The 57,671-nt window shown below is 35.8% G+C and carries 59 protein-coding genes, 5 tRNA genes and 1 pseudogene; 19 read left to right on the top strand and 46 right to left on the bottom strand.

All coding sequences use genetic code 11. From position 1 onward, the window contains the following. The first annotated feature begins 4 nt into the window (after positions 1–4). Positions 5–1,027 carry an asparaginase gene (gene ansA / locus ACYUCW_RS05410; RefSeq protein WP_004243262.1) on the top strand — a complete coding sequence of 341 codons (1,023 nt, stop codon included), beginning with the start codon at positions 5–7 and terminating at the stop codon, positions 1,025–1,027. Between the two features lie 21 nt (positions 1,028–1,048). Beyond that, complete coding sequence (pncA, locus tag ACYUCW_RS05405) at positions 1,049–1,690, top strand: bifunctional nicotinamidase/pyrazinamidase (RefSeq protein ID WP_107337214.1); 642 nt, start codon at positions 1,049–1,051, stop codon at positions 1,688–1,690. 136 nt (positions 1,691–1,826) lie between these two features. Here the strand turns inward: pncA and ACYUCW_RS05400 are convergent, their stop codons facing one another. Further along, a complete protein-coding gene (locus tag ACYUCW_RS05400) occupies positions 1,827–2,108 on the bottom strand; it encodes a YeaC family protein (RefSeq protein ID WP_004248238.1) in 282 nt (93 codons plus the stop codon). 79 nt (positions 2,109–2,187) lie between these two features. Beyond that, the gene (gene msrB, locus ACYUCW_RS05395) at positions 2,188–2,625 is read right to left on the bottom strand and encodes a peptide-methionine (R)-S-oxide reductase MsrB (RefSeq protein WP_004243267.1); all 438 of its coding nucleotides are present in this window, start codon (positions 2,623–2,625) and stop codon (positions 2,188–2,190) included. A 341-nt stretch (positions 2,626–2,966) separates the two neighbouring features. On the opposite strand from msrB, the gene gapA reads away from it, so the two are divergent. Continuing rightward, positions 2,967–3,962, top strand: coding sequence for a glyceraldehyde-3-phosphate dehydrogenase (gene gapA, locus ACYUCW_RS05390; RefSeq protein WP_004243268.1), 996 nt, complete (start codon positions 2,967–2,969; stop codon positions 3,960–3,962). A gap of 114 nt (positions 3,963–4,076) precedes the next feature. Beyond that, entirely contained in the window at positions 4,077–4,961 is an 885-nt protein-coding gene (locus tag ACYUCW_RS05385; RefSeq protein ID WP_004243269.1) for a D-hexose-6-phosphate mutarotase, read from the top strand. A 120-nt stretch (positions 4,962–5,081) separates the two neighbouring features. Here ACYUCW_RS05385 and ACYUCW_RS05380 read toward each other — a convergent pair whose 3' ends face one another. The 7 genes from ACYUCW_RS05380 to fadR form a co-directional block, all read right to left on the bottom strand. After that, positions 5,082–5,834 carry a MipA/OmpV family protein gene (locus ACYUCW_RS05380; protein ID WP_004243270.1) on the bottom strand — a complete coding sequence of 251 codons (753 nt, stop codon included), beginning with the start codon at positions 5,832–5,834 and terminating at the stop codon, positions 5,082–5,084. Positions 5,835–5,933: 99 nt separating this feature from the next. Further along, a complete protein-coding gene (hypF, locus tag ACYUCW_RS05375; protein ID WP_036971746.1) occupies positions 5,934–8,234 on the bottom strand; it encodes a carbamoyltransferase HypF in 2,301 nt (766 codons plus the stop codon). A 49-nt stretch (positions 8,235–8,283) separates the two neighbouring features. Further along, a complete protein-coding gene (gene alr / locus ACYUCW_RS05370; RefSeq protein ID WP_036918459.1) occupies positions 8,284–9,396 on the bottom strand; it encodes an alanine racemase in 1,113 nt (370 codons plus the stop codon). A gap of 13 nt (positions 9,397–9,409) precedes the next feature. Then, entirely contained in the window at positions 9,410–10,714 is a 1,305-nt protein-coding gene (locus ACYUCW_RS05365; protein WP_004243273.1) for a D-amino acid dehydrogenase, read from the bottom strand. 1,108 nt (positions 10,715–11,822) lie between these two features. Further along, positions 11,823–12,791 carry a DUF4225 domain-containing protein gene (locus tag ACYUCW_RS05360; RefSeq protein ID WP_036895131.1) on the bottom strand — a complete coding sequence of 323 codons (969 nt, stop codon included), beginning with the start codon at positions 12,789–12,791 and terminating at the stop codon, positions 11,823–11,825. Beyond that, positions 12,791–13,270 carry an Hcp family type VI secretion system effector gene (locus ACYUCW_RS05355; protein WP_036895132.1) on the bottom strand — a complete coding sequence of 160 codons (480 nt, stop codon included), beginning with the start codon at positions 13,268–13,270 and terminating at the stop codon, positions 12,791–12,793. The genes ACYUCW_RS05360 and ACYUCW_RS05355 overlap by 1 nt, the downstream gene beginning before the upstream one ends. 387 nt (positions 13,271–13,657) lie before the next feature. Continuing rightward, on the bottom strand, positions 13,658–14,377 hold the full coding sequence (gene fadR, locus ACYUCW_RS05350; RefSeq protein WP_460408257.1) for a fatty acid metabolism transcriptional regulator FadR: 720 nt from the start codon (positions 14,375–14,377) through the stop codon (positions 13,658–13,660). 235 nt (positions 14,378–14,612) lie between these two features. Here fadR and nhaB point away from each other — a divergent pair, with 235 nt between their 5' ends. Together nhaB and dsbB are read left to right on the top strand one after the other, a co-directional pair. Then, the gene (gene nhaB, locus ACYUCW_RS05345) at positions 14,613–16,157 is read left to right on the top strand and encodes a sodium/proton antiporter NhaB (RefSeq protein WP_004243275.1); all 1,545 of its coding nucleotides are present in this window, start codon (positions 14,613–14,615) and stop codon (positions 16,155–16,157) included. A gap of 171 nt (positions 16,158–16,328) precedes the next feature. Continuing rightward, the gene (gene dsbB / locus ACYUCW_RS05340; protein ID WP_004248244.1) at positions 16,329–16,853 is read left to right on the top strand and encodes a disulfide bond formation protein DsbB; all 525 of its coding nucleotides are present in this window, start codon (positions 16,329–16,331) and stop codon (positions 16,851–16,853) included. 130 nt (positions 16,854–16,983) lie between these two features. On the opposite strand, the gene ACYUCW_RS05335 is transcribed toward dsbB, so the two are convergent. The 4 genes and pseudogenes from ACYUCW_RS05335 to ACYUCW_RS05320 form a co-directional block, all read right to left on the bottom strand. Next, entirely contained in the window at positions 16,984–17,289 is a 306-nt protein-coding gene (locus ACYUCW_RS05335; protein WP_004248246.1) for a putative hemolysin, read from the bottom strand. 35 nt (positions 17,290–17,324) lie between these two features. Then, positions 17,325–17,657, bottom strand: coding sequence for an SMR family transporter (locus tag ACYUCW_RS05330; RefSeq protein WP_004243278.1), 333 nt, complete (start codon positions 17,655–17,657; stop codon positions 17,325–17,327). Positions 17,658–17,794: 137 nt separating this feature from the next. Beyond that, positions 17,795–19,020: pseudogene (locus ACYUCW_RS05325) on the bottom strand (sugar transporter). Between the two features lie 470 nt (positions 19,021–19,490). Continuing rightward, positions 19,491–19,910, bottom strand: coding sequence for a hypothetical protein (locus ACYUCW_RS05320; RefSeq protein ID WP_135050041.1), 420 nt, complete (start codon positions 19,908–19,910; stop codon positions 19,491–19,493). Positions 19,911–20,319: 409 nt separating this feature from the next. Between ACYUCW_RS05320 and copM the strand changes: the two genes are divergently transcribed. Then, positions 20,320–20,700, top strand: coding sequence for a CopM family metallochaperone (gene copM / locus ACYUCW_RS05315; protein WP_020945778.1), 381 nt, complete (start codon positions 20,320–20,322; stop codon positions 20,698–20,700). A 73-nt stretch (positions 20,701–20,773) separates the two neighbouring features. Here the strand turns inward: copM and ACYUCW_RS05310 are convergent, their stop codons facing one another. The 11 genes from ACYUCW_RS05310 to ACYUCW_RS05260 all read right to left on the bottom strand — a co-directional run bounded on the left by ACYUCW_RS05310 (position 20,774) and on the right by ACYUCW_RS05260 (position 27,480). After that, positions 20,774–21,775, bottom strand: a complete 1,002-nt coding sequence (locus tag ACYUCW_RS05310) for a nickel/cobalt transporter (RefSeq protein ID WP_004248251.1) — start codon at positions 21,773–21,775, stop codon at positions 20,774–20,776. Beyond that, entirely contained in the window at positions 21,766–22,431 is a 666-nt protein-coding gene (locus ACYUCW_RS05305; protein ID WP_036907901.1) for a DUF1007 family protein, read from the bottom strand. The genes ACYUCW_RS05310 and ACYUCW_RS05305 overlap by 10 nt, the downstream gene beginning before the upstream one ends. Before the next feature lie 190 nt (positions 22,432–22,621). Beyond that, positions 22,622–22,708, bottom strand: a tRNA-Leu gene (locus tag ACYUCW_RS05300). Positions 22,709–22,900: 192 nt separating this feature from the next. Next, positions 22,901–22,987, bottom strand: a tRNA-Leu gene (locus ACYUCW_RS05295). Positions 22,988–23,100: 113 nt separating this feature from the next. Further along, positions 23,101–23,187, bottom strand: a tRNA-Leu gene (locus tag ACYUCW_RS05290). 5 nt (positions 23,188–23,192) lie between these two features. Continuing rightward, positions 23,193–23,266: transfer RNA gene (locus ACYUCW_RS05285), tRNA-Cys, on the bottom strand. A 25-nt stretch (positions 23,267–23,291) separates the two neighbouring features. After that, a tRNA-Gly gene (locus ACYUCW_RS05280) sits at positions 23,292–23,367 on the bottom strand. A gap of 141 nt (positions 23,368–23,508) precedes the next feature. After that, entirely contained in the window at positions 23,509–24,057 is a 549-nt protein-coding gene (gene pgsA / locus ACYUCW_RS05275) for a CDP-diacylglycerol--glycerol-3-phosphate 3-phosphatidyltransferase (RefSeq protein ID WP_004243285.1), read from the bottom strand. Positions 24,058–24,112: 55 nt separating this feature from the next. Beyond that, positions 24,113–25,945 (bottom strand): excinuclease ABC subunit UvrC, encoded by a 1,833-nt coding sequence (gene uvrC, locus ACYUCW_RS05270; protein WP_460408256.1) that lies wholly within the window; start codon positions 25,943–25,945, stop codon positions 24,113–24,115. Then, complete coding sequence (locus tag ACYUCW_RS05265; RefSeq protein WP_109024023.1) at positions 25,929–26,492, bottom strand: LuxR C-terminal-related transcriptional regulator; 564 nt, start codon at positions 26,490–26,492, stop codon at positions 25,929–25,931. Before ACYUCW_RS05265 ends, uvrC begins: the two co-directional genes overlap by 17 nt. Before the next feature lie 382 nt (positions 26,493–26,874). Next, the gene (locus ACYUCW_RS05260; protein ID WP_004248254.1) at positions 26,875–27,480 is read right to left on the bottom strand and encodes a nitroreductase family protein; all 606 of its coding nucleotides are present in this window, start codon (positions 27,478–27,480) and stop codon (positions 26,875–26,877) included. Between the two features lie 315 nt (positions 27,481–27,795). Between ACYUCW_RS05260 and glpX the strand changes: the two genes are divergently transcribed. Further along, positions 27,796–28,776 (top strand): class II fructose-bisphosphatase, encoded by a 981-nt coding sequence (glpX, locus tag ACYUCW_RS05255; protein WP_004248255.1) that lies wholly within the window; start codon positions 27,796–27,798, stop codon positions 28,774–28,776. Between the two features lie 81 nt (positions 28,777–28,857). On the opposite strand, the gene ACYUCW_RS05250 is transcribed toward glpX, so the two are convergent. From ACYUCW_RS05250 to ACYUCW_RS05235, 4 genes are all read right to left on the bottom strand, one after another. Then, positions 28,858–29,889, bottom strand: coding sequence for a methylphosphonate esterase (locus tag ACYUCW_RS05250; protein WP_004243291.1), 1,032 nt, complete (start codon positions 29,887–29,889; stop codon positions 28,858–28,860). Between the two features lie 2 nt (positions 29,890–29,891). After that, positions 29,892–30,857, bottom strand: coding sequence for a DMT family transporter (locus tag ACYUCW_RS05245; protein ID WP_004243293.1), 966 nt, complete (start codon positions 30,855–30,857; stop codon positions 29,892–29,894). A gap of 131 nt (positions 30,858–30,988) precedes the next feature. Next, positions 30,989–31,726, bottom strand: a complete 738-nt coding sequence (locus ACYUCW_RS05240; RefSeq protein ID WP_004243294.1) for a glutamine amidotransferase — start codon at positions 31,724–31,726, stop codon at positions 30,989–30,991. Positions 31,727–31,752: 26 nt separating this feature from the next. Next, positions 31,753–32,973: a PfkB family carbohydrate kinase gene (locus ACYUCW_RS05235; protein ID WP_163823040.1), complete on the bottom strand. Its 1,221-nt coding sequence runs from the start codon at positions 32,971–32,973 to the stop codon at positions 31,753–31,755. Between the two features lie 1,006 nt (positions 32,974–33,979). Here ACYUCW_RS05235 and ACYUCW_RS05230 point away from each other — a divergent pair. Next, on the top strand, positions 33,980–34,465 hold the full coding sequence (locus ACYUCW_RS05230) for a DUF4822 domain-containing protein (RefSeq protein WP_004243298.1): 486 nt from the start codon (positions 33,980–33,982) through the stop codon (positions 34,463–34,465). A gap of 99 nt (positions 34,466–34,564) precedes the next feature. On the opposite strand, the gene ACYUCW_RS05225 is transcribed toward ACYUCW_RS05230, so the two are convergent. Further along, the gene (locus tag ACYUCW_RS05225; protein ID WP_460408255.1) at positions 34,565–35,701 is read right to left on the bottom strand and encodes an AAA family ATPase; all 1,137 of its coding nucleotides are present in this window, start codon (positions 35,699–35,701) and stop codon (positions 34,565–34,567) included. After that, positions 35,688–36,401, bottom strand: coding sequence for an RNA ligase family protein (locus ACYUCW_RS05220; protein WP_004243300.1), 714 nt, complete (start codon positions 36,399–36,401; stop codon positions 35,688–35,690). The genes ACYUCW_RS05225 and ACYUCW_RS05220 overlap by 14 nt, the downstream gene beginning before the upstream one ends. A gap of 385 nt (positions 36,402–36,786) precedes the next feature. Between ACYUCW_RS05220 and ACYUCW_RS05215 the strand changes: the two genes are divergently transcribed. Beyond that, positions 36,787–37,575 carry a glucose 1-dehydrogenase gene (locus ACYUCW_RS05215; RefSeq protein WP_004248258.1) on the top strand — a complete coding sequence of 263 codons (789 nt, stop codon included), beginning with the start codon at positions 36,787–36,789 and terminating at the stop codon, positions 37,573–37,575. Positions 37,576–37,673: 98 nt separating this feature from the next. Here ACYUCW_RS05215 and ACYUCW_RS05210 read toward each other — a convergent pair whose 3' ends face one another. Continuing rightward, positions 37,674–38,228, bottom strand: a complete 555-nt coding sequence (locus ACYUCW_RS05210) for a YiiX/YebB-like N1pC/P60 family cysteine hydrolase (protein WP_004243303.1) — start codon at positions 38,226–38,228, stop codon at positions 37,674–37,676. After that, the gene (locus ACYUCW_RS05205) at positions 38,225–38,632 is read right to left on the bottom strand and encodes a DUF4878 domain-containing protein (RefSeq protein WP_004243305.1); all 408 of its coding nucleotides are present in this window, start codon (positions 38,630–38,632) and stop codon (positions 38,225–38,227) included. Before ACYUCW_RS05205 ends, ACYUCW_RS05210 begins: the two co-directional genes overlap by 4 nt. A gap of 770 nt (positions 38,633–39,402) precedes the next feature. Here ACYUCW_RS05205 and ACYUCW_RS05200 point away from each other — a divergent pair. Together ACYUCW_RS05200 and ACYUCW_RS05195 are read left to right on the top strand one after the other, a co-directional pair. Then, positions 39,403–39,660: a hypothetical protein gene (locus ACYUCW_RS05200; RefSeq protein ID WP_004243308.1), complete on the top strand. Its 258-nt coding sequence runs from the start codon at positions 39,403–39,405 to the stop codon at positions 39,658–39,660. 107 nt (positions 39,661–39,767) lie between these two features. Next, on the top strand, positions 39,768–40,460 hold the full coding sequence (locus ACYUCW_RS05195) for an XRE family transcriptional regulator (RefSeq protein WP_036905601.1): 693 nt from the start codon (positions 39,768–39,770) through the stop codon (positions 40,458–40,460). 19 nt (positions 40,461–40,479) lie between these two features. Here ACYUCW_RS05195 and ACYUCW_RS05190 read toward each other — a convergent pair whose 3' ends face one another. The 4 genes from ACYUCW_RS05190 to ACYUCW_RS05175 all read right to left on the bottom strand — a co-directional run bounded on the left by ACYUCW_RS05190 (position 40,480) and on the right by ACYUCW_RS05175 (position 43,975). Then, positions 40,480–41,103 carry an ABC transporter ATP-binding protein gene (locus ACYUCW_RS05190; protein WP_004248260.1) on the bottom strand — a complete coding sequence of 208 codons (624 nt, stop codon included), beginning with the start codon at positions 41,101–41,103 and terminating at the stop codon, positions 40,480–40,482. After that, positions 41,097–41,873, bottom strand: coding sequence for an ABC transporter permease (locus tag ACYUCW_RS05185; protein ID WP_071233849.1), 777 nt, complete (start codon positions 41,871–41,873; stop codon positions 41,097–41,099). The genes ACYUCW_RS05190 and ACYUCW_RS05185 overlap by 7 nt, the downstream gene beginning before the upstream one ends. Positions 41,874–41,971: 98 nt before the next feature. Further along, the gene (gene modA / locus ACYUCW_RS05180) at positions 41,972–42,727 is read right to left on the bottom strand and encodes a molybdate ABC transporter substrate-binding protein (RefSeq protein WP_004250908.1); all 756 of its coding nucleotides are present in this window, start codon (positions 42,725–42,727) and stop codon (positions 41,972–41,974) included. Positions 42,728–42,991: 264 nt separating this feature from the next. Continuing rightward, positions 42,992–43,975 (bottom strand): sugar-binding transcriptional regulator, encoded by a 984-nt coding sequence (locus ACYUCW_RS05175; RefSeq protein ID WP_004243314.1) that lies wholly within the window; start codon positions 43,973–43,975, stop codon positions 42,992–42,994. Between the two features lie 367 nt (positions 43,976–44,342). Between ACYUCW_RS05175 and cutA the strand changes: the two genes are divergently transcribed. Beyond that, positions 44,343–44,651: a divalent-cation tolerance protein CutA gene (gene cutA, locus ACYUCW_RS05170; RefSeq protein WP_004243315.1), complete on the top strand. Its 309-nt coding sequence runs from the start codon at positions 44,343–44,345 to the stop codon at positions 44,649–44,651. A 406-nt stretch (positions 44,652–45,057) separates the two neighbouring features. Next, positions 45,058–45,291 carry a stationary-phase-induced ribosome-associated protein gene (sra, locus tag ACYUCW_RS05165; protein ID WP_004243316.1) on the top strand — a complete coding sequence of 78 codons (234 nt, stop codon included), beginning with the start codon at positions 45,058–45,060 and terminating at the stop codon, positions 45,289–45,291. A gap of 98 nt (positions 45,292–45,389) precedes the next feature. Here the strand turns inward: sra and ACYUCW_RS05160 are convergent, their stop codons facing one another. Continuing rightward, positions 45,390–46,442 (bottom strand): DNA polymerase beta superfamily protein, encoded by a 1,053-nt coding sequence (locus ACYUCW_RS05160; protein ID WP_004243319.1) that lies wholly within the window; start codon positions 46,440–46,442, stop codon positions 45,390–45,392. Continuing rightward, entirely contained in the window at positions 46,426–47,205 is a 780-nt protein-coding gene (locus ACYUCW_RS05155; RefSeq protein WP_460408253.1) for a nucleotidyltransferase domain-containing protein, read from the bottom strand. Before ACYUCW_RS05155 ends, ACYUCW_RS05160 begins: the two co-directional genes overlap by 17 nt. Before the next feature lie 599 nt (positions 47,206–47,804). Between ACYUCW_RS05155 and ACYUCW_RS05150 the strand changes: the two genes are divergently transcribed. Further along, positions 47,805–47,978 carry a hypothetical protein gene (locus ACYUCW_RS05150; RefSeq protein WP_170837708.1) on the top strand — a complete coding sequence of 58 codons (174 nt, stop codon included), beginning with the start codon at positions 47,805–47,807 and terminating at the stop codon, positions 47,976–47,978. A gap of 101 nt (positions 47,979–48,079) precedes the next feature. On the opposite strand, the gene ACYUCW_RS05145 is transcribed toward ACYUCW_RS05150, so the two are convergent. Beyond that, the gene (locus ACYUCW_RS05145; protein WP_074924073.1) at positions 48,080–48,796 is read right to left on the bottom strand and encodes a toll/interleukin-1 receptor domain-containing protein; all 717 of its coding nucleotides are present in this window, start codon (positions 48,794–48,796) and stop codon (positions 48,080–48,082) included. A 467-nt stretch (positions 48,797–49,263) separates the two neighbouring features. On the opposite strand from ACYUCW_RS05145, the gene ACYUCW_RS05140 reads away from it, so the two are divergent. The 4 genes from ACYUCW_RS05140 to ACYUCW_RS05125 all read left to right on the top strand — a co-directional run bounded on the left by ACYUCW_RS05140 (position 49,264) and on the right by ACYUCW_RS05125 (position 52,733). Further along, on the top strand, positions 49,264–50,265 hold the full coding sequence (locus tag ACYUCW_RS05140; RefSeq protein WP_074924071.1) for a retron St85 family effector protein: 1,002 nt from the start codon (positions 49,264–49,266) through the stop codon (positions 50,263–50,265). 4 nt (positions 50,266–50,269) lie between these two features. Beyond that, positions 50,270–51,250: a retron St85 family RNA-directed DNA polymerase gene (locus tag ACYUCW_RS05135; protein WP_074924070.1), complete on the top strand. Its 981-nt coding sequence runs from the start codon at positions 50,270–50,272 to the stop codon at positions 51,248–51,250. A gap of 3 nt (positions 51,251–51,253) precedes the next feature. Then, entirely contained in the window at positions 51,254–52,054 is an 801-nt protein-coding gene (locus ACYUCW_RS05130) for a macro domain-containing protein (RefSeq protein ID WP_074924068.1), read from the top strand. Between the two features lie 382 nt (positions 52,055–52,436). Further along, entirely contained in the window at positions 52,437–52,733 is a 297-nt protein-coding gene (locus ACYUCW_RS05125) for a hypothetical protein (RefSeq protein WP_074924067.1), read from the top strand. A 50-nt stretch (positions 52,734–52,783) separates the two neighbouring features. Here the strand turns inward: ACYUCW_RS05125 and ACYUCW_RS05120 are convergent, their stop codons facing one another. From ACYUCW_RS05120 to ACYUCW_RS05090, 7 genes are all read right to left on the bottom strand, one after another. After that, entirely contained in the window at positions 52,784–53,014 is a 231-nt protein-coding gene (locus ACYUCW_RS05120; RefSeq protein WP_074924065.1) for a type I toxin-antitoxin system ptaRNA1 family toxin, read from the bottom strand. Positions 53,015–53,089: 75 nt separating this feature from the next. Further along, complete coding sequence (locus ACYUCW_RS05115; protein ID WP_074924063.1) at positions 53,090–53,347, bottom strand: hypothetical protein; 258 nt, start codon at positions 53,345–53,347, stop codon at positions 53,090–53,092. A 12-nt stretch (positions 53,348–53,359) separates the two neighbouring features. Then, the gene (gene trbL / locus ACYUCW_RS05110) at positions 53,360–54,718 is read right to left on the bottom strand and encodes a P-type conjugative transfer protein TrbL (RefSeq protein ID WP_081359191.1); all 1,359 of its coding nucleotides are present in this window, start codon (positions 54,716–54,718) and stop codon (positions 53,360–53,362) included. Between the two features lie 11 nt (positions 54,719–54,729). Then, a complete protein-coding gene (gene trbK / locus ACYUCW_RS05105; RefSeq protein WP_074924062.1) occupies positions 54,730–54,966 on the bottom strand; it encodes an entry exclusion lipoprotein TrbK in 237 nt (78 codons plus the stop codon). Between the two features lie 10 nt (positions 54,967–54,976). Further along, the gene (trbJ, locus tag ACYUCW_RS05100) at positions 54,977–55,756 is read right to left on the bottom strand and encodes a P-type conjugative transfer protein TrbJ (protein ID WP_074924060.1); all 780 of its coding nucleotides are present in this window, start codon (positions 55,754–55,756) and stop codon (positions 54,977–54,979) included. Positions 55,757–55,861: 105 nt separating this feature from the next. Next, entirely contained in the window at positions 55,862–56,224 is a 363-nt protein-coding gene (traJ, locus tag ACYUCW_RS05095; RefSeq protein ID WP_036971684.1) for a conjugal transfer transcriptional regulator TraJ, read from the bottom strand. Positions 56,225–56,813: 589 nt separating this feature from the next. After that, the gene (locus ACYUCW_RS05090; RefSeq protein ID WP_036971681.1) at positions 56,814–57,593 is read right to left on the bottom strand and encodes a hypothetical protein; all 780 of its coding nucleotides are present in this window, start codon (positions 57,591–57,593) and stop codon (positions 56,814–56,816) included. Positions 57,594–57,671 lie beyond the last annotated feature (78 nt).

The raw sequence follows: 57,671 nt of genomic DNA, 5'->3' as shown, positions 1-57,671 counted from the left end.
TCTGATGCAAAAAAAATCCATTTACGTTGTGTATACTGGTGGAACTATCGGTATGCAACATTCTGATCACGGCTATATACCTGTATCAGGACATTTACAACGCCAATTAGCTAAGATGCCCGAATTCCATCGTGAAGAGATGCCCAACTTCACAATCAAAGAGCACCTTCCTTTAATTGATTCATCAAATATTACCCCCGAAGATTGGCAATCTATCGCTGATGATATTAGCGAGAATTATTGCCACTATGATGGTTTTGTCATCTTGCATGGTACCGATACCATGGCATTTACCGCTTCTGCACTTTCCTTTATGTTTGAAGGGCTGGCAAAACCAGTTATCGTCACCGGCTCTCAAATTCCATTAGAAGCTTTACGCTCAGATGGACAAACTAACCTATTAAATGCTCTCTATATTGCTGCACATCATCCGATTAATGAAGTTGCACTGTTTTTCAACAATACTCTGTATCGTGGTAATCGTGCGATAAAAGCACATGCAGATGGCTTCAATGCTTTTGCTTCTCCTAATAGTGCGCCTTTATTAGAAGCAGGCATTAATATTAAAACGTTTAAAATAAACCCATTACCTAAGCCAAAAGGTGAGTTTATTGCTCATCATATTACCCCTCAACCAATTGGTGTGGTGACAATATATCCAGGGCTTTCTGATGAGGTGGTGAAAAATATCTTAATGCAACCCGTTAAGGCACTTATTTTGCGATCTTATGGTGTGGGTAATGCTCCTTCTCATCCTGCCTTGTTATCAACGCTACGCGAAGCAACTGAGCGCGGTATTGTCGTTGTTAACCTAACACAATGTATTTCTGGTCGTGTCAATATGGGAGGCTATGCAACAGGACAAGCACTTGCCGATGTTGGGGTGATCAGTGGTTATGATATGACTTTTGAAGCAGCGTTAACTAAACTCCACTATCTACTTAGTCAGCAATATAGCTATACTGAGATCTGCCGTTTAATGCAACAAAACCTCCGTGGTGAAATGACATTAAACGATGACGACTAGGTCTAATCAAAGGTAACTCCTGTGAAAAATTTAGCGTTATTATTAGTTGATCTACAAAATGATTTCTGTACCGGTGGCGCATTGGCTGTTAAGGAAAGTGATACCGTCATAGATACGGCAAATCGACTTATTGATTATTTTCAACGCCATCAGCGTCCTATTATTGCGAGTAAAGATTGGCATCCCGCAGATCATCTCAGCTTTGCAAAAAATTCAGGTACTGTTGTTGGCGAAATTGGCCAATTAAATGGCCGTCCACAAGTTTGGTGGCCAGTGCATTGTGTACAAAATAGTCATGGCGCTGATTTTCATCCCTTATTAAGGGATGATTTAATTAGTCATATTATTTATAAAGGTCAAAATCGACTTATCGATAGTTATAGTGCTTTTTTTGATAATGACCATGAATATCAAACAGGATTACATACTCTTTTACAAAGCATGCAGATCGAGCATCTCACCATTTTAGGGATAGCAACTGATTATTGCGTTAAATTTACCGTGTTAGATGCATTACAATTGGGTTATCAAGTATCAGTGGTTATGGATGGTTGTCGAGGTGTCAATATTCAACCAGATGATAGCCAACTCGCATTTAATCAAATGCAACAACGTGGGGCAGTTTTAGTTGATTCAGTAACAATGCTTAAAAGTGACAAATAATATAAACAACATGATTAGCAATTATCATTCTCTACTTGTATGAATAGTAGAACTAAAAAGTGGTGATTTATCCAAATAATAAACTAATAAATCACCACCGTTACGCTAACTTTCATTATTTAAATTTAAAAACGTCTTAATCATCATCCATTGGTGTTAATGTGGCTAAACGTTCAGCTTGAAATTGCGCTTTTAGCTCTTGTTTGCTTTTCATCGTAATTTGTCCGTTTGTGCCAACAGTCATATGTTCCGGATTATGGTTATTCTGTGCTTGCCATAAGAGAACAATTTGCATGCAATGCTCTTTTTGCTCTGCCGTGAGTGCAACGCCGTCTGGCCATTTACCTAGCTCAACTGCGGTAGAAAGACGTTGATAAATCTCAGGTGTGACCATTGAAATTAAATCATTAACTTCCATTGATTGCTCCATATATCAAATTACCACGCAAAAGCTGAATCGTTTTTTTATTTGTTAATTTATTGTTAATAGTAACTGTTTAGCCCTTTTGCACTTCACCTGTTTCTGTATTGCTAAATGCCAAAGAGGCAGAATTAACACAATAACGTTGTCCTGTCGGTGCTGGGCCATCATTAAATACATGCCCTAAATGAGCACCACATTGATGACAGCGGATCTCTGTTCTTTTCATATTATGCGAAAAATCATCAAGATAAAGAATTGCATCATCACTTACAGGTTGATAAAAACTTGGCCAGCCACATCCTGCATCAAATTTAGTTTCCGAATAAAACAAAGGCGCAGAACAACATAAGCAATGATAAATACCTGTTTCTCTATTATGTAATAATTTACCACTAAACGGCGGTTCAGTACCCCGCTGTTGCGTCACATAATGCTGCATTTCATTGAGGTTTGATAAATCAATGTGATTGTTATCACTTGAAATATGCACTTTTTTTTCATTATTGCTCATAAACACCTCACACTGACAAAAATGTTTTTTAAAACAACAGCAAATAATAACAAAGATTTAACAACAAATCTGGAAAATATAGTCTAAAATCAATGAGAGTAATCTTTAGTTTTTGAAATGTGATACATTTCACATAACGGAGCAAAGGTAACTTCATTTATCGGCAATGATCCCGATAATACACAGCGTAATATTTATCTAAAACGACCAATCCTTAAGCAAAAAGTGTTTTTTTAATTGATTTTTTGCAATTATTGACACGATTCCGCTTGACGACTGGCGCGGTTTTGGTAACTTTAGAAGCAACTTTTTAATTCACTAATAAAGCTGGTGGAATACATATGACTATCAAAGTAGGTATTAATGGTTTTGGTCGTATCGGCCGCATCGTTTTCCGTGCTGCACAAGAACGTTCAGATATCGAAATCGTAGGTATTAACGATCTGTTAGACGCAGAATACATGGCATACATGCTGAAATACGATTCAACTCATGGTCGTTTCAACGGTACTGTTGAAGTAAAAGATGGCCACCTCGTTGTTAATGGTAAAACCATCCGCGTAACATCAGAAAGAGATCCAGCAAACCTGAAATGGAACGAAATTGGTGTTGATGTTGTTGCTGAAGCAACTGGTCTGTTCTTAACTGACGAAACTGCACGTAAACACATCCAAGCTGGTGCGAAAAAAGTTGTTCTGACTGGTCCTTCAAAAGACAGCACACCTATGTTCGTTATGGGTGTAAACCACAAATCATATGCAGGTCAAGATATCGTTTCTAACGCATCTTGTACAACTAACTGCTTAGCGCCTTTAGCAAAAGTTATCAACGACAAATTCGGTATCGTTGAAGGTCTGATGACAACTGTTCACGCAACAACTGCAACTCAACGTACTGTTGATGGTCCTTCAATGAAAGACTGGCGTGGTGGTCGTGGTGCTTCTCAAAACATCATCCCTTCATCAACTGGTGCTGCTAAAGCAGTAGGTAAAGTTATTCCTGAACTGAACGGCAAACTGACTGGTATGTCTTTCCGTGTTCCTACTCCTAACGTTTCTGTTGTTGACTTAACTGCACGTCTGGAAAAACCAGCAACTTATGCTCAAATCTGTGAAGCAATCAAAGAAGCTGCCGAAGGCGAACTGAAAGGCGTTCTGGGTTACACTGAAGATGCAGTTGTTTCAACTGACTTCAACGGTGAAGTATTAACTTCAGTATTCGATGCTAAAGCAGGTATCGCGCTGAATGACAACTTTGTTAAATTAGTTTCTTGGTACGATAACGAAGTTGGTTATTCAAACAAAGTTCTAGATCTGATTTCTCATATCTCTAAATAATTAGAGTTTAGAAAGCCAAGATTGATTTTAGAGCCACCCTTTCGGTGGCTCTTTTATTTTTTTACTCGGCAGTTTATTGTATTCAAATAGTCCGCGACATAAGGTTATAAAATAATGAATGAGAAAATTTTTTCTTTGCCGGTTATTGAACAAATATCACCTTACTTAAGTCGACGCCAATTAGGTGAACTCCCTATTCTGGTGATCTCTCACCCCAAAGTACGTGCGGCTATTAGTCTTCAAGGAGCCCATCTTATCGCATGGCAACCCGCACAAACGCATCCCGTTTTGTGGCTCAGTGAAGATGCCTTATTTACTCCCGGTGTTGCTATTCGTGGTGGTATCCCTATTTGTTGGCCTTGGTTTGCCTCAGCGGGAACCCCAAGCCATGGATTTGCACGTATCTTACCTTGGGAATTTAGTGCTCATTCTGAACAAGAAGACGGAGTGCTTATCACCATGACACTCAAAGAAAGTGCACAAACTCAAAAGTATTGGCCTCATGAATTTACTGTTATTGCTCGATTTAAATTAGGTGATACCTGTGAAATTGAATTAGAGTCATACGGTGACTATGAAGCCACTGCGGCGCTACACTCCTATTTTAATGTCAGTGATATCGATAAAGTTTCCATTACAGGCCTTGGTGGTCACTATATTGACACAGTGGCGGATAAAGAAGTTTATACCGACGAAACAGCCCTACGCTTTAACGGCCGTACTGACAGACTTTATACTGAACCTGAAGATTTTAATCTTATTCATGATGATGGTTGGGATCGTACTATTGAGGTTCACCATTATCATCACAGTGATGTCGTTTGTTGGAATCCGGGTGCAGAACTCGCCAGTTCAATGAAAGATATGAGCTCAGGTGGTTACCGTAAAATGGCATGTGTTGAAACAGCTCGTATTCATCGTCCACTTAAACCGGATAATGTTCATCCTGGACGTTTATCTGCTGTAATACGCGTACGCAAAAATATTGCTGAAAAATAGTTTGCCACTCTACTTTGTCGAACAAAAAAGCTTCGAACAAATTCGAAGCTTTTAGTTATCGAAAGCAACTTAACTTACCGTTTTACCGTTTTACCGTTTTACCGTTTTACCGTTTTACCGTTAGAAAGTATAAGTGACACCTGTCCATAAAATAGCCGTTACCGATTTATTTACCATCGGGCTATCTTTAACTTCGCTGGGTAAGCGATCCACTCGTCCCATCGCGAAGAAATCCCAGTTTTCAGCAAACTTATAGTTAGCTGAGATTTCCACATAAGGTCTCCAGCTATCATTTGGTCGATATTCTGCTAAACCACTACGCTGAGATTCTCCCTGACTAATCCCATATGCGTAACGATTCTGCTTTTTATTTTCCCAAACAGCACCAATTCCCGGTTGAAGTGACCAATTGCCTAATTCAAAAGGATAAAGGTAAGCAGCATCAGCAATAATGCCATTACTTTTACCTAAAAGATCACCAGAAATAATTCCTCGTAAACTTCCCCATGACTCATGATGTTTATAGGTAAATCCACCCATGACGGTATCACGGCGACGATTAAGTTTTTTCATCTGCTCATCATCAGAGTCACTTGGTTTAAATGCTTGTGGGTAATAGTGAACATCGACAGACAGCTGATCTTTCGGTGAATTCCATAAATAATATCCTGCGGCTAATGTCGCAAAATAGAAATTTTCAGATTGATAATTAACCAAAGGTACAGGTAATAAATAGTCTTTAGATTTAGCACCCTTATAAGGTGTTACTTGTGATAATACAGAACCCCCTATTGACCATTCTCCCGCGAAGGCTGTCGGTGTACTCAATCCAGCGATTATGGCTAAAGAAATAACAATTTTCTTTTTACTCACGATGATTTTCCATATTGTCTTTGATAAAACAGTGACCAAAAAACGACTGTTGTTATGGTGCACTAAAAGTTAGCTAATAGATTACAATCATTTTATTTTTTACATAAAATGACTGGCAATAAGTGCTTGTCCTAATGCAATTCCACCATCACCAGATGGCAATATCATAGGGGTTAATACCTTTTTATTGTTTAATTTTTGCTTAAACAGATCCTTAAGTAAGATATTATTGAATACCCCTCCTGTTAAAACAATAGTATCAATCTGATGTTCTTGCGCAGCTTGCAGAGCAATATCACCCAAACTTTCGGCTAATAAATAGTGAAATAACCAAGCCTTCTCACTGGTATTCAATGTGATGCTTTCCCATTGTGACCAGAAAATGGACAAATCAACATGCTTATCTTTTACAGGCATTAAATGTCCATATTGCTTGATGATATCAGCATACCGATCTACGTGACACTGTAACGCAGCACTTTGTAAGTAGCATGCCGCTTCGCCTTCCCAGCTTATTTGTTTAGGTGATAATCCCAAAGAGCAAGCAACTGCGTCAAATAATCGTCCACAAGATGATGCTAGCGGTGAATTTAAACCACGAGCCACTGCCTTACTCAAAATCTGTAACTCAGTGAGCGGAATTGCTTGGGTGATAACACTACCTTGCCAATCTTTTGTAAAAGTAGCTAAATGTGCGAACCAATTTCGCCAAGGCTGTATTGAAGCTAAATTTCCTCCCGGCATAGCAACCGCAGGTAGCCCGCCAATACGTTGGGATTTTTTATAATCCACCAGCAAACACTCGCCTCCCCATAAAGAGCCATCTTGTCCATACCCTAAACCATCAAGGGCTATACCAATTACTGCGCCTTGTTGCTGTGTATGTCCATGCTCTGCTAAACAAGAGACAATATGTGCATGGTGATGGGGAACTTCTATAACAGGAATATGTTGCTGTTCAGCTAGCTGTTTACCTATTTGATGGCTGATATAATTAGGATGAGCATCAATGGCAATCGCTTTGGGCGTAAAACGATAGATCTGTTGAAACAGCGTGAGTGATTTCAGTAATTGTTGCCTCACACTTAAATCATCTAAATCACCTAAATGCGGCCCCATAATAGCTTGGTGCTCTTTTAAGAGACAAAACACATTTTTCAGATCCCCTCCTAAAGCCAAAATTGCAGGTTGTGCATCAAAAGTGGTTGGCAATGCGATAGCATCTGGTACATAACCCCGTGAACGGCGGATCATTACACACTGATCATCTTCAATACGCACTAATGAATCGTCCGCTCTTTGTATAATCTCCCTATTATGCATTAGAAATAATTCTGCAATATCACCAAGCTGATTTAACGCCTCTTCATTGGTTAATGCAGGAGTGTGTCCCGTCGCATTACCAGAGGTCATGACTAATGGAATTTGCGTTTCATGTGCGAGAAGATGTTGTAAAGGATTAGCTGGTAACATAACACCCACTTCTGTTAATCCAGGTGCAATCAGTTCACTTAATGAAATAGGGGCGATTTCTTTAGGAATAAGTACGATAGGTGCTGCGGTACTGGTTAATGTTTCTATCACTTTTGAGTAAAACTCGGCATTATCGTCCGGTTTTTGGAGCTGCTCAATCCCGGTTAACATCACCGCAAGTGGTTTGGCTGGACGATGTTTACGCGCTCTTAAACGCGCAACGCTTTCACTATTGCGTGCGTCACAGACTAAATGAAAGCCACCAATGCCTTTTACAGCAACAATTTTTCCCGCTAATAGCGCCTGACAAGCTTGCGTTAATGCCCGCTCTTTTATTGCAAGTTGTTGCCCTTGATGATCTGCCAACCAAATATGAGGTCCACAGACAGGACAGGCATTAGGTTGTGCATGAAAACGTCTATCTGCGGGATCTTGATATTCATGTTGGCAAATCGGACAAAATGGAAACGCAGACATAGAGGTAAAAGGCCTGTCGTAAGGCATTTTTTTTATAATAGTAAAACGGGGGCCGCAATGGGTGCAGTTTATAAAAGGGTAGTGATAACGACGATTTTGTGGATCAAACAACTCATCAATACAAGCCTGACAAGTCGCTGCATCAGGTACAACTTGTGTATCCATTTCTCCGCCACCACTTTTTACAATAGTAAAGTCCGTGGGGAGTTGCTCCCATTGATAAGGTGTTTGTTCAATACGTTCAATGCGTGCAAGAGGAGGACATTGAGCCGTTAATGCATTAATAAAGTGTTGATTTTGCGGTGATAACGTTAAGTGGATCAATACTCCTAAGCTATCATTACTCACCTGCCCTAATAAACCAAAATGATGTGCTAATTGCCAAACAAAAGGGCGAAAGCCAACACCTTGAACCTTTCCTTTCACACGCAATGTAATGCCGTTACTCATAGGATCACCAAATCAAAATAAGTTTAAGCTTATTCTAGTTTAGTGATTATTAACAACTTTCATTTAGATCAGAAAAAGTAGAGTTTGCTACATTTATCGTCACTTCAACCGCCACTCGCGGTGCAATAGCGCACAGTAATTCATAACCAATAGTGCCACAAGCCAGTGCAACTTCATCAACCGGTAATTGATTTCCCCATAACTCAACAGGGCTTCCATGTTCAACATCCGGCAAATCGGTTACATCAATAGTAAGCATATCCATTGAAATACGCCCAACTAATTGTGTTTTATGTCCTTTAACGATAACGGGAGTACCATCTGGGGCATGCCTTGGATAACCATCAGCATAACCACAAGCGACAACAGCAATTCTCATATCACGTTGTGCGGTATATCGGCTACCATAACCAATTTGCTCACCTTTTTTTACTGACTGAATGGCTAATACTTCACTGTTAAAGGTCATCACAGGTTGCAAATCAAAATCAGCAATATCTTGCCACACCCCAGAGGGAGATACACCATATAAAATAATACCGGGACGAACCCATGAATGATGGGTTTGTGGTTCAAATAAAATAGCCGCAGAATTGGCTAAACAGCGCGGTAAATCATTTACCATTGAGCTATCAATAATCTGTTTTTGTGTCGCCATATTCAGCCCTGTATCAGCATTGGCAAAATGGGACATTTGTACAATAGAGCCAATATTAGTTATGCGTTTTGCTCTTTGTATGGCTTGCTGATAGTCTTCTGGTCGGTAACCTAACCGATTCATGCCACTATTGAGTTTCAGATAAATATTGATAGGCCGCTCTAATTGCGCTTGCTCAATGGCTTCAAATTGCCAATCAGCATGCACAACCGTCGTTAATGAATAACGCTCTAATAAATACACATCATCTGGTTTGAAAAAACCTTCAAGCAAAAGAATGGGGCCTACCCATCCTTGCTCTCTTAGCATAATTGCTTTATCTAATTCAATTAAGGCAAAACCATCGGTATGACTTAATGCAGGCCAAACACAAGAAAGACCATGTCCATAAGCATCAGCTTTAACCACTGACCATACTTTACTTCCCTGCGCTTTCGATTTGATCACCGAAAGATTATGACTCAGCGCATCTAAATTTATGCTAATTTTGGCAGGTCTGGACATCGTCTCTCCTTAATTAATAAACAGCGTCAAGTTTTTGCCCTGGACGGAGCAATTTAGTATTAAATCCATCGATATAACGGAACACGGAGAGATCATCTGCAGCAATTGCCGTTTTATTACCTGATATTAAATCAGCTAACAGCTGTCCTGAGCCACATGCCATCGTCCATCCTAATGTACCATGCCCCGTATTTAGGGATAAATTACGATATGCGGTTGGCCCAACTATCGGTGTACCATCTGGCGTCATTGGCCTTAAGCCTGTCCAGAATGTCGCTTTACTGATATCACCACCACCCTCATAGAGATCTTGAACAACCATTTTGAGCGTTTCACAACGTGATTTTAAAATATTCAAATTAAAACCTACCACTTCCGCCATACCGCCCACACGAATACGATTATCAAAGCGAGTCACCGCAATCTTATATGTTTCATCTAAAATAGTGGATGTTGGTGCTCTGCTTGCATCAATAATAGGCATGGTTAATGAATAGCCTTTTAAAGGATAAACTGGAATTGTGATTTTGTTTTTCAAAAATTCAGTCGAGTACGATCCCATGGCGACAACATAGTGATCTGCGGTCAATAAACCATCATGGCATTGTACACCGGTGACTTTATCACCATCAAAAAGTAGGTGTTTTATTTCTTTATTAAATAAGAAAGTAACCCCTGCCTCTTCAGCCATTTTAGCCAGCTTCTTAGTAAAGATTTGGCAATCACCCGTTTCATCATTAGGAAGACGTAATCCTCCGGTAAGTTTATGACTCACATGCTCTAAAGCGGGTTCTGCTGATTTTAGTTGCTCGGCTGTTAGCAGTTCATAAGCCACACCTTCTTGCTTTAATACAGCAATATCATTAGCGGCATTATCAAATTGTTTTTGATCACGAAATAGCTGTAACGTTCCCCCTTGGCGCCCTTCGTATTCAATACCGGTATCTTGGCGTAATTGACGGATACAATCACGACTATACTCAGCAATACGCACCATACGACTCTTATTCATCGCATAATGAGAAGCATCACAATTACGTAGCATTTGCCACATCCAGCGTAATTGGAACAGTGAGCCATCAGGTCGGATCGCTAAAGGTGCATGTTTTTGAAACATCCATTTTACTGCTTTTAATGGAATACCCGGGGCACCCCAAGGTGTTGCATAACCCGGAGATATTTGCCCTGCATTACCGGCACTCGTCTCTTCTGCCGCACTACTTTGCCTATCGACAACAATGACTTCATGCCCTTGTTGTACTAAATACCACGCACTTGTTACACCAATAACGCCGCCACCTAAGATGATCACTTTCATGGCTAGACTCCAAATAATTTACATTGATATAACATAAGAATAATATTCCATACACAAAAAGCCAGCACAGAATAATCATCTAGCACCACAAAAAAGCAAATTTTAGAGTCAAATCACATTTAATTAGTAATAACAGTGTTAGTTTTGCAGAGCAATTATTAATTCTATTTAAAAATCAAATTGATAGAGCATTTATCGCTTTTTATAAAAATAATACATAAATATATTATTCAAATATAAATTAAATAAGCCAATAAAAACCCATCATGCAATTTTTATGAAAAACCAAAAAACTTATCATTATCAGAATATAATATTAAGATGAGATATGTTTCAAATTTTTTTTACTAAAAATAGCCAAATTAAAGTATCACCTAAAAATGACTGGTTAAACTAGGCTTGCTGTTTTTAATCTACTACTTTAATAGCAAATAGCAGCAATCATACTTTTGTTACCATCATTTTCTAGATAGCAAATATAAAATCTGAATGATCAGAGTGCTTAGGAGTTTCAATAAAATATTCTAAATTATTACATTGTAATTTTTCGTTACCTACACAGTTACTTAAAGCTATTTTATTTTAAAGAAAATGGATATTATAAAATATCATTTTATGAATATTATTAATATAATAATTCAATTCTATTTTTAATTGTGCTACCATTAAAAATAGAAAAATGAATTTAGAGATAAAGATAGAATGAAAAAATTCGATATAGATAACATATTGAAAAACTTATCTACCGAAGATGTAGAGAGAATAAATAAAACTTATAATGACCAAACTAATAAAGAAGAAAGTTTCAATGAATGGTTTTTTAATACATTTATATTTGATCGCTTCCTGTTTGAAGGATTGTTTATTTCAAGTGTTATAATTTTCATTCTTATAATTATGTCCGAATCCACACCCCACCTATTTTATTCATTCTTAATGTTAGTTTTTTTTTACATTACCATGAGTTTTGTCATCACTGTTTATGATTGTGTTACGAATAAAATATCACTTATTTTATTTTTTAGAGTAAAAAGAATTGCTGTAATGACCTACTTAATGGAAAAATGATCTATTTATAATTGCGAAAATCGAAAAAAAATAAGCTAAATTATTGAGTATTCTCACTAGATGACTCATCGTTCTTATATTTTTTTAATATTAGAATAAGTTTCCCTGCATTGTAGCTGAGCGTAGTAAGTAATAGAGGTTTACTTTGAATGCTAAATTTCCGCTTAAAATCTAATGTACTCCAACGAAACAAACGAACACCTTTACTGGTAAACAAACGATCAAAATATGTCGCTCTATAAGTTCTCCCCGCCATGGTAACAGGTAAATGAATAATACGATTAGGAGAATCATATTTAGCAAAAGCAGCAAATCCATTATATAAACTGACAGTCATATCAATAATATCATAACCTATTTCTCCATGACTCTCGTTCATACCTAAAAATCTTAGTCCCTTTTCAATATTCTCTTTTACTGGGTCTCCACCAAAATTAACCCCACCCTCAGTAAATTCATACACTATATCTGATATACCTTCAATAAACTTACCGCCACCTAGTGTTATACCAATAATTCCAGCTCCTTGCATTTCTTTACTTCTAATTTTACGACCAATCTTAAATGTTAAATATCCAAAAGTACTTTGTATTCCTCCTCCTATAATAGTTTGACTGCTTTTTAAGTAAAAATAGTATCCCGTTCCAGAAAAAGTTTTAGTCAGCTCATAGGTTTCTTTACTCCTCTTCCTTAATTGTGAATAAGCAGACATTTCAGTTTCATACTCAACTTCTATTTCATTAAGATATTGCATTATATCTGGCAGGAAACCTACTCCAAATGCTTCTCTTACTGTATCTCTCAGATTCTGCGTTCTATTATATCTTTCTCTGTGGTTATATATGGCCCGATAGAAATCAGCTCGAATTAGCCTCACTACTTCTGCTATTTCACTCCTATAGCCTTGTTTACAATAATCATCTTTAAGAAGATATTTAGCTGATATTTCTGATAATTTCTTTATATCACTGGCATATCTTTCAAATTTTTCTTCAAAAGTAAAAAACATTAAATTATCCTTTCATCCCAAATACTATAAGAACTGGTTCCTGCAGTTACATGTTCCCATGTTATTGACTTGAAACGTATTGATAATGACTCTTCAGGTTGAACCTCATTATGTGTTATAGAATTAGGATAAAAACAGCTAATATTTACGATTGATGCATCTGTTAGTTTTATTTTATAGTATAATTCTATCCCACCTTTATCTGATGTTCTATAAAAAGAAAATTCACATGTTAATAACTCATTAGAAACTAATGATTGAGATAATAATGGAGAAGCCTTATCTATCGTCTTACGTATATCTACGGGTTGAAAACTTACATTTTGATGCATCGATAAATTCGATGAAAACTCATAAACTAGAATTTCATCCTCATGCCCTGATTGATACTTATTACCAATAGAATCAAATGAAGAACATCCTTTTGAGATCAAACCTTGATTATTTCCCTTTATATTTAAGTAAATAATATTTGCCAATTTTATATCTCCACTTGTAGAAATACGATAATAAGTTACTTAAAAAGATTCAACTAAGTAAATTGAATCTTTTTAAGATGAAAAACTAATAAAATATTATATTCTATACTATAAAAGATGTAAATTATATTTAACTATTTTAGTGCGTTGTGAATTATATAAATATTTGCATTATGCTCAAACAGAACTATTCCTATAAATAATCTATTTATATTGCGTAATTATCATATTTATCAAAATATCATTAGCAAATTGTTACTTTTTAAATATCCCAATAAAACTTCAAACACCTATCCTCAGTAGAGTAATTGCTGATGCATGAATAAAAAATCAGCACTGGATCAATAAGATCCAATGCTGATGTTAAGACGGGATAAACGCGATGAATTAACGTTTTACTTCTTCTAAGTCACTAGGTAGTGGCGATTGGAGCTCATGCCAAATAATGCCACTCTCTTTTCCGTATTGGCGAACGCAATCCATAACGTGCTCAGTATCTTTTTGTTCACATAGCAACGCCAATTTTTTATAAAATGATAGCGCCAACTCTTTCGCCTGAATATTAGAGAAATAATAACGCCCTACACGGGTATATAATCCCTTAAGTCCGTTTAAGATCAATCCATAAATAGGATTACCGCTGGCAAATGCCAAACCACGGAAAATGTTATAGTCCAACTCACTAAACTCATCAGCACTATTTTCAGTCGTTAGTTGATGAGTCAGCACTTCTAGGGATTTTTCTGGATTATTTTTAAATGCCGTGCGAATAAAAATTGCTGAGATATTCGTTCTTACGGCTAATAAATTATCGATTAATTGTGGCACGCGATCATGATCAAGACGCGCGACAGTTTCAAGAATATTAAGACCTGACGTTTCCCAAAAGTTATTCACTTTGGTTGGTTTTCCATGCTGGATAGTTAACCAACCATCACGAGCTAAACGTTGTAAAACCTCTCTCAATGTCGTTCTTGTCACACCAATTAATTCGGAAAGCTCACGTTCTGCGGGCAGAATAGAACCTGGTGGAAAACGGTTGTTCCAAACACTTTCAACAATGTACTCTTCCGCAAAACCTGCGGGGCTTTGAGCCTTAATAACCATATTTTTATTTCTTCCGAAGCGTTTTTTCTGCTAATAATAGAAAAGATAATATCAGAATGCTTAATTTTGATATAGCTCAACCATCGCTAAATAGTGAATGGCATCATAAAACATGACACTATTTTATCAATTTATTATTTACGAATACGCTTAATTTCACAGCGATTAGAGCGTATTATGACTAGATTGCGCATTTTAGGCGCCTAAAATCTCTATTCGGAGGATAAAAAACATAATGGATATGAGTATAAGACAAGCATTACTGAAAAATTTCATGGGGAACTCCCCTGATTGGTATAAGCTTGCTATTATTACTTTTTTAATCATCAACCCACTGATTTTTTTCTTTGTTGACCCTTTCATTGCTGGCTGGCTACTCGTTGTTGAGTTTATCTTCACTTTAGCCATGGCATTAAAATGTTATCCGCTACAACCAGGGGGATTACTTGCTATTGAGGCCGTCATTATTGGTATGACAACGCCGAAGCAAATAGGTCATGAAATAGCCAACAACCTTGAAGTCATTTTATTGCTGGTCTTTATGGTTGCGGGTATTTATTTTATGAAGCAATTACTTCTATTTGCTTTTACAAAATTACTCCTCTCTATTCGATCTAAACGCTTATTATCATTAGCATTCTGTTTTGCTAGTGCCTTTTTATCTGCTTTTTTAGATGCTTTAACCGTGATTGCCGTGGTGATCAGTGTTTCTTTAGGCTTCTATTCCATCTACCATAACTTTGCTTCTAACCAAGCTGATGCAGAGTTAAGCAATGATGGCTTTATTGATAGCACAGAGAAAAAACAGACCTTAGAACAATTCCGTGCTTTCTTACGTAGCTTAATGATGCATGCCGGTGTTGGTACAGCATTAGGTGGTGTGATGACGATGGTTGGTGAGCCACAAAACTTGATCATTGCAAAACACTTAGAATGGGATTTTGTCACCTTCTTTATCAGGATGTCACCCGTTACTATTCCCGTTTTCTTTGCTGGACTTGCAGTATGTTATTTGGTTGAGCGCTTTAAGCTGTTTGGTTATGGTGCCGAGCTACCTGAATTAGTGCGTAAAGTTCTCACTGACTACGATAAAAAGAACAGTGAAAAACGAACTCAACAAGAAAAAGCCCAGTTATTAATCCAAGCATTAATTGGTATTTGGTTAATTGTTGCACTGGCCTTACACCTTGCTGAGGTTGGTATTATTGGTCTTTCTGTTATTATCTTAGCCACCACTTTCTGTGGTATCACTGAAGAGCACGCTTTAGGTAAAGCTTTTGAAGAAGCACTGCCTTTCACCGCATTACTTACGGTATTCTTCTCCGTTGTTGCCGTGATTATTGATCAACAGCTATTTGGTCCTATTATTCAATTTGTTCTACAGGCATCAGAATCTTCACAACTGTCACTCTTTTATCTCTTTAATGGCCTACTTTCTGCCATTTCAGATAATGTATTTGTGGGTACGGTCTATATCAGTGAAGCATTAAGCGCATTGCAAGAAGGATTAATTAGCCAATCTCAATATGAACATATTGGTGTCGCAATTAATACTGGGACTAACTTACCGTCAGTGGCAACGCCAAACGGACAAGCGGCTTTCTTATTCTTATTAACTTCTGCATTATCCCCGCTGATCCGCTTATCTTATGGACGTATGGTGATGATGGCACTTCCTTATACCATCGTTATGACACTGTTAGGATTACTTGCTGTAGAATTCTGGCTCGTGCCTATGACACATTGGTTATATGAAATTGGCTTAATCGCTATTCCATAAAAAACCATCATGAAATGAGTATTTTTTAGGGCTTTTAATGTTTAAAAGCCCTATTTTTTCATAAAAACACCTATTAATGTAAATATTTGTGAAATAAGAGATTTTACCTTTTTTTTAGTCTAGTTTTTAGGCAGAATAACAACTTATTTCAATATTATCATGGACATTGTTATGTTGAGTGCTCTTCGTCACTGGTCACAAAGTCGTTTTTCATGGTTACTGCTGGCATTAACGGCAATTGGTCTTGAAGGTGCGGCATTGTATTTTCAGTACGGAATGGAATTAATGCCTTGTGTGATGTGTGTTTATCAGCGCATTGCTGTATTAGGGATCTTAGTTGCCGCATTAATTGGTTTTTCTTCGCCAAAACTGACACTAATGCGCATGGCGGGTAGTTTTTTATGGCTTTATGCCTCATACCGCGGTATTGAGCTAGCTTGGGAACATACGCAACTTATTCTTAATCCATCACCTTTTGCAACTTGTGATTTCTTTGTTACCTTGCCTTCTTGGTTTGCATTGCAAGATTGGTTCCCTGCCGTATTCCAAGCATCAGGGGATTGTTCTGTTAGCCAATGGCGGTTCTTGTCATTAGAAATGCCACAATGGATGTTAATTATCTTTTCTGCTTATTTTATTGTTGGTTTATTAGTATTAATCAGCCAAGTCACCTCTTCTTTTTCCAAAAAAGACTAACATACGCTACTGTTAGCTATAGAAAGATAGAGCGCAGATAAATTATTATCATCACAAAAATAGGCGCTTAATCAGACATTAAGCGCCTATTTTTCTAATTATCATTTATTTATGCATATCCCCAAGCGTATTAACCTGGAATACAGGCACCATCAATCAACGCTTGTTCACTACAACGTTTACCATTAGCAAATTGACAAACGGGTGTTTGACCGCCGTGTAATTCATAAGTTAACGCAGGCACTCCACCAGAAAATATACAGGTCTCTTTTGCTGGTTCCTCTAAAGGAATAGAAGGTGTGGTCGCTATCGTTTTATTGCTATTAATCACTTGAGCGGTGGTATTTTGTGCTTGTTTAGATTGACTACAACCAGTAAGCAACGCAAAGCTGGTCAACATCAACAAAAAATACGTTGCTTTCATTTTTCTTTGCATTATAAAAACACCTAAATTATCTCTGTTATCTCTGATTAGTGTGAGGTGCTATTGGAAAGTAAGTTAATCACTAAGACGCCGGCAATAATTAATGTCATACCGACGATGGCGGGTAAATCGAGTTTTTGTTGATAGACAAAAACAGCCGCAACAGAAACTAAAACAATACCTAATCCGCTCCAAATTGCATATGCAATACCCAGTGGCATGACTTTCACAACTTGAGATAGCGCCCAAAAAGAAAAACAATACCCCACCACAACGACAATAGATGGATATAATCGACTAAAGCCATCGGATGCTTTTAACACCGTTGTTGCAATAACTTCAGATATAATGGCTAATATTAGGTAAGTTAATCCATTCATTTCTTCGCCCTACTAAGATCCAAGTTCAATTTTGTGAATTCTATCACAAGATATTTCTGTGATATCTATTTTAGAACAACAAAAAAGGCATCTATTCAGCGCAATAGATGCCTTAAAATGCTATTTATAGATTTTGTTTAATGGAGCCGGTTTTTTTCGCGAGGTTTGCCTCCCATCGCAACACGATAACGGGTAAAAATAAAGCCACACCACGCTAGTGCAATAATACTTAAGGCTGTTCCTGCATAGCCGATATTTGGCATTCCCGCGTGCAATATTACTTGATTACCTAACAAAGCCCCTGCCCCAATACCGATATTAAAGATACCTGAGTAGATCGACATGGCGATATCTGTTGCATCAGGTGCTAAGTCAATCACTTTAACCTGCAATCCTAACGCAATACACATAAAGCCTATCCCCCAAAAGATGATTAAGGCAATAAATGTGAGTGTATGTTGGCTACTCATCATCAGCGTACTTAAGCATACGGTTAAGAGAATAAGTGCAAAGAATAAGAATGAGGTTGGCATTTTGGTACTATAGCGACTAAATAACACACTCCCAAAATTCCTGCACCGCCAAAAATCAGTAATACAATAGTGGCAAAATTTTCATCTAATTTTGCAATATCAATAACAAAAGGCTCAATATAACTATAAGCAGTAAAATGAGCGGTTACTGCGATCACCGTTAGTAAGAAAATACCCACTAATGGTGCTCGTTTTAGCAATATTGGGACACTTTTTAACGAGCCGGAATGTTCACTAGGTAATAAAGGTAAATAGCGCATTAAAGCAAGCATGGTTATCAGCGCCAGTACACCTATACCCAAAAAGGTAGCTCGCCATCCTAACCATTGTCCAACCACCCTTCCCAGAGGTAAACCCAGCACGGTAGCTAGTGCAACACCGGTTGCTAATAAACTTAATGCTTGTGCTTTTTTACCATGGGGTGCCATTCTTATTGCTAATGAGGCAGTAATCGACCAAAAAACAGCATGAGCAAAGGCGACTCCAACCCGACCTACAATTAGCGAATTAAAATCCCATGCCACGCCAGATAAGACATGGCTTAGAATAAATACAATAAACAAAATAATCAGCAGCTTACGTCGCTCTACTTTGCTGGTCATTATCATTAATGGCAAAGACATTAGGGCAACAACCCAAGCATAAATAGTGATCATCAACCCTGTTTGAGCCGGCACCATGGCAAAACTTTCAGAAATATTACTTAACAATGCAACAGGTACAAACTCTGTCGTATTAAATACGAAAGCAGCAAATGATAGAATAATTACCCTGATCCACGCCGTTTTACGGCTTACTTCATTAACGCTATTGGGTGTGGTGATATTCATAATTGTTTAAATACTTTTCAGTGAATTTTATAAATAGATAAAAGATACTTATGTACTACTGCCAGTGAATTTCATAAAAAGAAGCGCAAATACCCATCGTTATATTTTATAACATCTAAATAGAATAGATAATAAAGTGTGTTTTATAAAGCGATAAGTAAAGATAAAAACAAACTAATGAATAGAAAAACATCTGACTAAAACGAATCAGCCTATTATGTTAGCATAGGCATAACGCTAAATTAAATCCCTACATTGGCTTCTTTTTAACGTTAATATTTTATTTAGATCGCAAAAGGGAGATCGGCAAGGAAAAATAGCGTTACTGAATCACATTTTTATTAATAAAAAATGATAACCATTTCATGCTATTATAAATAGATCTTCACGGGCTTATTGTTGCAGTTAGTCTAATAATAGAGAGTCTATATTATAAAAATAAAGAGAATAACTATACAGTAGCTTAATACTTATGGATTAATTCTGTCTATAAATTGAATAGCTTGCTCACAGGCAAAGCTTTGGGCTGGAGATGAGCTATCATTAAGGCTATTTTTAATAGCAAAAATTTGCTCAATTGATGACCGAGGAAGTAACAAACTACCTTCCGCTAGTGCTTTTTCAACACTGTCTAATTTAGACACGAGTTGATTACAACTTTCACTGTTTTCTAATGATTGATAACGTGCCATGACATCATCACGCTTACCTTTGACAAAAGAAAACATATCGTTGATTTGTGTTGAGGAGTTTTCAATAACATTACGGCTATTATTCCAAGCAGCAACGGTATCTTCTTTAAATACAGAAACAACTAAGATTGCAACAAAAATAGCAATCATAATAGTCAATGATATAATTCCTCCTGCAATAATAATTATTTGTTTCATGAAAGCCCCCACATCACTAATCATCTTTGTATCTGTATATAATTAAAGCCATTCATATTCAATATTGATTACAATTCTTTTTATTTTTTACATTTTATTACGCAGACATGTAGCCCTATTGGCATAAGAAATAATTTATTATTATAATTTAAATATTGTTAAGTTATTATACTTAAATTCTGATTTTAATTATTATTTGGATATGCGTTAAAAATAAGATTTATCGCAAGTATATCTGGTTTTCATTATAGCCATTATAACGATTATTTATTCAAGCATATTGATAATACTTTATAAGATAAAACGTCATTAAAAGTAAAGTATTCTAAACTTTTAGTTGTAACCTTGACCTTCCCCTAAGGGGGATCTTTAGAATAAGAATAATTCATACAATATAAAGGGAACACTGATGAAAAAAGTTTTACCTATCGCCATCGTTTTAATGGGTTCACTCTCTTTTGGTGCAATAGCCAATAATTCACATATGAATATGAGTACTAATGTGGCACAGAGTAACTCTCCTATGAACCAAGAGCTCATGGATTCAATGAATAAAATGCATGAAAATATGGCAAAAGGAATGAATAGTGATAATGCAGATGTTGCATTTGCGCAGGGAATGATCGCTCACCATTTGGGAGCAATTGATATGGCAAAAATCGAGCTAAAGTATGGTACTGATCCTGAAATGCGCAAATTAGCACAAGCTATTATTGATGCACAAGGCCCTGAAATTGAACAAATGCAAAAATGGTTAGAAAAAAATAATACCAATATGCAAAATAACTAATATTTGAAACGCAGACGTTCTATTAAGGAAAGTCTGCGTTTTCTTACATTGCCATGTCATTAACCTGTAACTATTAGCGAAATAACAGCATTATATCTTCTCTATTTAATGTTATTGCACTATTAAACATCAGTATACCTAAAAATATAAACAATATTCCTGCTAATAGACGTAGTAACTCCGCCATATACCTAAAAGATAAATTAGTATTTTTTACCGAAAACCGATAAGCAACATTTCGCATATAATAAACTGTTAATGCAATTGCAGTAATGGTTAAAGCCGTTCCTATTGCCATTGCAATGACAGCTGCTATTCCCCAAAGATAGATATTTAATGCATATGAAAATAACAATACTAACAATGCGCCAGAGCAAGGGCGGCTACCAATAGCGAATAGTACCAACAATTGTGCCGACCAATTCCCTTGTAATTCATTGGAAGTCACCACATGTTTATGACCACAACATGATGTTTGTGAGATTGTTTGGTTGCTTTTATGTTTATAGAGATATCTAGATCGCTTGATGATAGGTGTTGCCTGTTTAATATAAAAAGCTCGCTTTTTATAGTCTGACAATAAACGACGAATAGACTGGATAAAAATAATAATGCCAGATAATGAAATTAATAAATAGCTACTATTTTCAATATAATGACTCGCTATTTTTAAATGAGAGCTTGATAGGTTTAATATTATTAATATAACAGTAATGATAACTATGGCAACTGTACCTTGTAGCAATGAAGCAAGGACACTTAACCACGCACTTTGTTTTAATTTGGTCGGGTGAGTAGCAATATAAGTACTAATAATGACTTTTCCATGCCCAGGGCCAACAGCATGCAGTAACCCATACAAAAAACTAACACCTATTAATATAAAGCCTACTTGCCAATTATTTTCGCTAATATCTTGCATTAATTCTGCAAGATAGCTATTGATAACTTTTTGCCATTGAACATTAAAATAAGTTAGTTCAGACCAATAATAAGCAATCAATAACAAACAACTGGCTATCACTGTGAGTAAGCTAATTAGTAATCCCCTTTCCTTCGTTATATTTATTGGCATAATACTTGTACTCGTTGTGTAAAAGAGAGCCCTAAATTTAAATCACTATCAGCAGAGCCATTGATATCTAATGATTGTGCATATTCTTTTAAACTTTCATCAGCAAAAGGTTCAATCAGTTTGTGTTTACAATCAGCGATCATTTCTAAAGGCAATATGATCTGTGTATTGTCACGATAGGTCATGCTGACATAAAAAGTGGGATCATAAGTTAAAAGTTCAAAATGATGTTTAGCGAATGGCAATGGGGTGATAAATAGCACATCAAAGCTAAACTTCACCTGTAACTTCTCTTTTATAAGAGTGTAATGGCTTGGTATACGACGGAACTTTTGTTTTTTCCCATCCATATAAAACTCGGAAAAATAGTTCTGAGACAATATATTGCTCATTAATCTCGCCGCCTGTTTTTTCCAAATATCACTTTCTGGTTGCGCATTATATATATCGTACAGAATATCCATTGAGGTTATCGGATCCATAACCCAAGAAAAAGTTAATCCAATTAACTTATCATCTTGTGTATTAAAAGTTGTTTGCATATCAATAAAGCTATGAGGATGTGCTAAAACTTTTGGTGTAGTCATCAATAAAAAGAAAGACATCAATATCGAAACTGCTCGCCAAGAGAAATTTTTAAAATTAACTATCCACATAAACAAAACCACCCATGATATTTTGTTATAATATAACATCACGGATTTGTAAAATGATAGTCATTTTATGAAATTATTCTAGGTGTGTTATAACTTGGTTTAGTGAAAGCGAGGTGTTTAGAAAGCAAAAAGCCACCCTATTGGGTGGCTTAGTATTTTTAACTTACTAAAGTAGTAGTAAAGTTTTATATGGTGCCCAGGGCGGGACTTGAACCCGCACAGCCTAGAGGCCGAGGGATTTTAAATCCCTTGTGTCTACCGATTTCACCACCTGGGCTAAATTGTATTTATTTATTTTTGGTACTTATTTATTAGTTAAGTACATAATAAATAAACTAAAATCATTTTTTGTTTTAACTTTATGTAGCTAATAACAATATTTATTACGCTAAAACTACTTTTCCTATACCAACCACCAGCGTTGTGGTTAGAAGAAAAAACGGACCTAAATTAAGGTCCGTATTTTATATGGTGCCCAGGGCGGGACTTGAACCCGCACAGCCTAAAGGCCGAGGGATTTTAAATCCCTTGTGTCTACCGATTTCACCACCTGGGCTAAATTCTGTGGTGCGTCCGTAAAATTATAACTAATTTTTACTGGTAAGGACGACTAACTACTTCCCAATGCCATTATTTATGGTCTTTTTACACCACTCTCTCAATTAGGAGTGGTGCCCAGGGCGGGACTTGAACCCGCACAGCCTAAAGGCCGAGGGATTTTAAATCCCTTGTGTCTACCGATTTCACCACCTGGGCATTTATGGAGGCGCGTCCCGGAATCGAACCGAGGTACACGGATTTGCAATCCGCTGCATGACCACTCTGCCAACGCGCCTCAACTGCTCAATCTCTTAAGAGATTGGAGCGGGAAACGAGACTCGAACTCGCGACCCCAACCTTGGCAAGGTTGTGCTCTACCAACTGAGCTATTCCCGCTTTACCGAACTTGCTGATTTACTTATTTATTTCTGTAAACCGTTGTGCCTTTCGATGCGTTGCATTCTACTGATTCCCTGAATCTAGTCAACACTATATTTGCATCTTTTTGACTGTTCGGTGAATTTTCAGTCATTTCGATCAAGCTTCACGCAAATCTGACCATGCAGCACTCAAATATTGGAACATAGACCAGAATGTTAATACCGTCGCAATGTATAACAATACAAATCCGAACCACTCAGCTTCAATAGTCGGACGCCATAATAGCACAACAAGTGCACCCATTTGTGCGGTAGTCTTCACTTTTCCGATCCAAGAAACTGCCACACTATTACGTTTACCTAATTCAGCCATCCACTCTCTTAGTGATGAGATGATAATTTCACGTGCGATCATGGTCGCTGCCGGTAAAGTGATCCACCATACATGATAGTGTTCAGTAATTAATACTAATGCTGTAGCAACCATTACCTTATCCGCAACCGGATCAAGGAAAGCCCCAAAGCGAGTGGTTTGTTTCCAACGGCGGGCTAAAAAACCGTCAAACCAGTCTGTGGCGGCTGCTACCATAAAAATAATGGCACAAATAAGGGGAGCATCTTTAAATGGTAAATAAAACACCAGAACAAAGAATGGAATTAAAGCGACACGAAATAAAGTTAGCCAAGTTGGAATATTTAGTTGCATAGCGTTCTACACGACCTAGAAAAGTGAGAGTTATTAATATGGTGCATCAATACACTTAGTGTTTCAACGCATTAAAAATTTTTTCTGCTAACGCGGTCGAAATTGTGGGAACTTTCGCAATTTCTTCAACGCTTGCATCACGTAAAGCTTGTAAACCACCCATATACTTCAATAGCATTTGACGTCGTTTTGGTCCCACCCCCTCAATCGATTCTAGAGAACTGGTGTTTTTAACCTTAGCACGACGCTGACGATGCCCCGTTATTGCGTGACGATGCGACTCATCACGAATATGTTGGATCAAATGTAACGCGGGTGAATCAGAAGGAAGTGCCACACCTTCGCCTTCTGGTTTAAAAAATAGTGTCTCTAACCCCGCTTTACGATCACTCCCCTTCGCGACACCAATTAATTTAGGGTGTGATTTATCCCAATCAACATCAAGTGATTGAAATACGTCAATGGCTTGTGCTAATTGCCCTTTACCACCATCGATAAAAATAATATCAGGTATTTTACTCTCTTCTAATGACTTGCCATAACGACGAGTCAATACTTGATTCATCGCGGCATAATCATCCCCCGGAGTGATCCCACTAATATTATAGCGCCTGTATTCCGATTTTAATGGGCCATTCATGTCAAATACGACACATGAAGCCACAGTTTGCTCTCCCATAGTGTGACTAATATCAAAACATTCCATTCGTTTTATCTCTTTCATCTCTAAAAGTGACATTAACGAGTTATAACGTTGAGAAATGGTTGATTGTTCAACTTGCTTAGTGGCTAATGCCGTAGCTGCATTAGTTCGTGCTAGTTTTAAATAGCGTGCTCTATCACCACGGGGTTTGGTTTGGATATGGATCTTACGTCCTGCTATCGAAGAAATTGACTCCGCTAAAATCGTTTTATCTTCAAGATTAAAATCGAGCAAAATTTCTGTGGGTAAAGTGCGGATCGCACTGCCTTGTAAATAAAATTGTCCAATAAAGGTTTGTACCACTTCGTCTAATGATGTATTTGCCGGTACTTTAGGAAAATAACTACGACTACCAAGCACTTTACCTTGACGGAAAAAGAGCACATACACACAAGCAATAGCACCATTAAATGCCACGCTAATCACATCGAGATCATCGCCAATATTAGCCACAAACTGTTTTTCAGTAACTTGTCTTACCGCGTGAATTTGGTCACGAATACGCGCAGCCTCTTCAAAGCGTAACGCTTGGCTTGCCTCTTCCATTCGTTTAATTAAGCCTTCAATCACTTGGCTGTCATCGCCGGATAAAAAAAGACGCACATAATTGACTTGCTGTGCATACTCTTCATCAGAGACATAACCTTTTACACAAGGGGCGAGACAACGGCCTATTTGATATTGCAAACAAGGGCGTGAGCGATTGCGGTAAACACTATCTTCACATTGACGAATAGGAAATAATTTTTGCATCAAAGCTAATGTTTCTCTCACCGCCAAAGAGTTAGGGAAAGGGCCAAAGTATTCCCCTTTAGCATGTTTAGCACCACGATAACTCGCCAATCTTGGGTGTTTGTCTGCACTTAAATAAATATACGGATAGGACTTATCATCTCGTAGTAACACATTATAGCGAGGCTGATAACGCTGAATATAGCTATGCTCTAAAAGTAGCGCTTCTGTCTCCGTATGTGTCACGGTAACATCAATATTGGCAATACATTTTACTAATGCTTCTGTTTTACGACTACTCACCTGAGCACGAAAGTAGCTTGATAATCGTTTTTTCAGATCTTTTGCTTTTCCAACATAAATAACGGTGCCTGAGGCGTCATACATTCGATACACACCCGGTTGACTCGTTACTCGACTTAGAAATGCTTTAGCATCAAATATGTTTTCCACTTTGTAAGTAACTCTCTATCTCGATTAACCCATAACGAACTGCTATATGAGTTAATTCTACATCACCTGAGATTTTAAGTTTACTAAACATTCGATAACGATAGCTATTTACTGTTTTAGTGCTGATATTCAGCTCTTGTGCAATTTGTGCTATTTTTTTCCCTCTTATAATCATCGACATTATCTGTAACTCTCTTTCAGAAAGATGATGTAGCGGATTTAAGTCTGCTTGTACTTTAGTTAGTGCAATATCCATAGCAATTTCTGGACTAATATAACGTTGACCAATACAGACTTGTCGAATGGCCTGAAGCACATTCGCAGCAGAGGAATCTATAACGATAAACCCTTCAATACCTAACTGTAGCAATGTGACGGAAAGTATTGAGTCTATTTTAGGCGAAATAACCACTATTTTTATAATGGGAGAAAAACGTTTAATTCTTTTTATTACATCTATTAAAGAGACAGTAGGTAAAGAATAAAAAATAATAAGATTGACAGAATATTGTCTGCAATAACGAAAAGCTTCACTTTCATCATTCATAATCTTACGAATGTTAATTTTTTTAATCTGGCAAAGTAATTTTTCTATACCTAAACTAAATATTTCAACTTGACTGATTACTAGAGTATTTATCAACGATATCAATCCTTAAAAATATTTAATAAAATTAAAGATAATTCAAGGCAATAAAATTTATAATGACAAATGCTATTATAATATCGTTAGAATTTCCATATTTTTATTTTTTATTCACGCAACAATGATATTATAAATAAATTATTATTTTTATCGCATTAATTAATAATGTATTAAAATTATACACACATTTATAAAAAATATAAAAAAGCTAATAAAATATAATAATCATTAATTATAGGAATAAAGTACTTCCTATATAAAATATAAGAAGCACTTTAGTACTTTAAAAATGATCAAATGTCACCGCTTTATCAAAAGATAATTTACCTAATCGTGGAAAAGGTTTTCCTTTACCTTTACCAATGGCAATCATTAAACAGATAGCATAGTGCTCAGGCAAGTTAATTGTTTTTGCTACCTCGGCAAAATCAAACCCATCCATAGGACAAGAATCAAAACCGCGCTCTTGTGCTAATAGCATCAGTGTTTGAGCAAACAAACCCGCACTACGCATAATCTCATCCCGTTGCACTTGTGGTTTATTGCGATAATAACTATCAACAGCACTGCACATAATATCTCTGACTTCCGGGGTAGCATCTTGCCAAATTGTTTTAACTTCACTCTCCCAAACATTGAGATCTGCACATAAAACAATCAGCATAGCAGAGTCTGTTATTTGAGGCTGATCCCAACCCACTTTTCTTAATGCTTGACGTTGCTTAACATCATCAACAACCAAAAGACGCCAATGCTGCAGATTAAATGCACTTGGCGTATATTGTAACGCATCTTCAAGTAAGGCTTTTTTCTCTTCTTGTGGTATTTTGAAATCAGCATCAAACTGTTTTGTTGCACGACGGTTTTTTACTGCATCAATTACATTCATTATTTTCCATCCATTTGCTAATCATTGACATTTATTTATCTATTATAGAAGAAATGCGTTTAGTGTGCAGACTGTGCTATTATTTCTAATTATCTTTGTTAATTAATTAGTTATAACAAAAAACCACTAGTTAATAACAAAATATCGTTATAATAGTATTATCAAATATACGATAACCCTTTATTTTTTCTATTTGTTTTTAAGCGTAAAAGAAGGCGAAAACAATTGATTTAAGCCTAACACTTAAATTTGAAAAAAGGGTATCATCAAAGGCTACTATTCAATATAACAGACCTTGCAAAGTATATTAACCCTATGAAATTAAATGATGAATTAACTAATTCTATCGCATCAGTCACAGAAGCCGCTGCTATTGCGGCTATGCCATGGGTAGGTAAACAAGATAAAAATGCGGCAGATGCTGCCGCAGTTGCCGCCATGCGAGAGCGCCTTAATAGCCTTAATATCAATGGCCAAATTGTTATTGGTGAAGGTGAAATTGATGAAGCACCTATGCTCTATATTGGCGAACCAGTAGGCAACGGCCAAGGTGAAAAAATAGAAATTGCCGTTGATCCTATCGATGGAACTCGCATGGTCGCTACCGGTGAAAATAATTCTTTGGCTATTTTAGCTGCAGGTTTTGAAGGTAGTTTTTTACAAGCACCCGATATGTACATGGAAAAACTGGTTGTCGGTAAAAAAGCAGCAGGTGTGATCGACCTTAACCATTGCCTTGAATATAACCTTGATGCTATTGCACAAACATTAAATAAATCATTAAGCCAGTTAACACTAGCTATTTTAGATAAACCGCGCCATCACGATATTATCATTGATTTGCGTAATAGAGGTATTAATGTCATCACTTTGCCGGATGGCGATGTACTTGCTTCTTTATATGCCACAATGCCTAATAATCCTATTGATGTTATGTACGGGATTGGTGGCGCGCCAGAAGGTGTAATTAGTGCCGCTATTGCTAAAGCTTTAGGTGGTGATATGCAAGCGCGCCTTATTACCCGCGATATTGCTAAAGGTAATAATGCAACAAACAGAGAAATTGCAGCACAAGAAATCTCTCGATGCCATAACATGGGAACTGATGTTAATATTACATTGCCACTTGAAATATTGGTGCGCCATCAGGATGTTATGTTTGCAGCAACCGCAATTACTGCCGGTGACCTATTATCCGGTGTCACTGAACAAAGCGATTATTTGCGTACACACTCGTTAGTGATTAATGGCTCCACACACTCATTACGTTATATCGAAAATTATCATTTACGCTAACACGAGAATAACAACTAAAAAAGCGACACGGGCTTACGTGTCGCAAAATGTATTCAAGGGGTATTTATAGTTATAATTAATTCATGCTAATAAATTAGCTGGATTATCAATACACAGCTTATCTATTATCGTCTTATCAATGCCACGCTGTGCTAATAATGAAAGAAAAACGTTAGGCACAAACCCCCAACCATTTCCGCCATTTTTTGCCCACATCTGTTTTAAAAACACATCATGACTTAATACAATTTGGTTACCATAACCTCTTTCTATTAAGGTTGCGACAGCTTCAACCGTATCCATCACACTGGGCGCGGCGCCTTCTTTAGGGAAAGAAATATCAAGACCTATCATGTCAAATTCAAGCCAAACACCTCGATCAAGCATTTTGCATTGATAATCGATATCTTTACCAGAAGGATCTGAATGGGCTAACGATATTTTGGCTGGATCACACCCCATTTCTGTTAAAAGAATATCTAATACTTCATCACCACGGCGTTGCCAACCAGGCATATGAATATTCATTGAGGCATAAGGGTTATTATTTTGAGCCAGTGCAGCGGCACGTAAACTATTTTTTTCACCATCTGTAAAGAAAGGAGATACACCAATTTCGCCAATCATACCAGCACGAATATCTGTACCATCAATGCCGATATTTAATTCATCATCGATCATTTTTGCCATCGCATCAATATCATCAGCTAGGCGTTTTCCTTCAAATTTCTCAATATAAAGGCCGGAAGAAGCAACGACATTAATCCCCGTTAATTCTGCAACTTGTTTTAATTTTCTAATATCACGACCAATTGACGATGAACCTGTAGCATCAACAATCGTTTTGCCCCCAAGCTCTTTAAAATTATTTAATTCAAAAATAACGTCTTCAATGGGTTTTTTATCCATATTATCGCAACAACAATATGGATCGTATTTTAGTCCCCACTGAATATCTGCACTGACTTTTTTATCTACTAAAACGTGTGAGAATTCATAAAAAGGTTCATCAACAACGCCAGATAAATCATTAAATAAATGTTCGTGAGGTAGTGTCAGCCCCATATCCGCTTTTTTAACCGGACCCGTTACCGTTTGAATATAACCTTTCATGATTATGCCCCTGCTCTTTTTACTGATTTAGTCGCTTTAAACTCAGGAATGGTAGTAACAATGGCGCCGACTAAGGCAAATAACGTACCGATGATTGTGACTAAATAAACAGTATTTCCTAACGAAGGTAATAATAGGTCAATTAATACCGAACCCAGTAATTGGCCCGCAGTTGATGCAACACCTAACATCAGTAACCCTAAGCCTCGTACTAAAATAGCCATTAATGCAATAGACATTAACCCTAAAGGCCCACCTAAATACATCCACCATGTAGCAGGAAGCTCCAGTGTTATATGCCCTAACGCCATACGTACTACTAACGCAATCGTTAAAACAGTAAATCCAACAATAAAGTTCCAAGTAATAGAAACCATCATCGAACCTGTTGCTTCAGCCACTTTTGAATTACCTGCTGGTTGCCATCCCGCTAATAAACCCGCTAAAAAAGGTAGAATAGCTAAGTAAATAAAAGAGGTTGAATGCCACTGTGGAGAAACGACAAAAAGAGTAGCAACAACAGCTAATACGGCACCTAATACACGATATGGGGTGAAGTATTTCTTCTCATCCACACCTATACCAAAGCGGTCACATAATAAACCTGATAATAACAGTGCTGAAATTAATGCTGTTTGGAATGTAGCTATTCCTAATGCACTGGCTGATGCTCCTTCAGAAAAAACCACCATTGCGCCACAGAGGCCAGCAAACCAGTTCCATAATGGAATTTTACGTGTTTTAATTAATGTCGGAATAGAAGCAAATTGCTGACGATATTGTTTTTTGGACATAATGATAAAAAACATGACCACTAAACCACTGGCAAAAGAGATAACTGCACTAGCATTACCGTCTTTTAATACATGTCCCAGTTGCCCATTCACCGCAGACTGCATTGGTGATAGCATCCCTGCTAACACAGTTGCTACCATCAGCAAGGGTGTTGATAAATTTTTTGTACTCATAAGATGTTCCTTTTGGATTATTGACTATGAGTGATTTCTTTTTTATTTTTCAAGTAATCGGTTATTTTGTTATTAGCGCAGAGTGTATCTCCGCGCTTTTTTACTTTTCTTACTGCTATTGTTATTAAGAACTAACGTGCGATTTGCTTTAGAATATTGACCCACATATCAGCATAATGTGGCCATGCTAAAAACTCTTTGCTCCCCCAATGCGGTGAACAGTCACTCATAAAACAAGCTGTTTTTCCTTTTTCAAATTGACCAAACACCAGTAGTGGATCTTCGCCAATATTCAAAACCGTTTCAGTGTTATGTTTAGCGAACACTTTGTTATAACCAAGGAACATCGGCCATTCACTAAAACCTTTTATCGTGGCATGCTCTGCATTAACTGGAGTTGCGAATACTCCTTCTGGGGCTTCCACACGATCGTCACCCTCTAACATTTCAACAGGTAACACTTGTGCCAATAAGGTATTTTTATAGTTTGCTTTCGCTTCAATACCCATAAATGATAGATAGCCGCCAATCATTAATAAGCCACCACCATTAGCAACAAACTGTTTAATTAGCCCTAATGCATTTGGAAGTACTTTCATGTTGTAGAAAGTATCGTTTTGCAAGAGGAAAGTATTAGCACCAATATCACTGATCACGATGACATCATATTTTGCTAATTCTTCATCAGTCTGAGGAAATGCGACCTGAACGGTATGTGCAGGCATATAATCAACTGCTACCCCTTTTTCCCTTAAACAATTTAATAAAAAAGTGGCACCTTCCTCATATTTACTAGAAGTGAAACTGTCGTAGCCTTTTGAGTGGATCATATGAATGTGCCATGACTCACCAATAAATAAGATTTTCATTTTTTTTCCTCTTTCAAAAAGATTATTTATTCAGGGGATTGAGTGACAATCTGTGAATATGTTGTTTGATTGATGCGATGCATGACATTAATATCTTCAGGCATTTCTGAAGCATTACTCGTCTCAACAGCTAGTGATGCAAAAGCTGATGCATAGCGTAACGCGTAAGAAAACTGCTTTCCTTTTGCTAATGAGGCTGCTAGTGCACCATTAAAAGCATCACCAGCGCCCGCTGTATTTTTTACCACCGCAGGATAAGCTGGTGAGTAAATATATTTATAACCGTCATAAGCTAATGAACCTTTACTACCTAAAGTAATGACAACTTTATTAACACCTTTTTGATAAATAGCATTGGCTGCATTTTTAGCAGATACTAAATCAACAACTTCAATACCTGATAATAAGCTGGCTTCTGTTTCATTAGGTGTTAATATATCTAACATTGGCAATAACTTATCAATAATTTTATTGTAAGGTGCAGGATTTAAAATAATAGGAATATTATTTTCATTTCCGATTGAAATAATTTCCTTTAATGCTTCAATATTAGTTTCTAATTGCAATAAAATTATACCGGCATCTATAATTTTATCTTTTTGTATTTTTACCTCATCAGAAGAAATATCCATATTAGCCCCTGAATAAATAGAAATAATATTTTCACCACTCTCTTCTGACACAAAGATTGATGCTGTTCCAGTTTGATGATTTTCAGTTTGATATATCGTTGATGTTTTTATTCTTGATGACGATATAAAATTTACTGCATAATCACTAAACTGATCAGTACCGATTTTGGTGATAAAATGCACCTGTGCATCAGCATAACTTGCCGCTAATGCTTGATTACATCCTTTACCTCCTGGTGAGAAGATAAATTTATTCGCCAATAAAGATTCCCCGGTTTCTGGCAGTCTGGGCAAATAACTAATCATATCAACATTAAATGAACCTAATACACATACTTTATTTACTGCCGGCTGCCCCGCTAAATTAATTTTATCAATTTGATCATTACATTCTAAAAATTGTATGATTTCTTTTTTGGCAACTTTGTCTAATGTTTCAAATTCAATAAAGGCCCCACCATGGCATCTTTTAATTATTCCTTTCTCAGCCAATGTATTTAAATCTGATCGTATGGTTTCTTTGGTAACACTAAGCTCTTTTGCTAAAACAGAAACTTTTACTGCACCATGACCTTTGATCAGATTAACAATTTTTTTATGACGCTCTGCTTTCATTTAATGTTACCTCTATGGCAACAACTTTAATTTATTAGTTGTTATGGGATTGTGATTACAATCATATGTTATTTATTAAAAGCAAAAAAAAGCAGAAACACAAAAATAAAAAACAAAAAAAAGCAGAAATAAATAATGATAGTAATAAGATTACTTAATATATAGAAGCCATCTCCCCTCTCATTAAAACACAAATAAAATCAAATAATAAAATAACAAACACTATATTGATTATAAAACAATCTAATATTAATTATTTGTTTTTTAAAACTTAAATAATTAACTTAAAAAACAATAAAAAATAAAAACCTTATTTTATAATAATTTAGAGTTATTAGAATAATCAAAAATAAAAATAATCATCACTATGTTTAAATAACCAACTATTTTAGTGAATCGAGCAAAGCTTAAAATAAATTAATCATCCATTTTTATAGTTCATAAATTAGTACAATTCTTCTTACCATTAAAATGTATAGCCAATGATAATGTAAATTAATCATGTCAACTTATAATTAGAAATACAGATACAATGATTAAAATAGAAGCAGTTTTTATTGTCTCATTTTGTGAGGTAGATAACATTAATAACAACAGTCATTGAACAAACTAAGTACAAATAACCTATTTTAAGTAGGCAAAGTAAGTAAAAATCTTGCTTTATTTATTGATTTATTTTTTTACTCGTCAATCTTTGGCTTATTTTGTAAATAGCTGAGAATACTAAAGCACTAACAGCAACTCACTGATACAAAATATAACTCCAATAAAAAATAAAAACTTAGATATAAAAACTAAAAATCACAAAATTCAAGAAGATAAAATCAGCAACAATGTGTTCTAAAATATCTAATACCTAAATAGATTGTAAAACAACCTATTTATCAGACATATTCCGACACATTTATTTTCTAGCGATGTTTAAACTTAGTGTCTAAGATTATAAATATAAATTGAGCACCAATAATCTGATAAATACACAACGTAAAGACATAAGGATATACCTATGAAAATAAAATCACTTATTGCTATTTCATTATTAAGTGTTAGTGCTTCTCTTTTTGCCGCTGAAAGCACCAGCACAACACAACAAGTTCAAGGCGTAACTCAAGCACAAAAAGATCTCAATGATTATGAAAAAGTCATGGTAGAAAAAGTTTGGGTTACCACGCAAGCCATTGACGAGAAAGGCAATAAAGTTGACGCTAATAATCCACAAGTCAGTAATTATTTTGGCCTAGCAGAATATTATCCTAATGGCACTTTTATTATGTTTACCCCTGAAGGTAAACAAAAAATGCAAGGGGATTGGTCAATGTCTAATGATGGAAAAACGCGTACATTAGTTGCCAAAGATGCACAAGGAAAAACACTATTTACTCGTGATGTAGAAAATATCACCATCAATAATGATGAGTATACCTATCGTATTTACCCAACTGAAGGGGATAATACTGTTTATTTTGATATTATTCATCACGTTAAGAAGTAATCATAATACGTTGTTTCACCTGTTATAAATAATTAAAGGCTATTTTATGGTAAGTAAAATAGCCCTTTTTTTAGTTGTATGACCTTAATATAACTAGCCTTAAATCAAATTTTGAGCTTCCCCATCAACCCAATAAATCACGTTAAGCGCTTCTTCTGGTGTTGGGACTTCCAGTTTGCTCAACATTCTTTCCATCACTTTATCGGGAACCGCTTCCTTTCTTGCGCTGTTTTGTTTTTTCCATTGCAAATAAGGGACTTCAATATATACCAATGTCACTTTAGCTTGATAACGATAAAACAGAGCAATAAGCTGATTACGCATTTGTTTAGTAATATTTGTTGCATTCCAAACAAAAGGCTTATGCTCTCTTAAATTTATTCTCGCTTGCTCTTTGGCAAGTTGTGCAATCCATCCATTCGCATCACGATCATCTGGTTTTATATTATGCTGCTGACGTAATGCATCTAAACTTACTACAGGCATATCTGCACAATATTGGCGAATATAACTATCTTTGCCCATTCCCGGTAGCCCACAAAGCACAATAACTTCACTTCCTTGCTCTGGATAAGGTTCATAGTGAGGATCGACATTATTTTCACTATGAAAATAGTGAAATCGAGCGCCATCAGAAATAAATCGTGCGGGTGTTCTCCAACAATTTAATTCTTCACAGTAAAGTGTAAATAACGCTATTTTATCCAATAAAGCGGACTTATCTTCACAGCTTCGTCCCAGAACATCCGCCTTAGCCAGCAATGCCAATAAATAGCAATCTACTCTTAACGAAGCCGCTAATAAGGCTTTTTTAGGATCGGGTTTATCCATTAACCATAAAGGTAATCCGTGATAGCGTACTAATGCCGCAATCTGTTCTCTATCAATAAAGCTAACCGGCACTTTTTCATATAAAAAACGTCTTGTCGTTAATTCTCCTTTACGAGCATGGCCTGGCGAAATAATTCGCCCATTCTCTTCACGGGTAGTTGAACGTTTTTCTACATCATGTAAAAGTGCTGCAATCCATAGAATTTGTTGCTCTCTTTCTGACAGCTCTTGGTATTCAGGGAGTGATTTTATAGCGTGGATCACCTGTTGTGTATGAATAGCTACATCACCTTCAGCATGGTGGATCGGATCTTGTCGAACACCGGACATATCACTAATTTCATTATAGTACTCACCAAGTTGTTCCCATGACATTTCGCTATGTAATTTTTTATGAAGCATCATGAGACTCCTGTGTTTTTTCCCAAATCAGTGGCGCTCTTTTCCAATTACGTTTCCAATGCACATCTGTTTTAACATGATCTTTTCTCACATATTTAAACACCCGATGTGAAAATTCATCTAATGAAAATGCTTGAGCATCTCGTGTGACAATGCCTTCCATCGCACTTGGTTTCTTGGTTAACACATCTCGTGATTGAAAAGAGCTATGCTTTTGTGCGTGTAAAATAATATTCTTTTCAAACTCTATTTTATTTTCCGATTTTGGTAGCGAGATTTCCGGTACGGTGGGTAAATCAAATAAAGTGGCATAAAATTGCACTTCTTCCCAACTTAGCCATTTATCCTGACAACGTATGGCAAAAACATAGAAATACTCTTCCAAATGTTGGTATTCAATAGAATGAATGGCATAAAGATTTTCACCAAAAATATCTAAATTACCTAAATCATTTCTGATGGATTGCCAACGCTGGCGTAGTTGTACTGTCCATGCAGATTGTGTCGGAGTCGCATGAGAGCGAGCAAAAACCCCCATTCGATTTAAGCAATTATTTTCACCATCTAATTTTTCAGTATGAATAAGATGCTTTATTTTGCAAATATCTTGCCACCAATTGGCATTAATACGATCATCGCTTGTTGTGCCTGGTGAAAAAGGATAGTGATATGTTCTGTCATATTTTTTTGATTGATTATTCATTGTGTTATACTCATTAAGTAACAGGAACCCTACTAAATTTATATTAAAATTCAGTGAGTATATTTATCTGTATTTGCACTATTTATCTTCAGTGCCTTAATGCGTATTACATAACCACAACCTAATAACTCAAAAATAACAAAAGAAATAATTTTTAACATACTACCTGTATTATCAAGATAGCACTAGAAAAAAATGTTTATATTTATTATTCATTTTCTCTCAATTTTTTTCGTTATTTAACACTCCATGATGATTGTTCATCTATCCTTAATAGGGTGACAACGCTAATAATGTCACTCTATGGGTATTTATACTTAAATAATGATAAATATCTTAATCCTCAGTCGCTGTTTACATAACGATATTGCACATGGGAGGTAGTATGTATCACGATCTTCAAGGAAAAGTTGCTGTAGTAACAGGTTCGTCACGAGGAATTGGTGCAGCAGTAGTGACGAGATTAGCTCAAGAAGGAATGAACGTTGTTATCAACTATCACTCTGATGAAAATGAAGCTCAAGCATTAGCCGATAGCTTAAATAAACATGGTAAAGGTAAAGCGATTATTTTTGGCGGTGACATTAGTGATGAAAAAATTGCTCATAACTTTATTTATAAAGCGATTGACCACTTTGGTCAGCTCGATCTTCTGATCAATAATGCGGGAATTGAGACACAAACCCCTTCCCATGCAGTGAATTTAGAAGATTGGCGTAAAATTATTGATATAAATTTAACCAGTTATTTTCTAACGGCTCGCTCCGCATTGAAATATTTCGTTGAGAATAAGATCAAAGGCAATATTATTAATATGTCTTCTGTTCATGAAGTGATCCCATGGCCGACTTTTGCTAGTTACGCTGCCAGTAAAGGTGGCGTGAGAATGTTAACGCAATCACTGGCTCTTGAATATGCACACTATGGTATTCGTATTAACGCCATTGGCCCTGGTGCTATTAATACCCCAATAAATAAAGAAAAAATGCAAGATGATGCGTTACGCAAAGAATTAGAAGAGATGATCCCAATGAAATATGCCGCAGAGCCTGAAGCAGTGGCTAATGTTGCTGCTTGGTTAGCATCGGAGCAATCTACTTATATTACTGGACAAACTATTTTCATTGATGGCGGTATGACACTTTATCCTTCATTTCAAGGTGGAAAAGGTTAAAGCCGTTCACTGTCGTCCATACCGTTAAGATAACCTTCTTTCCAAATTTTGCGGTTTATTTATACTTATTCTTTGGGAAGAAGGCTTTTATCCTTATTTTATTCAATCAAAATAACATTTTCGGAATGGATAATATTATCAGGAAAAATAAGTGCTCTTTCAGAAATAAACGGCATATGTAATGTACGTGTGCCCGTTGAAATAGAAACCCCTGCTTTTAACCATGCATCAGCCACCAGCTCTGTACAATAAACACCTTTATCTTGCTGAATACTGAAGTTTTCCCCTACTCGATTTAAAACAGCTTCTAACGCTTGTTGTCGTGCTTGTTCACTTCCACGCACTTGGTAAAAGCGTACAGAATTAGGCTTAGCACGACTGATAAAGAAATCCAAACTATCGATAGTAACACCATCTTTACTATCAGCATGTTCACTGGGTGTTGAGTGAACAACCTGTATACCTTGCTCAGTTATCCACAACATTCCTACGTGGCTGAACCCGCTGTTATCAACTTGCTTTATTATGTCGCTAATAACTTCATCACCATCGCGAAAAACCAGATCACCACTTTTTAACTGATAAGGCAAAGCGAGCACAGTCAATGTGCTCGCTAAGTATAAAGTTAATGCAAGAGTAAAGCGTATTATCACTTAACTTCAACTTTCCATTTGCCATCAACTTTGATCATATTTTGATTTTCTGTTTTTTCTTCACCATTTTTCAACACTGTTTTGAGTGTGACAACGGCTTTATTTTTATCTTCGCTGTATTCAACTTTTGCTACTTCAACCTTACCCAAGCCACCTTGCTCTTTAATTTTTTTGCCCGCTTCGGCAACGATCATTTTAAATTTGCCGGTAATTTGCTCTGCCATTGGATCTTTTTCTAAATCACCAAAATACATTAATGACACAGCCTTATCACCATCACCGGAAGCGACAGCTTCAATAAATTCAACCGCGGCTTTTCCTGCTTCGTCTTGTTTATCACCACATGCAGATAATGTCATCATTGCCACCGCAAGAAACATAAATCCCATCATTTTCTTTAACATAAATTCACCATCACCATAAATATTTAATTTAATACAATAAGCATCTTATATAAAAAGGAAAACCATCTCATATAACACACTAATTTATTTATAAACTATGTTTGTGCAATAGAAAAATAACTTTTCTATCGCGGAATTATACGTGACATTAATAGGTTTCGTCATAAATTTTTTTTAATATAGAATAATCCTAGTAAAAAATATTTGAAAAAATCCTCCCAACAATCAAGTAAAATATTTCTATCTATATTTATAAAAAAATATTGAATATATAATGAATCTAAAAGTGAGCAGAAACATTATTGCCATATAAAACTTTTTTATGTTCTATTTTTGTATTTTAATCTCGAAAAAAGAGGATCGGCAACGCATCACGCTGTCGCCATTAACAGATTCAATAAAAATAGTTATCTGTTAGCGAAATAGGTAAAATGCCATATCATTGACAAAGCTTATTTTAAAACACACAAATACAGTATGTTGCAAAATCAGTTACGATAGTGATACAAAATTACAATAACGTTTATCTCAATAAAACAAATCTATTTGTTTTTTAATATTTAATCATGATATGACAACACGATTTTCTAAGTAGACCTATAACATTTCGGTGTAAAATACAAATAAAGACTAGAAATTTTGTGACACAATGCGCCTTTTTACACCATTAAGTCAATTTAAGATAAATAGAAACTGCATTTTGGATCATGAATAGGTAATCTAGCCATCTGATTTCAATGACCAAACATGAATAGTTAAAAGGGTATGCTATGTTTACTTCACAGCTCATGCTGGTCGGTTATGTTTTATTAGTCAGTCCATGCGGGCATGATTCTTGTGATGCGGTTCCAGTAACAGAAACCATTTATACCAAAGATGAATGTACTATTCGCTTAAACTATCTCAAAAAGAAAAGACCCGATCTCTATATTTTTTGTGGTGAAGTATTACGTGATCCCGAAGTGACCGATGAAAATCCATACCTAACACCGCCAAATAGTGCCGATGATGTCTTTCAATTAAAATAATCACCCTTTTTCGTTGAACACCCCACAAAATACAATTTAATTTGTTTTCTAGTTACGGTATACTCTTTATACTTAAAATATGTAAGGACACGTATTAGGAGTCACTCATGTCTATTGCAAAACGCACCAAAGACAAACGTATTGCGTTAGGTTTAACACAATCTGAGCTTGCTACCTTGGCGGGTACAACGCAACAATCAATTGAACAGCTTGAGAGTGGCAAAACCAAACGCCCTCGTTTTTTACCTGAATTAGCAAAAGCGTTAAATTGTGAATTATCGTGGTTGCTCGAAGGGGATAATAAACAAACACCCGCTTCTGAAATACCTCCCCAAGATGAATGGCATTCAGTCAGTGAATGGGATAACGATACCCCTCTCAATGCTGATGAAGTCGAGATCCGTTATTTTAAAAGTATTGAACTTGCCGCTGGTGATGGCTGCTGTACTAACGAAGATCATAATGGTTATAAATTGAGATTCTCCAAAAGCACACTACGCCGCTATGGCGCTTCACCACAAAATGTGATCTGTTTTTCCGTCTATGGTGATAGTATGTCTCCGGTTATTCCAAATGGTTCAACAGTGACCGTTGATACAGGTAATACGCGGATTGTGGATGGCGGTATTTATGCTATCGAACAAGATTCATTATTTAGAATAAAATTACTCTACCGTCAGCCAGGCGGAAAATTAATTATTCGTAGCTACAATAAAGATGAATTTCCTGATGAATTTGCAGAAATTGACTCCGTTAAAATTATGGGACGCGTTATTCACTGGTCTGTGATGGCTTGGTGATCATCTGCATATTTTTATTTTAGTTTTTACTTTCTTGCACAATTTTCCCATTAGATAATAACAGCGTTTTATCTGCTAATGCTTGCAATTCACGAGGCTCATGAGTGACTATTATCATCGTTATCTGCTGTTTTTTTAATGAGATAATAAGCTCCCACAGCTGATAACGTGTTTCCCAATCCAAACTTGAAAAGGGTTCATCCATTAATAACAGTTTGGGTTGGCTAATGAGTGCTCTTGCTAATGCAACTCGTTGCTGCTCTCCCCCTGATATTTGAGATGGATAACGTGTTGCTAAATGAGCAATTCCCATCTGTTCAAGTAACGCTATCTCTTTTTCTTTACTGCGCTTTTGCTTAGCCGCATATTGTGCCAACCATAAATTTTGCTTTACAGTGAGAAAAGGGAATAAATAAAGACGCTGATTTAAATAACGACAGGGGCGCTGCCAAACAGGTAATTTATTCATATTTTGGTTAGCTAAAACAATATCCCCTGTATAGTCGGTATAACCGGCAATAGCATTGAGTAACGTTGTTTTGCCGCTACCTGATGAGCCACTGATCCCTAAACAACACCCTTGCTCTAGGTGTAATGAAACCTCTGTTAAAATACCGGTAGTTAACGAGTGAATGGTTAACATGCTAATTTCCTATCACGCTGTAAACGGTGTAAAGCAAACAATAGAGTAATTGCAATTGCTATCAGTACTAAAGCGCAACCTATCGCAAGCGAGAAATCACCACTCGCTATATTTAAATAGATTGCCATTGGTAAGGTTTCTGTTTTTAATCGTGTGGCCCCTGCCAACATTAATGTTGCCCCAAACTCCCCTAATGCTCGAGAAAAAGCCACAATACAACCACTGATTAATACAGACCAACAAAGTGGGATCTCAACCAAAATAAGCGTTTTTGTTGGTGTTAATCCTAAATTCTGTGCGGTTTGAATATAAGCAGGATCAATGGCTTTAAACGCCGCAAGGCTATTACGCATAATGATTGCACTTGCCACATATGTTTGAGCAATAATAATCCCCAAGGGAGAAAAAAGGGCGCGAGATAATTGAGGGAAAACCCCTGTTAAAGGCCCTTGATGACCTAACAATAATAATAATCCAATACCTATTACCAAAGGAGGCGTGACTAAGGGTAAATCGAGTAACGCATCAATAAAACGCTGTCCTTTAAATGACGATCTTGCCATCATCCAAGCTGCAGGTACAGCTAAGAGCACAGCTAAACACAATGATGTTAACGCGGTGCTCAGTGACATCAATACGGCAAAATGAAATTCAGCATCAGTAATAACCATGGTGAGTTCGTGATAAGAGAGTTGGCAAATTAATGCAATAAGTGATCCCAATATCAAAAATAATAATAATAAAAGTGGTATTAGTGCCCAACGATACACAGTGAAGCCTTCTCTTAATCTACTAATGACATTTATTGTAAAAATGAAAAAAGCCACCTGTGAGCCGGTGGCAAAAATACAAATAATGTGAGAAAAATCTATGGTTTTGAAATAACAGGAAGAAAACCATAATCAGTAAAAGCCTTTATTCCTTCGGGACGAGAAAAATAATCAGCCAATTGTTGTGCTTGTGTGGGATTTGTTGAAGTTTTTAACACCGCTAATGTCGCAATTTCTTCGGGGCTTCCTTCAGGTATGGGTAATAAAACTAATTTATCTTGATTTTTCATTGCATCAGCGTAACCAATAATGGCAGCATCAACCTCACCATTTAATAAATACATAAGTAACTGTTTAATGGTTGCTGTACGAACAACCACTTTATTTCGTAACTGCTCACCTTGGCCTGACGCTTCGATTAATTGTTCACCGCTTTTACCTAATGCAATTGCTTTTGCATCTCCCATACCTAATTTCAATGAACTATTTGCAAGATCTGTAATAGTTTTGATCTCACCGATTTTATCTTTTCTGACAGCAATAACAGGAATATGACGCACAATAGGATATTGGCTAACCACCTGATTTTGTTTCGCTAACTTCTCTACATACTCTTGAGAGCCGGGAAAAAACAGATCACCTTGTTGAGTGAGATTAAAGCGTGTAAGAATTTGGCCTGAACCGCCATATTCGATAGTCACTGTATTGCCGGTTTCTTTTTCAAATAGACCAACAACTTGCTCTACAGGCTGTTTTAATCCTGCGCCAGCATAAAGATGAAGCTCTACAGCAAAGCTATTATGGCAAAATAATCCTAGCGCAAAACCTAAACCTACCAAAACTTGGCGTTTCATAACATCCTCAAACACAATATCGTTATGTAATTTTTTATATAATGATAGATATGAGAAATTAAGGCAAGATCTTAGTAAGAAAAAAACAGCAAAGTGCTAGCAAGCTATCATTTTACTTTTCATCTCTAATTTATTTATTAAGATATTTTTATCACTCTGTACCTAGAATAAAAATACATAATCACTCATATTTTGATAAGCGATCTAGATGAAAAATAACAGCGATATTAATAACAAATCCTCGTTTAAACGAGGATCTCACTATTAAATACTCAACTCCAATAATGCTAATGCCGTCACTTCATCGATGACAATATCTGTAGCATATCCCCCTTTTATTGCGCCTATGGTTGCAGCAACATTTTCAACGCCTCCAGCAATAAAAATACGCTGTGGGATCTGTCTTAACTGTGCAAGACTAATTCCCATAATTCTAAGGTCGATATCAGAAAGCAGAGGATTACCTTGTGCATCATAGAATCGACCACAAATGACACCAACAGCACCTAAATCGCGATATTGTGCCATCTCATTTGTGGTGAGTACGCCTGTTGTAATCAAAGGATTGTCATCTTGAGTATTACCCACTACAAACAAAGCTTTATTACATTGATTTAAAGCAGAGAAATTACGCCGTATTATGGGTTCTGCTTGTAGCTCCATTGCCAAACGTGCATTTGACACTACAGCCGGTACATGCAAATTAATACTGCAACCTGAAAACTTATTGGCGATCAAAGCGGCAGATTCCGCAGTAGTAAAATCAGGTTGTGGGGCTACAGCCCCAATCATTTGTAACACGGTGACATTTTCTAGTGTTTTAGTGGGGAGATAGTGCCCTAGTTTATGGATTGTTCTTCCCCAAGCTACACCTAAAATATCATCATTGCTGATTATCTGAGAAAGATACATAGCCCCTGCTTTAGCTAATCTTTCTCGATTCATATTTGATGTTTGTTGCGATTTATTCTTTTCTTCATCAGGTAAAATAAGCACATTATTAAGATTAAATTTTGCTTTTATTCTGATTGAATAATCAATCGTAGAAAATACTGATGAATCCAAGCTTATATTAACGAAACCTTTTTCTCTCGCGAGATGTAAATACTTCACAACAGTCACTCGAGAAACGCTCATAATATTTGCAACTTCACTTTGACTGAGTCCGTCCTGATAGTAAAGCCATGCAGCATAAAGAACGGGATCATTATCAAATAAACTCGCATTTTTTAGCGAATTATTATCCATTTTAAACCCCACTATTTTTTATAAATCTTATTAATAATTAATTTATTTTATATTTACGATATTGCAGAAGGTAATAACAATTTTTATTGAATATGTTCTTATAACACAATTAGATACATTTCATTTAACAACTACTAATATCGGCAAATGGGTGTTTTTCTTTACAAAAAGAAACTCAAAATATGTAAAATCCACTTAATAATGCCGTAATTATCTCATATCGAGAAAGTTTTTTTTGAAAATATGTTTTTATTCGGTTAAAAAGAGAAATCTTAGCGTTAAGTTTTAAAAAGTTTTATTTTGATGATATTAAAGTTAATTACCCTATAACAAATTAACCATAGACTCATTAATACAGAGGAAAAATATGATTATCGCTTATTCAACAGCCCCTAATGAAACTGTCGCCCATGAAATAGCTCACCATCTTATACAGGCGAAGCTTGCAGCTTGTATTAACGTCCTTCCTAATATCAAATCTATCTATCATTGGAATAATGAAATTGTTGAAGATAATGAGGTACTTATGATGATCAAAAGCGAGAGTTCAAAACAACAGATTTTGATTGATACACTAGTAAAAATGCACCCTTACGATACACCAGAAGTCATTATTGTCCCTATAGAAAATGGGTTTCATGGTTATCTAGAATGGATACATCAAAGCCTAAATTAATGATTATTTCATTGCATCATCATGCTATTTCATCTTATTTGTGATAAAAATGATAGAATATTGTAAATAAAACAATACTTACAATCTCAATAATGAGACAAATAAACAAAGTAAAATATTAAGATTAATTACTATTTAACTGCTAAATCATTTTTAAAAACTTTTCTTTTTGAGATTATCTTTATATTCACAGAAAAAATATAAACAATAAATTATTATTAATTTTTTATAAATCAAAGAAATGAACAATAATACGCTAATGAGCAAAGGAAAAAATAAAAAAACAACAAAGTGGTTTTTATAGGTTATTATCCTAAAGAATAAATTTAACCGATATCTTACCCTAGTTATTTTCTGTTATAATTAACAAGCTTTCTCTATATTACATGTAAAAAAGGAGTGAGTTGTGAAAACAAACAGAGTCGCAAGACGTATTTTAGGTTTACCTTATAATTTAAGTCGGTCTAAAAAGAAAGTGCGTTTTTCCATTATTACGCCTACAGAAAGTGATAATCTTCCCGCAGAGTTAAAAAATGCAACTCGGATCTGTTTAAAACAAGATTTCAGAAAAAATGCGCAAAATAAGCGTATTTATATGAAATTAACCGATGCTTATCCAGATTATCTTCTAGTAAGTTAATTACTTATGCCTAATGTTAGATTATAAATAACTTTTATTTTATTATTTATAACTAATAGTTTATCCCTTACGACTTTGTAAGGGATAATAGTATTCTATTATTGATATAATTCTTTACGAATATTCACTAATACTTGCTTAATTAATTGAGGATTGATTTTTTCTGGTAATTGACTTTGTTGAAAAGCTTGCTCAATTTTTTCTATTAATATTTTGCTTCGCTCAAATAATGTTTCATAACTTAAAGCCCCAGATTTAATTTCTAACAATTCATCCCTGTTATCACACCAAACTTTGACTTTTTTTTCAGTGGCAATTCCTAATGCAATATAAAGCAACCTAAAAGTGTGCATCATATTTTTACTATCGTAACTTCGTCCATGTTCAATATTTTGCTGATAGCGGGCTTCATTACGCTCCTCAACCCATTGCCAATAAGCATGATACTGCTTGCAATAGGTACTGTAGCCGTCTTTATTAAAACTAAGATAGGCTTGTAATATGGCTGTTTCAGAGACACTGCTTAGTAAAACATCGGTGGCATTATCTTTTTTTATTACGCCTTGATAATCACTATTTGGATCATAAAAAACTGCATAAAGATTTTGTGCATGATTGATTTTAACCAACCCAATATTTTGCTGCTCCCAACAACGTTTTTTAAGCCAATTATTCAGTAATAGGCTTTTTCCATCTTCAATGATATAACAGAAATCAAGGATTGTTTTTAACTCTTTATCTATAGGATCCATGATCTTCTTATTTAACCCTTGCGCTTTTTTTATTTGCCCTTGAGCATAATGCACAAAAGTCTGTACGCATTCCTTTGATAAAAACCATTCTGGGTTAAATTGCATAAATAATGGATGACGATAAATAACAACATGCTCTGGTGCATTTAATAATTCTAAAATATTAGGATTAGACGCACACAGTAATTCAACAAATCGCCCTAATTCATAATAAACAATATCATTAGTTTTATTACTTACTTGTGGCACATAATCAGAGCAATAAAACATCTCTTTAGGTAGATAAAAAACACCTTTAATATCAGTATCTGAACTATCTGTTGCCAAATTTTGTGAACGACTACCTGAAATTGTTTCAAATAAAAGGTAAGGCTTTATATTGTCAATGGTCAGTTTCATCAAGTATTTTCCTAAACCAATTATTTAATATTTCACTATCTGGTACGGTGCGTTTCGCTAATTGAGTTGCTGTTTCTTGCCATAAAAAAGTGATCAGTTTTTGCATATTATCGGTTGGTAGCCAAGTAAAGTGTTCATCTTTATCTGCTTTAAAGCTCACTAACTCTCGAATAATTATTTGCTCATCTGTGGTTAATATATTTATTAGCTGATTAAGCTCCATCGGTGGGATATTCCCCGTTTTTACTGTCCAATAAGCAGCTAAAAGTGAACGTAAGAGATAGAAATATTTTTTTAATTTTATGGGCTCATCTATCGCTTTACTTGCATGACTCTCTTCAAAATGATGTCTACTAACGGCTTTTGCGATCCCTCTATAATGATGAACAATGCTTTGGGGTTGATAATATAATTGTGCCAACTCAAATAATTCTTTTTGGATACCAGCATATTGTTGATAAACAATAGGTGATTGTAACCACTCAAATAAGATAGCATTTGACTTACGTAATAGATGCAATGCTTTCGTAATATCCCAAGCTCCTACATCAAACCAATTATTTTCTATCCACTCAAATGTTTCTTTAGGTTTATCAATTGAAAGATATGCATTGCGAGGCCGCATAAAAATACCACGTACATCATAGTCACTATCCGTTGATGCGAAGCCCCAAGCACGGCTTCCACTTTCAGCAACATAAAGTAGTTTTATTTGATGCATTTGCTCTATTTGTGGCAGTTTTTTTAATATCTGATTATGCATGATGATGTTACTCGGTATTTCCTTACAACTCTTAAATTTAATAATGTTGCCAATTATGATGATGACTAGAGCTAACAATAGCAACATAACTACTTTAGTGTCTTAATTTTATAATTTATTTTTTGATACCGTCTCCTATACCGTCATTTTTTTCGGTTCTTGTCAACCATTAGCAACCATAGAAAACAAAAAAGCCACCAGTAACATACTGATGGCTCTTGGTTTTTTAACCTTTATCAACTATTGCTGATAAACGTTATTTTATTCCCACTCTAATATCAATGATAAGGAAATAAATCTATATAACATATAGTTAGAATGGCAATCACTATTGATACCATCATTTATACCATGCACAGGATTTTTTCGATTTTTTGCGGTTCGTCAACGTTTTAGTTCAACTTTGACCTAGACTGAAGATTCTTGCATATCACGATAATCCCCACTAAAAACAAGTGTGTTTATAAGTAGATTTTTCTTGTAATCTGAACTGGAGAAATCTTTATAAAAAATCACGTTTTACCGACAGCCAGATTATGGCAAACCGAGGAAAAACACACCTGCGTATAGTAAAATCCAACTAGCAGCTAACAGTAATAATGGCTAACACAACCAATACCGCTAATGCCATTAGTTCCATCATTAAAGCAGTGGCAAACTCTTTCCAGCTTAATTCTGACGTTGCTTCAACAGTTCAGTCATATAACCCAAAGCCTGTATCAAGAATGCGAGAAGATCCTAGTCAACTTGAACTTAACACTGCTAATAAGTGAAAAGTACTATAAACAAAAAAATTTTTACACAGGGTTATGTCATCATCTTTCCCGTCAGTGCCACAACAAGATCAATACAATCAGAAAAACCTTTTTATCTGCTAGTAAAATATTTTCGGATCAAGACCATTTTCAACACACATATCCCAAAGCAGCTTATAACCATCATCTGAAACCCATTTTTTTACTCTAGTTGGATCGGCACCTATAATTCGGGAAACTTCCATTAAAAGCTCCCTCTTAGAATAAGACTTTCCCGCAAGCCAAAAAGGAAACTGATCATCTTTACTGTATATTAAAAGTTCGAAAATTGTTGCTGTTTTACCATCAATAGTTTGAAGGTTTACTTCACCAAGACCATTCAAAAAACGATATTCTGGATTTTCCCAGCTAGGAATAACACCTCGATATGGCGCACCATCTGATAGTACTTCAACCAACCTAGATACAACTTTAGAAGCATCGGTTACATCTGTAATTCCAACTATTCCACTCAATCCTATATGCTTATTGTCGATATCTTCCTTAGTAACATTAAACCAAATCGGAAGTATTTTTTTGCTCCCATCAATATTTTGTCTAATAAGAATATCCATTTCGTATGACGTCCAATTTTTTGAAAGGTAAGCTGGACTTAATACTAAAATTCCTGTCCGTGATTCATTCAACCCCTTTTCAATTGAATCAAGTAATCGTTCTCCAACCTTAAGAGACATGGGAGCAAACCAAATACTTAACCCATTTCTCTTCAAACCAAACGCCACATCTGACACAAAATCATTATCTTCTTCTGCATATGATATGAATGAATCGTGCAATTTATTCTCCTTATTTTTTAATTAGTTAAATAAAACAGACATCAAATGGACTATTCATGAAGCAAACACATTAATAGCAACTATCAATATATTATATACGACATTGCAACGATAAAAATTACTAACATATCTATATGTATTTACTTAATTTCATGTCCCAAACAACACCATTATCTGCGATAATATTATATAAAAATATAACCTTAACCTAGACCTAAAATAGCTATAAACGAGAAAACTAGTGTATTATTGACAATAATTTACCTTTATGTAATAGTGATATTCAATCTTTACGCGTTAGAAGCGCTACTGACTTCATCTGGTGTATCACTAGAATATTTGATTGTTTATATTTTGACCACGGTCACGTCAAAAATCCCTTCGTGATTTGTTGCCGCAACCGTGGCCATCTAGGTAAAGATTTAAAATGGCCTCACTACGAGGCCATTTTTAAACGCGTTGGTCTTATGGAAACTATTAATCAACTTACTTCAATATTTCTTAATCATATTGAAGTAGAAAAAATAAGTCTAAGAAACCTACCTAATTACATATTTTTTTGTGGTGGAGGTATAAATGGTGATGACTTATCAAAAATAAACACATCTGAATTGGGGGAATTTAACTCATTACGGTGTGCTATTCTACATTACCTTAGTAGTCAAGAAAAAGAACTATATCAGGATGTTATTCTTGCTGAAAAATTTCATGATTGGTTAGATGACGCTAACATTAACAATCTTATTGACTTCGAAGTTCTATTAGCAGGTCTAGCTACAGCAGTTATTCTTATCGTTGAAGGACCTGGAGCACATGCTGAGCTTGGCGCATTTAGCGTCATGCCACAAATATCATCTAAACTTATTACTATTTATAACGTGAATAGTATTAAAAATGGTCAAAGGACTTTTATTGAATGGGGGCCTATTAAATTTCTTGAAAAAAATGAAAAAATAGTTCTTCGACATGAATGGGGGGTAATCTATCAACTAGAAGACAATGCCATATCCCAACTAATTGATTATAACGATGATTTCAAAGCGCTAGTGAATCTTATAGGTACACAACTAGCAAAAGATATCCAGGGGAAAAGTAAAAAAACAGCTGTTTTTTCAAGAGAAACCCCTTCTGATATGTGCCTGCTCGTTGCTGATTTAGTGTATGTTTTTTCTGCGCTTAAGCTAAGAGAAATTAAAACATATATAAACGAATACCTTAAGATAGATTTAGAAGAAAAAATTTTAAAAGAGTACTTATATTCATTAAAAAACCTAGGATTAATAAAAGAAAAAAATGCTGGTGCAAAATATTTCTTACCCACGGAAAAAAACAAAGGGTTTATTAAATATCAATTTAAAAGTTCCCCTGATCTCCCAAATAATTTTTCTGCAAATTATGTAAAATCCACTCTACTCTCTTTTTATATAAAAGATGATAATGAAAGGGCGTATGCATTAGGGCTAAGGTGATAATATGAAATACCTATTAGATATTTTAGAACATTCAAAAAAAACAATTGATGATTTAATATTCAATTACTTAACTGCGCCAAGAAAATATAAAGAGTTTGAAATTAAAAAAAGAAGTGGCGGATTTAGAAAAATATCTCAACCATCTTTTGATGTTAAGTTATATCAATATCTAATTATGGAGAATATTTTAGCAAAATTACCAATTCACGATGCTGCAACTGCATACAGATACCATAAGTCAATTTACCACAATGCCCTACCACATAAAAACTCTGATTGGATTTTGAAATTAGATTTTAAAGATTTTTTTCATTCAATAAGACCAAAGCATCTGAAATCCATTCTCACAGATGTATACAAGGATATTTCAAGTATTGAGATTGATATTTTAAACCACTATTTATTTTGGATGGATAGAGGTGATCAAAAACTTAAACTAAGTATCGGTGCACCCTCATCTCCAATTGTTTCAAATATCGTTATGTACAAATTTGATGAAACAGTATTCAATATGTGTTCTGAGAATAATGTCATCTACACTCGCTATGCAGACGACATAACATTATCCTCTGACAGTCGTAATATCTTACTAAAAGTTGAAAGTGAATTAAAAAAAATAATTGCAGATACCCAAGAACCCTTATTAATATTAAATAATAACAAGCGAGTTTTACTTGGGAAACAAAAATCCAAGAGAATTACGGGAGTTGTTATTACGCATGAAAAGAAATTATCTGTTGGCCGATATAAACGAAAAAAAACCAAAGCGATGCTTCATTTATACGTAAATAATAAATTAAAGAAAGGTGATATTCCTATATTACACGGAACTTTATCATATATAAATAGTATTGAAAGTGAATATTATCAATTACTAGAATTAAAATATGGTAAAGCTACATTTAGAAAACTAACTAAAGATGCCTTTTATATTTCAAAAATGAAATATAAAAACATCAATAAAAATGATATGGATAATTAGTTTATGTATTTTTTCATTAGAAAGTTGTTATATGTAATAGGCTTACTTAGTAGCACTCTAACAATTATTGGTTTTTCCAATAAAAATTACACAAACTACATCTCTGATAACTACTTATATATATTAGTATTTATAATTATCGCGTCTCTATATCTTTCTAGAGAAAGAAATTCTATAAATATAAATATTTCTCCAAAAGTAAAGCTAACAATAAAATATAACGATATATTTTCAGAGAAAGGAATTGTTATCATACCTGTTAATGACTATTTTGATACTCTTGTTGATGATGAAATAATCTCAAGAAATACACTACATGGAAAATTCATAAATAAATTTTATTCCGATGATATCAATCAATTAAATAATCAAATAAAAAAAGAACTACGAAACCATCATGGTGAAAAAATTCCGAGTAGAAAACATGGTAATAAAGTAAGATACCCACTAGGTACTACAATTAAGATACGAAGAGATGATCAAGTTTTTTTTCTTGTAGCATTTACTAGGTTTGACAAAAACAATAGAGCTCAATTAACAAACTTAGAATACCAAGAAACAGTAATAAAATTAATAGATTTTATTGAAAATAATTCAAATGGATATAAACTTAATATACCATTATTAGGCGCTGGCCATTCCGGTGTAAATGTGAAAAAACAGCAACTACTCGAGTTCTTGATTTTTTCATTAAAAATAAAAGATAACTTAACTCTAATTAATGGTGTTAATATTATTTTATCTAAAGATTTAAAAAAAGAGTTAAGTTTAAAATTAATAAATTATTACTATCATGTAACATGATACATTGATAAAAATTAACTTATAACTAACTTTTAGAAAATAGTTCAAATTCCTTAAGACCAATATCTGGTTCTCTCTTAAAGCCGCCTATACTGAAAAATTTTATTACAGAAATGCATCCAAAGGCGATTAATTACAACTTTTGGATTAACATTATGTATACTTATGCACTTTTGAGATTAAGTCTATGCTCCCTGAACATCCTATTTTTTGCCCCCTAACTTCTATCTGAGAACAAAATACTGTAGGCATGTTGGAAACAGCTTCTTCAACTTGCAAGCTTTTATACGTAATATATTGTTTTATCTTCTAAAGCTAAAAAACATATGAACTACTACGCAAAAGATCACTTCTAGGTAACTTAAAGAAACCTAGGAACACTATGAAAAAACTAAAATTGCAGTACCAGAACCCTGAAAATTATTTTGGAATAAAAAGGGAATGGAAATACTACCCTTTCCTTCGCAGTTGGATACACAAAAATTTCAGTACCAAACAAGAGAAAGGTTACTACTTTTTACACAAATTTGAGTATAAAGATTACCCGTTAAGACTACGCTCTGCTAGAGGAAAGCAACTGGCAACTCCCTGGGATGACTACCCAACAATGACTTATAAGCTTGGAAAAAGCTGGAAACATAACTCCAAAAGAAAAAATCAATATTTTCGACAGAGCTGACTGCTTCAGCAGATAAAAAGGCGGCTAATTACCGCCTTTGAATCAACAAATCATAATATTAACAACACTTCCTGAAGCTTAACCCGTGCTTCCTGAAAATCCTGCTTTGTGGCATCTCCGGTTTCTGCTTGGTAATAAAGCACCGTAAACATGTTGGCGACCGCTTCGGCAACTTGTGAGATCTCGCGTGCAGCATCTTGATTTATAAACTCTAAAGCTGCCAATTCACTCGCTACGTGATGAATTGTTCTTTGAACTTCTGTATTATGTGGAGCTGTCATATATCACCTCATATCCAGGTGGTCTGTGAAAATGCAGGTCAGTGCACCATCACTGGCCTGCGTGCTTTAAAAACACTAGCTAGAAAGCCCTGCGGCTATTGAAAATGGACTATCTTCCGATTTCCCCTCAAACACATTACTGGCTAGTTCACTACAAAATTGCTCATTTTTAACTTTGATTTCACGCTTTTTAATAAAATTAGCTATTTCTTCTGTTGCATCTACTTTTTCCTCCGCGAGCACAACATCAATCGGCTCATAGGCAACTTTTGCATTAAAATCCGCATTCTGGTCAAGTAAATCAAATGCGACCAAGAAGCTACTTTGTTTCATGTTCAATGCCTCTTATCTATCTGATTTGTTTCGATTAACAAAGTCGTTAACCTCATCATTATCAGTCGTTGATTGATTCATGCTGTGCTTATCACTTCCTGACAAAGTATTATCAGAAAACTCAGTCCTATCAGCACTTACCTCTTCCATATCATCACGAGTTGACGAATCTGCATCGTTAGTGCGGTTTTGGGGGCTTACAGAAGATCTATCCGTGCTATCTAAACCAGCGGCCTTGCTGAAAGGTGAATCGCCTGAATCAGTATTAGACTCCGTGCTTCTATTTTGTGTTGTCTCACTTCCTCCACTTGGCATTGCCCCATCAGCCATGCTGCTTTGTGCTTGCTCAAAAGCTGCTTTTATCGCACTGATACCACTAGTTGCATTAGCAGCCCCGCTTGCTATCGCACCACCTGCAATTTTTATTCCTGTCGCTCCCATACTGGCAGCCGTCATCACTGTTCCCATTGCAGCTCCTGCACCGAATGAACCAATCCCCATCGTTCCGATATTACCGCCAGAAACTAAACCTGAAATCATCGGTGGAACCTTGTTCACTAAAAACAGTAAGCAAAGAGAAATAACTAACATTACGGCTAATTCCTGACTTGCCATGTTCTCACTGATTTTATTGTGATAATCCAGCAAAAATTGCTTACCAATAGCGACAATAAGAACCATAGACAATAGCTGTGCGGCTATACCAAGAATGGATTTGTAATAGTTGATCGCCATGGCAGAAGTCCATCTGGAACCGCCAAAACCAAGGAAAAACACGCCTGCGTATAATAAAATCCAACTAGCAGCTAACAGTAATAATAAATTCACTGAAATAATGGCTAACACAACCAGTACCGCTAGTGCCATTAGTTCCATCATTAAAGCAGTGGCAAACTCTTTCCAGCTTAATTCTGAAGTTGCCTCAACAGTCCTGTCATATAATTCAAAACCCATATCTAAAATGCTGGAAGGACCTAATTTACTGCTACTCAGCCCTCCCGCCTCGGCTCCCAACTGTTGCAATGAATCCACTATTGAACCTGCTATATTCATTCCGTGCGTTGCATTCGAGAGTAGCCACCAATAGAAACCAGTGAAAATAGTAAAACGAACCAATTCAGCAAAGAACTCACCAATATCCGCTTTACGTAGCGCCATCATGCCAAACGTCCACACCATAGAAATAGTTACTAATGTCCAGAATAACCGACTGGCAGCACCTTCTATTGTTGGAGCCCAGGTTGAGGCTGCGCTATGAAAACGATTAAGAACATCATTCATCACACCGCTACTACTTAGTTCTTGTGCTAATGCAATATCAGGAAATAACCCTAATATAATTAAGAAACAACATGAGATAGTGACTTTCATAATTTATTCCCTTAAAAGTTGTCTTCTGGACTTGATTTAAATTCCCACTCTCTCATTCCCTTCGATTTTCTTATGGAGTTACATTCACCAATAAACATTTCCTGTAAACTCTTATCTTTAATTTCCGATAATGACCTTTCATAATTATCTTCATGGCATGTTATTTTATTAGCCTCTATAATTGTCCTTTCACATCCAGTTAAAAAAACACAAAATAAAGTCAACGCGATAAAAAATAAATTATTCATATTTATTACCTCAATAATTATCGGTTGGGCTTGGTTGATAATTCCATGTCCGTAATTGCTTTTCTCTTGCTGCACCTCGAGCCTCATCATCCAGTTCAGAGGATAGTCTAGCCGCAGCGGCATTCTGCTGAGTAATTAATAAACTACGAATTTGTAATAGCTGGTTTGCCTGATTACTCGCCAATTGGTTTGCATAACCAATTGCTGCTAATTGTCCATTAGCGCCTTGGGCTGCTTGTTGTAAACGTTGTAATTTCCTTGCATCTTCTTGTATATTTTTTTGCTGCTGATCTAATCCACGAAATAGCGCATCGTTCGCAGATTTCTGCGATTCAAAAGCCAATATGCGATTTTCTTCCATTGCTTTTTTTTCTGATGGCGTGCATCCGCCTGTACCATTAAAGCAAGGAGACCCTCGATAATATGAAACATCCTGGAATTTACTCAGGTATGCATCCAAGCTTCCTAATTGATTCTGATAGTGCTGAAGTGTATCCGTTGCCTGTAATAAATTATCAATCGTAGATTGAGCCTGATCCCAGATATAGGCCGCAGGTGCTAATGTGTTTTGTAATTGATTTTCATATTGTTGTAGTTGAGTTTGGTACTGTTCAATTTGCTTCGCTGTTTGGGCTACAGCTTCCATAGCAGACATAATGTTCTGGCTTAAATTCGTACCATCAAGTACGGGAATGCCTGCTGACATAGCAATTGGAGGCTGTATGTAAATCACAGTTGTAATTGAAGCGACAAACATAATTTTAGCCGCTAAAATTTTTATTTTTTGCATAGGTATACCTCTTTATAAAAGATAATTAACATTAAGATGCTGCTTTTAATTACTGGATATTTATTTTTTAAGTCTGAAGTAAATTTTAGCCGCTAAAATTTACTATTATTTTCGCATTACAATATCTTTCATTATTCTTCCTATTTCATTTTGATTAGATTCTATTTTGTTTAATACTGCTCTTATGGTTACACTGCTAATGTTTTTTGTTTTGATATTATTTGTTAGCCATAATTTTAATAGCCCTCCTAACCGACCTAAATCACCATTTATTTTTGCTAGCTCTCTAACACATTCATAATCAACTATTCCTGTTACTCGATAGCCTTGACCTACTTCCCGTAAATATTTAGCAACACTCATACCTGCTTTTCTAGCTTGAGATTCAATATTCTCTTTTTCACTTCGCAAACAATAAACTTTTATAGGCGTGCTATTCTTCCGTGTTTCGTTTAATTCTTTATTCATCATCACCTCATTAATAGCGGTAGCTTATAACCTCGTAGAGCAGGATTTATTGTTGAGCACCGAAGTGCGAATAAAATCGAGTGAAGAGCGACTAACAACTTGTTGGTAGTCCTACTTCACCTATCCTGCCCTAACTTCAGAGTTCATTACTTCACTTCATACTCATACAATAAATCGCTATTTTTTCGCTATACCTAAATTAACTGCTTTATATCGCCACATTCTTACTATCATTTAATAATTTAGTGATAAAACAGCGATTAAATAGTGTCGTTATAGTGCTCAAATAGCATTTCAATAGCGTTTGAGTTGTGTTCTGGTAGTGTTAAAACATCATTTTATTGATTCGCCCTTTGGGCGAACCAAACGCCAGGAAAGAAGCTTTATTTCACAGATAAAACTTTGTTCCTTTCTTGGCGTTCAAACCATCGGCGTATGCCGATTGAATTTAGGTGTTATGTCCGCATAAAGCGGGCAATACACCTTTTGTATATCCTGAATAATTCTAAAGATCCTGCCAAAACCAAAAATATCGGGCCCCTGTGAGTCAACATCGGGCCGTTGTGAGTTATATTCGGGCCCCTGTGAGTTACTCTCGGGCCCCTGTGAGTCGTTTGACCCGATTTTCTGAATTGATATCAACGCCTATAACGCGCAAACTTTCTATATCATCTTTAATTCTGGTTCGATAATTACTCATTGTCTTTGCGCTAACATCATTGCCACTTACTGCGACAAATAATGTATCAAGATACCAACCACCAGGCGGGTTATTATTATGTGTTAGTACATGGCGAGCTACTGCCTGGCTAATTCCATGTTTCAGTCGTGCAATTAATTCAGGCCGATAATATAAAGACAAATCACGCTCCAGTAACATAACAAGCGCGATACCTAGTCTTACCTTCCAAAGCCTGCGAACTCCTCCCTGACTATCCGGAAGAGGATTATTCCTCGTCATTGGTGACGGAATAACATGATCAATTAAGCCACCAATAATACGCTCCCCAATTTGATCAAGTTTTGGAGTCACAATTTCGACTGTTGCAGCCTTCAACTCCAGAAGTAATTTATTTAACCTTCCTCCACTATATTGATTGTCTGATAATACTTTCCTCAGTTTTGCAGGGTCGACCAGCAATTCTATTCCGCCATCATTTATGTCTCGCCTACGTTCTGCCACGAAAAGCATACTTTCAACAATATCAGCGTGCCGTTGACCCAGTCTTCCTGTCACTCTGCACCTGCCAAATGAAGTATCAATCCACTGACCTTTACGCTCTAAAGGCTTTTTACTCGGCTGATAAATAACCACTCTCGCCTGTAAAACTGTGCTTGTTGGAACAAGCCTCTTACCAGTTATCGTCATCGCTCATCACCACTGCTTTGTTTCTGGTTACGTTCTGACGTCTCTTTTTTGTCAAAGTAACTGGTAATAACACCCCCC

This window comes from Proteus sp. MB838, from assembly GCF_054767435.1.
Note: the sequence above shows the minus strand (reverse complement) of the source record. Positions and strands in the feature narration are given on the sequence as shown.

Bases quoted from the DNA above. Each gene is read 5' to 3' on its own strand.
- ACYUCW_RS05260 (WP_004248254.1), bottom strand. From the start codon at position 27,480: ATGAATGTAATTGATGCAGTAAAAAACCGTCGTGCAACAAAACAGTTT.
- ACYUCW_RS05310 (WP_004248251.1), bottom strand. From the start codon at position 21,775: ATGCCAATAAATATAACGAAGGAAAGGGGATTACTAATTAGCTTACTC.
- fadR (WP_460408257.1), bottom strand. From the start codon at position 14,377: ATGGTTATTAAGGCTCAAAGCCCCGCAGGTTTTGCGGAAGAGTACATT.
- ACYUCW_RS05360 (WP_036895131.1), bottom strand. From the start codon at position 12,791: ATGTTTTTTACTTTTGAAGAAAAATTTGAAAGATATGCCAGTGATATA.
- ACYUCW_RS05155 (WP_460408253.1), bottom strand. From the start codon at position 47,205: ATGCATAATCAGATATTAAAAAAACTGCCACAAATAGAGCAAATGCAT.
- ACYUCW_RS05245 (WP_004243293.1), bottom strand. From the start codon at position 30,857: ATGAGTACAAAAAATTTATCAACACCCTTGCTGATGGTAGCAACTGTG.
- ACYUCW_RS05250 (WP_004243291.1), bottom strand. From the start codon at position 29,889: ATGAAAGGTTATATTCAAACGGTAACGGGTCCGGTTAAAAAAGCGGAT.
- ACYUCW_RS05090 (WP_036971681.1), bottom strand. From the start codon at position 57,593: ATGACGATAACTGGTAAGAGGCTTGTTCCAACAAGCACAGTTTTACAG.
- modA (WP_004250908.1), bottom strand. From the start codon at position 42,727: ATGAAACGCCAAGTTTTGGTAGGTTTAGGTTTTGCGCTAGGATTATTT.
- ACYUCW_RS05115 (WP_074924063.1), bottom strand. From the start codon at position 53,347: ATGAAACAAAGTAGCTTCTTGGTCGCATTTGATTTACTTGACCAGAAT.
- ACYUCW_RS05215 (WP_004248258.1), top strand. From the start codon at position 36,787: ATGTATCACGATCTTCAAGGAAAAGTTGCTGTAGTAACAGGTTCGTCA.
- ACYUCW_RS05160 (WP_004243319.1), bottom strand. From the start codon at position 46,442: ATGAAACTGACCATTGACAATATAAAGCCTTACCTTTTATTTGAAACA.
- ACYUCW_RS05335 (WP_004248246.1), bottom strand. From the start codon at position 17,289: ATGCAAAGAAAAATGAAAGCAACGTATTTTTTGTTGATGTTGACCAGC.
- gapA (WP_004243268.1), top strand. From the start codon at position 2,967: ATGACTATCAAAGTAGGTATTAATGGTTTTGGTCGTATCGGCCGCATC.
- ACYUCW_RS05150 (WP_170837708.1), top strand. From the start codon at position 47,805: ATGGCTAACACAACCAATACCGCTAATGCCATTAGTTCCATCATTAAA.
- glpX (WP_004248255.1), top strand. From the start codon at position 27,796: ATGAAATTAAATGATGAATTAACTAATTCTATCGCATCAGTCACAGAA.
- traJ (WP_036971684.1), bottom strand. From the start codon at position 56,224: ATGAATAAAGAATTAAACGAAACACGGAAGAATAGCACGCCTATAAAA.
- ACYUCW_RS05120 (WP_074924065.1), bottom strand. From the start codon at position 53,014: ATGACAGCTCCACATAATACAGAAGTTCAAAGAACAATTCATCACGTA.
- dsbB (WP_004248244.1), top strand. From the start codon at position 16,329: ATGTTGAGTGCTCTTCGTCACTGGTCACAAAGTCGTTTTTCATGGTTA.
- ACYUCW_RS05220 (WP_004243300.1), bottom strand. From the start codon at position 36,401: ATGAATAATCAATCAAAAAAATATGACAGAACATATCACTATCCTTTT.
- ACYUCW_RS05205 (WP_004243305.1), bottom strand. From the start codon at position 38,632: ATGTTAAAGAAAATGATGGGATTTATGTTTCTTGCGGTGGCAATGATG.
- ACYUCW_RS05385 (WP_004243269.1), top strand. From the start codon at position 4,077: ATGAATGAGAAAATTTTTTCTTTGCCGGTTATTGAACAAATATCACCT.
- ACYUCW_RS05135 (WP_074924070.1), top strand. From the start codon at position 50,270: ATGAAATACCTATTAGATATTTTAGAACATTCAAAAAAAACAATTGAT.
- ACYUCW_RS05230 (WP_004243298.1), top strand. From the start codon at position 33,980: ATGAAAATAAAATCACTTATTGCTATTTCATTATTAAGTGTTAGTGCT.
- ansA (WP_004243262.1), top strand. From the start codon at position 5: ATGCAAAAAAAATCCATTTACGTTGTGTATACTGGTGGAACTATCGGT.
- ACYUCW_RS05130 (WP_074924068.1), top strand. From the start codon at position 51,254: ATGTATTTTTTCATTAGAAAGTTGTTATATGTAATAGGCTTACTTAGT.
- ACYUCW_RS05195 (WP_036905601.1), top strand. From the start codon at position 39,768: ATGTCTATTGCAAAACGCACCAAAGACAAACGTATTGCGTTAGGTTTA.
- ACYUCW_RS05400 (WP_004248238.1), bottom strand. From the start codon at position 2,108: ATGGAAGTTAATGATTTAATTTCAATGGTCACACCTGAGATTTATCAA.
- ACYUCW_RS05140 (WP_074924071.1), top strand. From the start codon at position 49,264: ATGGAAACTATTAATCAACTTACTTCAATATTTCTTAATCATATTGAA.
- pgsA (WP_004243285.1), bottom strand. From the start codon at position 24,057: ATGCAACTAAATATTCCAACTTGGCTAACTTTATTTCGTGTCGCTTTA.
- trbJ (WP_074924060.1), bottom strand. From the start codon at position 55,756: ATGCAAAAAATAAAAATTTTAGCGGCTAAAATTATGTTTGTCGCTTCA.
- ACYUCW_RS05330 (WP_004243278.1), bottom strand. From the start codon at position 17,657: ATGAATGGATTAACTTACCTAATATTAGCCATTATATCTGAAGTTATT.
- ACYUCW_RS05175 (WP_004243314.1), bottom strand. From the start codon at position 43,975: ATGGATAATAATTCGCTAAAAAATGCGAGTTTATTTGATAATGATCCC.
- msrB (WP_004243267.1), bottom strand. From the start codon at position 2,625: ATGAGCAATAATGAAAAAAAAGTGCATATTTCAAGTGATAACAATCAC.
- ACYUCW_RS05365 (WP_004243273.1), bottom strand. From the start codon at position 10,714: ATGAAAGTGATCATCTTAGGTGGCGGCGTTATTGGTGTAACAAGTGCG.
- ACYUCW_RS05190 (WP_004248260.1), bottom strand. From the start codon at position 41,103: ATGTTAACCATTCACTCGTTAACTACCGGTATTTTAACAGAGGTTTCA.
- ACYUCW_RS05240 (WP_004243294.1), bottom strand. From the start codon at position 31,726: ATGAAAATCTTATTTATTGGTGAGTCATGGCACATTCATATGATCCAC.
- ACYUCW_RS05265 (WP_109024023.1), bottom strand. From the start codon at position 26,492: ATGAATGATGAAAGTGAAGCTTTTCGTTATTGCAGACAATATTCTGTC.
- trbK (WP_074924062.1), bottom strand. From the start codon at position 54,966: ATGAATAATTTATTTTTTATCGCGTTGACTTTATTTTGTGTTTTTTTA.
- ACYUCW_RS05235 (WP_163823040.1), bottom strand. From the start codon at position 32,973: ATGAAAGCAGAGCGTCATAAAAAAATTGTTAATCTGATCAAAGGTCAT.
- nhaB (WP_004243275.1), top strand. From the start codon at position 14,613: ATGGATATGAGTATAAGACAAGCATTACTGAAAAATTTCATGGGGAAC.
- ACYUCW_RS05200 (WP_004243308.1), top strand. From the start codon at position 39,403: ATGTTTACTTCACAGCTCATGCTGGTCGGTTATGTTTTATTAGTCAGT.
- alr (WP_036918459.1), bottom strand. From the start codon at position 9,396: ATGTCCAGACCTGCCAAAATTAGCATAAATTTAGATGCGCTGAGTCAT.
- ACYUCW_RS05320 (WP_135050041.1), bottom strand. From the start codon at position 19,910: ATGAAACAAATAATTATTATTGCAGGAGGAATTATATCATTGACTATT.
- ACYUCW_RS05125 (WP_074924067.1), top strand. From the start codon at position 52,437: ATGAAAAAACTAAAATTGCAGTACCAGAACCCTGAAAATTATTTTGGA.
- ACYUCW_RS05225 (WP_460408255.1), bottom strand. From the start codon at position 35,701: ATGATGCTTCATAAAAAATTACATAGCGAAATGTCATGGGAACAACTT.
- copM (WP_020945778.1), top strand. From the start codon at position 20,320: ATGAAAAAAGTTTTACCTATCGCCATCGTTTTAATGGGTTCACTCTCT.
- hypF (WP_036971746.1), bottom strand. From the start codon at position 8,234: ATGAGTAACGGCATTACATTGCGTGTGAAAGGAAAGGTTCAAGGTGTT.
- ACYUCW_RS05305 (WP_036907901.1), bottom strand. From the start codon at position 22,431: ATGTGGATAGTTAATTTTAAAAATTTCTCTTGGCGAGCAGTTTCGATA.
- trbL (WP_081359191.1), bottom strand. From the start codon at position 54,718: ATGAAAGTCACTATCTCATGTTGTTTCTTAATTATATTAGGGTTATTT.
- cutA (WP_004243315.1), top strand. From the start codon at position 44,343: ATGATTATCGCTTATTCAACAGCCCCTAATGAAACTGTCGCCCATGAA.